50 protein-coding genes and 1 tRNA gene (2 of these 51 cut by a window edge) are annotated in these 56,285 nt (G+C 71.9%); 28 read left to right on the forward strand and 23 right to left on the reverse strand.

Annotated features, from left to right (window positions below; all coding sequences use genetic code 11):
• From bchC to C4T42_RS04990, 3 genes are all read right to left on the reverse strand, one after another.
• On the reverse strand, nt 1-678 hold the 5' portion of the coding sequence (gene bchC, locus C4T42_RS04980) for a chlorophyll synthesis pathway protein BchC (protein ID WP_020091988.1). It extends 261 nt beyond the left edge of the window; only the first 678 of its 939 coding nucleotides appear in the window; its start codon is at nt 676-678; its stop codon lies beyond the left edge, outside the window.
• Between the two features lie 94 nt (nt 679-772).
• The gene (locus C4T42_RS04985; RefSeq protein WP_103984771.1) at nt 773-1,900 is read right to left on the reverse strand and encodes a methyltransferase; all 1,128 of its coding nucleotides are present in this window, start codon (nt 1,898-1,900) and stop codon (nt 773-775) included.
• A gap of 29 nt (nt 1,901-1,929) precedes the next feature.
• Nucleotides 1,930-2,799, reverse strand: coding sequence for a polyprenyl synthetase family protein (locus C4T42_RS04990; RefSeq protein WP_020091986.1), 870 nt, complete (start codon nt 2,797-2,799; stop codon nt 1,930-1,932).
• A gap of 106 nt (nt 2,800-2,905) precedes the next feature.
• Here C4T42_RS04990 and crtD point away from each other — a divergent pair, with 106 nt between their 5' ends.
• Nucleotides 2,906-4,441: a 1-hydroxycarotenoid 3,4-desaturase CrtD gene (gene crtD / locus C4T42_RS04995; protein WP_043712296.1), complete on the forward strand. Its 1,536-nt coding sequence runs from the start codon at nt 2,906-2,908 to the stop codon at nt 4,439-4,441.
• On the forward strand, nt 4,438-5,298 hold the full coding sequence (locus C4T42_RS05000) for a carotenoid 1,2-hydratase (RefSeq protein WP_020091984.1): 861 nt from the start codon (nt 4,438-4,440) through the stop codon (nt 5,296-5,298). The genes crtD and C4T42_RS05000 overlap by 4 nt, the downstream gene beginning before the upstream one ends.
• On the opposite strand, the gene C4T42_RS05005 is transcribed toward C4T42_RS05000, so the two are convergent.
• Nucleotides 5,258-6,586 (reverse strand): glycosyltransferase family 87 protein, encoded by a 1,329-nt coding sequence (locus C4T42_RS05005; RefSeq protein ID WP_103984772.1) that lies wholly within the window; start codon nt 6,584-6,586, stop codon nt 5,258-5,260. The two genes, C4T42_RS05000 and C4T42_RS05005, sit on opposite strands and share 41 nt — an antisense overlap.
• A gap of 148 nt (nt 6,587-6,734) precedes the next feature.
• Between C4T42_RS05005 and C4T42_RS05010 the strand changes: the two genes are divergently transcribed.
• From C4T42_RS05010 to C4T42_RS05045, 8 genes are read left to right on the forward strand one after another with little or no spacing between them, the layout of a single operon-like run.
• Nucleotides 6,735-7,985, forward strand: a complete 1,251-nt coding sequence (locus C4T42_RS05010; RefSeq protein WP_020091982.1) for a glycosyltransferase — start codon at nt 6,735-6,737, stop codon at nt 7,983-7,985.
• A complete protein-coding gene (locus C4T42_RS05015; RefSeq protein WP_103984773.1) occupies nt 7,982-9,262 on the forward strand; it encodes a glycosyltransferase family 4 protein in 1,281 nt (426 codons plus the stop codon). The genes C4T42_RS05010 and C4T42_RS05015 overlap by 4 nt, the downstream gene beginning before the upstream one ends.
• Complete coding sequence (locus tag C4T42_RS05020; RefSeq protein ID WP_020091980.1) at nt 9,250-11,202, forward strand: glycosyltransferase; 1,953 nt, start codon at nt 9,250-9,252, stop codon at nt 11,200-11,202. The genes C4T42_RS05015 and C4T42_RS05020 overlap by 13 nt, the downstream gene beginning before the upstream one ends.
• Nucleotides 11,199-13,040: an ABC transporter ATP-binding protein gene (locus tag C4T42_RS05025; RefSeq protein ID WP_026604759.1), complete on the forward strand. Its 1,842-nt coding sequence runs from the start codon at nt 11,199-11,201 to the stop codon at nt 13,038-13,040. Before C4T42_RS05020 ends, C4T42_RS05025 begins: the two co-directional genes overlap by 4 nt.
• Nucleotides 13,040-13,906, forward strand: a complete 867-nt coding sequence (locus C4T42_RS05030) for a hypothetical protein (protein ID WP_103984774.1) — start codon at nt 13,040-13,042, stop codon at nt 13,904-13,906. The genes C4T42_RS05025 and C4T42_RS05030 overlap by 1 nt, the downstream gene beginning before the upstream one ends.
• Nucleotides 13,903-15,870: an ABC transporter substrate-binding protein gene (locus C4T42_RS05035; protein WP_103984775.1), complete on the forward strand. Its 1,968-nt coding sequence runs from the start codon at nt 13,903-13,905 to the stop codon at nt 15,868-15,870. The genes C4T42_RS05030 and C4T42_RS05035 overlap by 4 nt, the downstream gene beginning before the upstream one ends.
• A complete protein-coding gene (locus C4T42_RS05040) occupies nt 15,867-16,883 on the forward strand; it encodes an ABC transporter permease (protein ID WP_103984776.1) in 1,017 nt (338 codons plus the stop codon). Before C4T42_RS05035 ends, C4T42_RS05040 begins: the two co-directional genes overlap by 4 nt.
• An 11-nt stretch (nt 16,884-16,894) precedes the next feature.
• Nucleotides 16,895-18,043 (forward strand): ABC transporter permease, encoded by a 1,149-nt coding sequence (locus C4T42_RS05045; RefSeq protein WP_020091975.1) that lies wholly within the window; start codon nt 16,895-16,897, stop codon nt 18,041-18,043.
• A gap of 24 nt (nt 18,044-18,067) precedes the next feature.
• Here the strand turns inward: C4T42_RS05045 and C4T42_RS05050 are convergent, their stop codons facing one another.
• Together C4T42_RS05050 and C4T42_RS05055 are read right to left on the reverse strand one after the other, a co-directional pair.
• A complete protein-coding gene (locus C4T42_RS05050; RefSeq protein ID WP_083916042.1) occupies nt 18,068-20,284 on the reverse strand; it encodes an HWE histidine kinase domain-containing protein in 2,217 nt (738 codons plus the stop codon).
• 55 nt (nt 20,285-20,339) lie between these two features.
• Nucleotides 20,340-20,681: a SelT/SelW/SelH family protein gene (locus C4T42_RS05055; RefSeq protein WP_244435124.1), complete on the reverse strand. Its 342-nt coding sequence runs from the start codon at nt 20,679-20,681 to the stop codon at nt 20,340-20,342.
• Between the two features lie 258 nt (nt 20,682-20,939).
• Here C4T42_RS05055 and C4T42_RS05060 point away from each other — a divergent pair.
• Nucleotides 20,940-21,014 (forward strand) — tRNA-Val (locus tag C4T42_RS05060).
• Nucleotides 21,015-21,171: 157 nt separating this feature from the next.
• On the forward strand, nt 21,172-22,704 hold the full coding sequence (locus C4T42_RS05065) for an acyl-CoA carboxylase subunit beta (RefSeq protein ID WP_020091972.1): 1,533 nt from the start codon (nt 21,172-21,174) through the stop codon (nt 22,702-22,704).
• A 38-nt stretch (nt 22,705-22,742) separates the two neighbouring features.
• Here C4T42_RS05065 and C4T42_RS05070 read toward each other — a convergent pair whose 3' ends face one another.
• The 3 genes from C4T42_RS05070 to C4T42_RS05080 all read right to left on the reverse strand — a co-directional run bounded on the left by C4T42_RS05070 (nt 22,743) and on the right by C4T42_RS05080 (nt 24,948).
• A complete protein-coding gene (locus C4T42_RS05070) occupies nt 22,743-23,204 on the reverse strand; it encodes a hypothetical protein (RefSeq protein ID WP_020091971.1) in 462 nt (153 codons plus the stop codon).
• A 77-nt stretch (nt 23,205-23,281) separates the two neighbouring features.
• A complete protein-coding gene (locus tag C4T42_RS05075) occupies nt 23,282-23,836 on the reverse strand; it encodes a TerB family tellurite resistance protein (protein WP_020091970.1) in 555 nt (184 codons plus the stop codon).
• 191 nt (nt 23,837-24,027) lie between these two features.
• On the reverse strand, nt 24,028-24,948 hold the full coding sequence (locus C4T42_RS05080; protein WP_020091969.1) for a metallophosphoesterase: 921 nt from the start codon (nt 24,946-24,948) through the stop codon (nt 24,028-24,030).
• 183 nt (nt 24,949-25,131) lie between these two features.
• Here C4T42_RS05080 and hemC point away from each other — a divergent pair, with 183 nt between their 5' ends.
• Together hemC and C4T42_RS05090 are read left to right on the forward strand one after the other, a co-directional pair.
• The gene (gene hemC / locus C4T42_RS05085) at nt 25,132-26,055 is read left to right on the forward strand and encodes a hydroxymethylbilane synthase (protein ID WP_020091968.1); all 924 of its coding nucleotides are present in this window, start codon (nt 25,132-25,134) and stop codon (nt 26,053-26,055) included.
• A gap of 10 nt (nt 26,056-26,065) precedes the next feature.
• Nucleotides 26,066-26,977 carry a PhzF family phenazine biosynthesis isomerase gene (locus C4T42_RS05090; protein WP_103984777.1) on the forward strand — a complete coding sequence of 304 codons (912 nt, stop codon included), beginning with the start codon at nt 26,066-26,068 and terminating at the stop codon, nt 26,975-26,977.
• A gap of 50 nt (nt 26,978-27,027) precedes the next feature.
• Here C4T42_RS05090 and C4T42_RS32700 read toward each other — a convergent pair whose 3' ends face one another.
• From C4T42_RS32700 to C4T42_RS05105, 4 genes are all read right to left on the reverse strand, one after another.
• Entirely contained in the window at nt 27,028-27,156 is a 129-nt protein-coding gene (locus tag C4T42_RS32700) for a hypothetical protein (protein WP_020091966.1), read from the reverse strand.
• Between the two features lie 22 nt (nt 27,157-27,178).
• On the reverse strand, nt 27,179-28,249 hold the full coding sequence (locus C4T42_RS05095; protein ID WP_103984778.1) for a phytoene/squalene synthase family protein: 1,071 nt from the start codon (nt 28,247-28,249) through the stop codon (nt 27,179-27,181).
• Nucleotides 28,230-29,753: a phytoene desaturase gene (locus C4T42_RS05100; protein ID WP_020091964.1), complete on the reverse strand. Its 1,524-nt coding sequence runs from the start codon at nt 29,751-29,753 to the stop codon at nt 28,230-28,232. Before C4T42_RS05100 ends, C4T42_RS05095 begins: the two co-directional genes overlap by 20 nt.
• Before the next feature lie 74 nt (nt 29,754-29,827).
• Complete coding sequence (locus C4T42_RS05105) at nt 29,828-31,294, reverse strand: hypothetical protein (RefSeq protein ID WP_244603168.1); 1,467 nt, start codon at nt 31,292-31,294, stop codon at nt 29,828-29,830.
• Nucleotides 31,295-31,615: 321 nt separating this feature from the next.
• On the opposite strand from C4T42_RS05105, the gene C4T42_RS05110 reads away from it, so the two are divergent.
• The 3 genes from C4T42_RS05110 (at nt 31,616) to C4T42_RS05120 (ending at nt 34,389) form a co-directional block, all read left to right on the forward strand.
• Nucleotides 31,616-32,587, forward strand: a complete 972-nt coding sequence (locus C4T42_RS05110; RefSeq protein WP_020091962.1) for a GDP-L-fucose synthase — start codon at nt 31,616-31,618, stop codon at nt 32,585-32,587.
• A 77-nt stretch (nt 32,588-32,664) separates the two neighbouring features.
• Nucleotides 32,665-33,687, forward strand: a complete 1,023-nt coding sequence (locus C4T42_RS05115; protein ID WP_103984780.1) for a lipase — start codon at nt 32,665-32,667, stop codon at nt 33,685-33,687.
• Between the two features lie 3 nt (nt 33,688-33,690).
• Nucleotides 33,691-34,389, forward strand: a complete 699-nt coding sequence (locus C4T42_RS05120) for a GDSL-type esterase/lipase family protein (protein WP_103984781.1) — start codon at nt 33,691-33,693, stop codon at nt 34,387-34,389.
• Here C4T42_RS05120 and ilvD read toward each other — a convergent pair whose 3' ends face one another.
• Nucleotides 34,390-36,219, reverse strand: coding sequence for a dihydroxy-acid dehydratase (gene ilvD, locus C4T42_RS05125; protein ID WP_103984834.1), 1,830 nt, complete (start codon nt 36,217-36,219; stop codon nt 34,390-34,392).
• A 127-nt stretch (nt 36,220-36,346) separates the two neighbouring features.
• Here ilvD and ade point away from each other — a divergent pair, with 127 nt between their 5' ends.
• On the forward strand, nt 36,347-38,068 hold the full coding sequence (gene ade, locus C4T42_RS05130) for an adenine deaminase (protein WP_103984782.1): 1,722 nt from the start codon (nt 36,347-36,349) through the stop codon (nt 38,066-38,068).
• An 85-nt stretch (nt 38,069-38,153) separates the two neighbouring features.
• Complete coding sequence (locus C4T42_RS05135) at nt 38,154-38,579, forward strand: organic hydroperoxide resistance protein (protein ID WP_103984783.1); 426 nt, start codon at nt 38,154-38,156, stop codon at nt 38,577-38,579.
• 115 nt (nt 38,580-38,694) lie between these two features.
• Here the strand turns inward: C4T42_RS05135 and C4T42_RS05140 are convergent, their stop codons facing one another.
• From C4T42_RS05140 to C4T42_RS05165, 6 genes are all read right to left on the reverse strand, one after another.
• Nucleotides 38,695-39,528, reverse strand: coding sequence for a MaoC family dehydratase N-terminal domain-containing protein (locus C4T42_RS05140; RefSeq protein WP_042669502.1), 834 nt, complete (start codon nt 39,526-39,528; stop codon nt 38,695-38,697).
• Nucleotide 39,529: 1 nt separating this feature from the next.
• On the reverse strand, nt 39,530-40,678 hold the full coding sequence (locus C4T42_RS05145; protein ID WP_042669501.1) for an acyl-CoA dehydrogenase family protein: 1,149 nt from the start codon (nt 40,676-40,678) through the stop codon (nt 39,530-39,532).
• A 10-nt stretch (nt 40,679-40,688) separates the two neighbouring features.
• Nucleotides 40,689-41,438 carry an SDR family oxidoreductase gene (locus tag C4T42_RS05150; protein WP_020091954.1) on the reverse strand — a complete coding sequence of 250 codons (750 nt, stop codon included), beginning with the start codon at nt 41,436-41,438 and terminating at the stop codon, nt 40,689-40,691.
• A gap of 34 nt (nt 41,439-41,472) precedes the next feature.
• A complete protein-coding gene (locus C4T42_RS05155) occupies nt 41,473-42,618 on the reverse strand; it encodes a CaiB/BaiF CoA-transferase family protein (RefSeq protein WP_103984784.1) in 1,146 nt (381 codons plus the stop codon).
• Between the two features lie 236 nt (nt 42,619-42,854).
• Nucleotides 42,855-46,019, reverse strand: coding sequence for an efflux RND transporter permease subunit (locus C4T42_RS05160; RefSeq protein ID WP_103984785.1), 3,165 nt, complete (start codon nt 46,017-46,019; stop codon nt 42,855-42,857).
• A 49-nt stretch (nt 46,020-46,068) separates the two neighbouring features.
• Nucleotides 46,069-47,322, reverse strand: a complete 1,254-nt coding sequence (locus tag C4T42_RS05165; RefSeq protein ID WP_103984786.1) for an efflux RND transporter periplasmic adaptor subunit — start codon at nt 47,320-47,322, stop codon at nt 46,069-46,071.
• 255 nt (nt 47,323-47,577) lie between these two features.
• On the opposite strand from C4T42_RS05165, the gene C4T42_RS05170 reads away from it, so the two are divergent.
• Complete coding sequence (locus tag C4T42_RS05170) at nt 47,578-47,805, forward strand: hypothetical protein (RefSeq protein ID WP_042673504.1); 228 nt, start codon at nt 47,578-47,580, stop codon at nt 47,803-47,805.
• Between the two features lie 448 nt (nt 47,806-48,253).
• A complete protein-coding gene (locus tag C4T42_RS05175) occupies nt 48,254-48,433 on the forward strand; it encodes a hypothetical protein (protein WP_103984787.1) in 180 nt (59 codons plus the stop codon).
• Here the strand turns inward: C4T42_RS05175 and C4T42_RS05180 are convergent, their stop codons facing one another.
• From C4T42_RS05180 to C4T42_RS32845, 3 genes are read right to left on the reverse strand one after another with little or no spacing between them, the layout of a single operon-like run.
• Entirely contained in the window at nt 48,434-48,646 is a 213-nt protein-coding gene (locus tag C4T42_RS05180; protein ID WP_026604754.1) for a hypothetical protein, read from the reverse strand.
• On the reverse strand, nt 48,639-49,253 hold the full coding sequence (locus C4T42_RS05185; protein ID WP_020091947.1) for a cysteine hydrolase: 615 nt from the start codon (nt 49,251-49,253) through the stop codon (nt 48,639-48,641). The genes C4T42_RS05180 and C4T42_RS05185 overlap by 8 nt, the downstream gene beginning before the upstream one ends.
• A complete protein-coding gene (locus C4T42_RS32845; RefSeq protein WP_103984788.1) occupies nt 49,250-50,503 on the reverse strand; it encodes a GNAT family N-acetyltransferase in 1,254 nt (417 codons plus the stop codon). The genes C4T42_RS05185 and C4T42_RS32845 overlap by 4 nt, the downstream gene beginning before the upstream one ends.
• Nucleotides 50,504-50,600: 97 nt before the next feature.
• Here C4T42_RS32845 and C4T42_RS05195 point away from each other — a divergent pair, with 97 nt between their 5' ends.
• From C4T42_RS05195 to ureG, 7 genes are all read left to right on the forward strand, one after another.
• Entirely contained in the window at nt 50,601-51,614 is a 1,014-nt protein-coding gene (locus C4T42_RS05195) for a LysR family transcriptional regulator (protein ID WP_020091945.1), read from the forward strand.
• Between the two features lie 123 nt (nt 51,615-51,737).
• Nucleotides 51,738-52,358, forward strand: a complete 621-nt coding sequence (locus C4T42_RS05200) for an urease subunit gamma (RefSeq protein ID WP_042673510.1) — start codon at nt 51,738-51,740, stop codon at nt 52,356-52,358.
• 2 nt (nt 52,359-52,360) lie between these two features.
• Nucleotides 52,361-54,088, forward strand: coding sequence for an urease subunit alpha (ureC, locus tag C4T42_RS05205; protein WP_020091943.1), 1,728 nt, complete (start codon nt 52,361-52,363; stop codon nt 54,086-54,088).
• A 32-nt stretch (nt 54,089-54,120) separates the two neighbouring features.
• Nucleotides 54,121-54,600: a DUF29 domain-containing protein gene (locus C4T42_RS05210; RefSeq protein ID WP_020091942.1), complete on the forward strand. Its 480-nt coding sequence runs from the start codon at nt 54,121-54,123 to the stop codon at nt 54,598-54,600.
• Between the two features lie 33 nt (nt 54,601-54,633).
• Nucleotides 54,634-55,134 carry an urease accessory protein UreE gene (locus tag C4T42_RS05215; protein WP_020091941.1) on the forward strand — a complete coding sequence of 167 codons (501 nt, stop codon included), beginning with the start codon at nt 54,634-54,636 and terminating at the stop codon, nt 55,132-55,134.
• Complete coding sequence (locus tag C4T42_RS05220) at nt 55,121-55,810, forward strand: urease accessory UreF family protein (protein WP_026604753.1); 690 nt, start codon at nt 55,121-55,123, stop codon at nt 55,808-55,810. The genes C4T42_RS05215 and C4T42_RS05220 overlap by 14 nt, the downstream gene beginning before the upstream one ends.
• A 9-nt stretch (nt 55,811-55,819) precedes the next feature.
• A protein-coding gene (ureG, locus tag C4T42_RS05225; RefSeq protein ID WP_020091939.1) for an urease accessory protein UreG crosses the window boundary here: on the forward strand, nt 55,820-56,285 show its 5' portion. Its footprint extends 152 nt past the window's final position; only the first 466 of its 618 coding nucleotides appear in the window; the start codon lies at nt 55,820-55,822; its stop codon lies off the right edge, out of view.

A 56,285-nucleotide genomic window follows, 5' to 3' on the forward strand; every position in this document is an offset into this window, starting at 1 on the left:
GATCTCGCCCCCCGGTGCGAGCCGGGCGATCAGGTCGTCGAGGCCGGCGGCGTTGCCGCTGACATCCGTGATCGTCGCGTAGTCGCGCCGGGGATCCGCGTCGGGCGCGACGACGGTGTATCCGTGCTCGCCGGCTGCGCGCACGGGGTCCGTCTCCCAGACGGTGGGCGCGGCGCCCGCAGCCAGGGTCAGCCGCGCGAGCAGCCGGCCGAGGACGCCGTGCCCGACGATGAGCGGAGCCGCGCCGAGAGCGAGGCGCCCGAGGGCGCGATGGGCAGTCGCCGCGAGGGCCAGGAGGCAGGCCTGCTCGCCGAGGGCCTCGTCCACCGGCACGAGGCGGGCGGCCGGTGCGACCAGATGGGACGCGGCGCCTCCGAACAGGCCGCGAACGGCGCCGAAGCAGCGGGCCCCCGGGACGTAGACGGTCTGGCCGACCCGGACCGAAGCGCCGGCATCCGCCTCCACGACCGTCCCGACGGATTCGTAGCCCGGCACCAGGGGGTAGCCCATGCCCGGGAAGGGCGGCATCCGCCCCGACCAGAGCAGGCGCTCGGTGCCGGTGCTGATCCCGCTCCAGGACACCGCCACGACCGCGTCCGCGTCAGTGGGCGGCGTCAGGGCCAGGCGCTGAACCGACAGGTGCTCCGGGTTTTCCAGAATGACGGCCAGAGCGTCCATGGCTGGAAGTGTCCACCCTTTGCGTTGCGACTCTCTCTGGTGCGAAGCCGCTATGTGTCATCCTAGATAGACACAGGTCAGCGTCAAGTCACACTTACTTGGCTGGGCCTGTTTTTTGAGCTCTCAGCACCCGCGCGAGCAGGGGGCGACGTGTCGGATGCTCGTGCGTGGCGGTGAAACCTGCGGCCGCGAGCATCGCGCGCAGCTCCTCGGCCCGGCGCGGCCGGCCGGAGCCCATCGCCAGGAGGTAGAAGCCGAAATAGGCGTCGCCGACCGGCTCCGCGCCGGGCGTCCCGGCCATCGGCTCCGCGATGAGCAGCGTGCCGCCCGGCGGCAGCGCCGCGTAGGCCGCCCGCAGCAGTGCCTGGGCCGGCGCGTCGTCGTGATCGTGGACGATCCGCACCAGGGTGATCGTGTCGGCGCCCGCGGGCAGCCCGCCGTGGAAGTCGCCTCCGCGGCAGGCGATCCTGTCGCCGAGGCCCGATTGGTCGAGGCGCGCTCGGGCGCGGTCGGCGACGGCCGGCAGGTCGAACAGGGTCATGCGGGGGCCGGCGTGCCGCGCCGCCACGGCCTGCAGGAAGGCGCCCTCGCCGCCGCCGACATCCATGAGGTGCCGGACGCGCGACAGGTCGCAGGCGTCGAGCACATCCTCGGCGATCAGCGCCTGCGAGGCACCCATCAGGCCGCTGTAGGGAGCCACCGTGCGCGCGTCGCCCGTCGCCCCGGCCGCGTAGGGCCAGTAGCCCGCGAGGCGGGTCGGCTGGGCCTGTCCGCGCAGCAGGGCGACCGGATCCGCGAGATCCGCGTAGAGCAGCGCGTGATGCTCGATCATGGCGGCGATGCCGGGATTGCCGACCAGGGCCGCGCCCAGGTCGGCGAGCCCGAATCGGTCATTCGACAGGGCGCGCAGCAGACCGAGGGACTCGGCGGCGCGCAGCAGGCGTCGTGCCGCGTCGGGCGTGAGGTCGAGCCGCCGCGCCAGCGCGTCGACCGTCTGCGGGCCATCCGCGAGGATCGCGAACAGGTCGAGGCGGATGCAGGCGGTCAGGACCTGCGCGTAGACGAAGCCGGCACAGAGGTCGAACAGCGCGCGCGTGTTGCGCTGCGCGATGCGGCGCGTCAGCGGAAAACCCGCCGCCCAGCGCTGGAACCGGGGGCTGGCGACGAGGCGGTTGCGCCACGCGAGCCACCTGTCCGCCCACGCGGGCGGAACGGGCGGCACCGTGCCGGTTCCGGGGAGCGATCCGGCGCTCAGACCGCCACCGCGCGCAGGCTCGCGGGCAGGAACAGCCGCGCCTGCGCCTCGATCTCGGCGGTGAGCGCGGCCACGCCCGGACAGGGCGGGATCGCCGCGATCGCCTCGCGGGTCAGCCGGGACAAGCGCTCCATCGCGCCGCCGGTACCCAGCAGGGCGGCGGCGTTGGGGCGGCCCAGCGTCGCGTCGCGCCCGGCGGGCTTGCCGATCTCCTCCTGCCGGCAGGCGACGTCGCGCAGGTCGTCGGCGACCTGATAGGCCTCGCCGAGGCACTCGCCGAGGCGGCGCCAGGGTTCAGGCTCCGCCCCCGCCGCCGCGGCACCGGCCACGGTGGCGGCGGCGAACAGGGCGCCCGTCTTCGCCTGCTGATAGTCGCTGAGGCTGATATGCGCCTCCGATTCCCAGGCCTGCCCGGCCGCGATGCCGGACGGCGACCCCGCGGCGCGGCCGAGGAGTCCGACGAGGCGCCCGAGGCGCGCCGGATAAGGCCCGACGGACCGCGCGAGGGTCTCGAAGGCGAGGACGATCAGGGCGTCGCCGGTCAGGACTGCGATCGGCTCGCCGAAGGCGACGTGGACGGAGGGCTTCTGCCGCCGCATCGGCGCATCGTCGAAGCACGGCAGGTCGTCGTGGACCAGCGAGGCGCAGTGCAGGAGCTCGATAGAGGCGGCGGCCGCCACGGACCCCGCCGGGTCGTCGTCGCCGCAGGCGCGGGCCACCGAGAGGCACAGGCGCGGCCGGATCCGATGGCCGCCGGGAAACACCGCGTAGCGGAGAGCCTCCGCCAGAAGGGGCGGGGCGCCGGGCGCCTCCGCGTGCGCAACGGCGCGATCCAGCGCCATCTCGATCCGCCGACCGGACTCCATATCGTTGCCTCCCGTGTTGTATGCGGTTGTCAGCAACAGGTGTCATTTCTTATTGACACTTTGCGGAGGGGAGATCAATCCCGTGGTGGGGGAGTTCGGAGCGGCCGTGGCGCAGGAGCGCGTCGTCGTGATCGGTGCCGGGATCGGTGGCCTCGCCGCCGCCCTGCGGCTCGCCCATGCCGGCTTCGAGACGACAATCCTCGAGCGCGCGCCGCAGCCCGGCGGGAAGATGCGCGCCGTCCCGGTCGGGGACCGCGCCGTCGAGGCCGGTCCGACCGTCTTCACGATGCGCTGGGTTCTCGAGGAGCTGTTCGCCGACTGCGGGGCGGATCTCGGCGACCGGGTCGCCCTGTCACCGGCAAGGCTCCTCGCCCGTCACGCCTGGAGCCGGGACGAGCGTCTCGACCTCTTCGCCGATATCGACGCGTCGGCGGACGCGATCGCGGCCTTCGCGGGACCGCGCGAGGCGGACGGCTACCGGCGCTTCTGCGCCCGCTCGGCCGAGGTCTACCGCACCCTCGAAGGGCCCTTCATCCGCGAGGGCCGGACGGGTCCCGCCGGCCTCGCGCAGCGGGTCGGGCTCTCGGGCCTCGGCGATCTCTGGCGAATCCAGCCCTTCACGACGCTCTGGTCGGCGCTGGGGGCGTACTTTCGCGACCCGCGGCTGCTCCAGCTGTTCGGCCGCTACGCCACCTATTGCGGCGCCTCGCCCTTCACGGCACCGGCGACGCTGATGCTCGTCGCCCACGTGGAGCAGGCCGGCGTCTGGACCGTCGCGGGAGGGCTCAGCGGCCTCGCGCGGGCGGTGGCCGATCTGGCGGCGGAGCGCGGCGCGACCTTCCGGTACGGCGCGGAGGTCGCGCAAATCCTCGCGGACGGCGGCCGCGTCACCGGCGTGCGCCTGAGCGACGGCACGACCGTGGCCGCCGACTACGTCGTCTGCAACGCGGACTGCGCGGCCCTGGGGGCGGGGCTGCTCGGGCCCGATGCGGCCGCCGCCGGCGAGCGGCTCGCGCCCGGCGAGCGCTCGCTCTCCGCGGTCACGCTCTGCGCGGAGGCGGTGCCGGCGGGTTTCCCGCTGGCGCACCACACGGTGTTCTTCTCGCGCGACTACCGGGCCGAGTTCGACGCGCTCCTGCGCGCCCGCCGCCTGCCCGACGACCCGACCGTCTACGTCTGTGCCCAGGACCGGGACGCGGCGGGCGCCGCGCCGCGGGGGCCAGAACGCCTGCTCCTGCTCGTCAACGCTCCGGCGGATGGCCGGGAGCGCCCCCTTCAGCCGCCGGAGATCGAGAGATGCGAGAGGAACCTGATCCGCCGGCTGGAGGCCTGCGGGCTCACCCTGGACTTCACGTCGTCGGCGGTCACGACGACGCCGCGGGACTTCGACGCCCTCTTCCCCGGGACGGGCGGAGCCCTCTACGGTCGGGCGGCACAGGGATGGGCGACGACCTTCAAGCGCGCGGGCGCGCGGACGGCGGTGCCGGGCCTCTATCTCGCGGGGGGCTCGATCCATCCCGGCCCGGGCGTGCCGATGGCGGCGCAGTCGGGGCGGCTGGCAGCGGCAGCGATCCTGGACGACCGCGATTCGATGGCGCGGTCGCGCGGGGCGGCTACGCGTGGTGGTACGTCGATGCGGTGAGCGACGACGGCCGCCAGGGCCTCACGATCATCGCGTTCATCGGCAGCGTGTTCTCGCCCTACTACGCCTGGAGCGCCGAGAAGGACCCCTTCGCCCACTGCGCCATGAACGTGGTGCTCTACGGCGACCGCGGCCGCTTCGCCATGACCGAGCGCCGCGCAACCAGCCTGTCGCGCAGCGCCGACCACATCGCCGTCGGACCCAGCGCCATGCACTGGGACGGCACGGCGCTGACGGTGCGGATCGACGAGCGCGGCGCGCCCCTGCCCCGGAGGATCCGCGGCACCGTGCGTCTCGAGCCGCGCGGGTTCACGGGCGGCCCGTTCCATCTCGACCGGGCCGGGCGCCACCGCTGGTGGCCGATGTCGCCGTCCTCGCGGGTCGAGGTCGATTTCGACGCGCCGGACCTTCGCTGGAGCGGGAGCGGCTACTTCGACACCAACGACGGCGACGAACCGCTGGAGGCCGCCTTCTCGCGGTGGACATGGTGCCGGGCTGACCTGCCGGACGGCGCGGCGATCCTCTACGACGTCCATCACCGCGACGGCGGTGGCCAGAACCTGTCGCTCCGGTTCTCCGCGGACGGCAGCCGCCGCGAGATCCGGCCGCCGCCCGGCGCGGCGCTCCCGGCGACGCGCTTCTGGCGGATGCCGCGCGAGACCCGCAGCGACGGCGGCCGCTCGCGGGTGCTCGCGACCTACGAGGACACGCCGTTCTACGCCCGCTCGCTGCTCGCCTCGACTCTGGGCGGCGAGCCGGTCCGGGCCGTGCACGAGAGCCTGTCGCTCGACCGGTTCCGCAACCCGATGGTGCGACTCATGCTGCCCTTCCGGATCCCGCGGCCGCTGGCTCCGTGAGGGCCTCGGCGCCCCCCGTCCCGGATCGCCGTCGGCTCGGGGTGACGCTTTGCGGCATGACGCGCCCCGCGATGCAGGCGAAGGTCGCCATGCTCAGCACGAGGCCGAGGGGGAAGCCGGTCAGCGCGGCCGCCTCCCGGACGACCGCGAAGAGCGGCACCGCGCATAGCAGGGCCCGCTCGCGCGGCCGCAGGCCGCCCGCGCGGTGCGCGGCGAGCGCCAGGAGGAGCACGGCCGGCACGAGCGGCGCCAGGTCGTAGACCGGGAGGTACGGCGACAGCAGCGGCGCGGAGACGAGGAGCGCGGCCGCGCGCAGCGTCGGGTCTGTGGGCCGGGACCAGGCGCGGCAGGCGAGGCCGAGCGCCAGTACGGCGACGAGACCCTGCGCCGTCCAGGCGGCGGCCATCGAGCCGCCGAGCAGGCGCACCGCGCCGAACGCGCTGGCGTTGAGGTTGAGGCTCGCCGCCGCGTTCTGCAGGATGATCCGGTTCGTGTCCCCGAGCGTGCCGAGGAAGCCGGTCCAGGGCGCCGTCCCGAACAGCGCCAGCGACGCGAGGCAGAGGGCCAGCACCGTCGACGCGCAGGCGGCCAGGCATTCGCGCCGTCCCGTCACGAGCAGGAGCAGGGGGGCGAGCGCCGCGAAGTGCGGCTTGTAGGCCAGCAGGCCGAAGCAGAGCCCGGCGAGCCACGGTCGGCGATCGACGAGCACCGCGCCGAGGGTGAGCAGCGACGCGGTAAACAGGCCGTTCTGGCCGTAGACGAGGTTGCAGAGCACGAGCGGGTGCGCGAGCGCGACGAGGGCCGCGTCCCGCCGGCCGGCCGCGACCCGCATCGCGAGCGCGAACAGGGCCAGGGAGAGCGCGGTCCAGAGCAGGTAGGCCGGCTGCAGATCCAGCAGTGCCATCGCGGCCGCCGGCAGGAGGAACACCGGGGGATAGTGCCACGCGAACCGGCACGCCTGCCCGCAGGCCGCCTTCAGGTTCGCCAGGTGCACCGGCAGGTCGTAGGGGTCCGCCCCCCGCCCCTCCAGCGCCGAGCGGCCCGCCACCCAGACCTGGACGAAGTCGTTGCCGAGGGGGTCGCCGTACCAGTTGCGCCGCGGGTCCGGGCCGGTCCCGTAGACGAGGAGGACCATGGCGAGGCCGAGCGGCAGCAGCACCCAGGCCGCCCGCCTGCCGAAGGCGAACAGCCGGTCATCGCTGCTCAGGAGATGCGCGAGATCCGACCGGAGCGCGGCGGCGCGTGCTGTCGGTGAGCCCGGCACGCGGGTCTCGATGGGCGCTGGCATGACGGAGGATTTCCGCGTCCGGATTCCGCAGCAGCCTAGGCGCGCGCGGTTCCGGGCCCGTTAACAGGGGTGTTTGCGGCCCGGCCCGGCTTGTGCAAGAGGGCGGCGGCTGCGATCCTCGCGCCGTCAAACCGGGGCGATCACATCGATGCGACTGGACGAGGCGTCTCCGGCCCCGCGCGTCCTGATCTACAGCCACGATACCTTCGGGCTCGGCCATCTGCGCCGCTCGCGGGCGATCGCCAACGCGATCGTGGCGTGCAACCGCGGCGCCCGGGCGATGATCGTCTCGGGCTCCCCGGTGGTCGACCGCTTCGCCTTCGCCGCGGGCGTCCGGACGGTCAGGCTGCCGCCGGTGACCAAGTTCGCCGACGGCGGCTATGCCAGCCTCGACGGCGCGACCCCGCTGGCGCGCACCGTCGCGCAGCGTTCCGCGATCATCGCCCAGGCCTGCGACGCCTTCCGACCCGACCTGATCATCGTCGACAAGGAACCGGCCGGCTTCCACGGCGAGTTGCTGCCGGTGCTGGAGAAGGCCGCGGCCCGCGACATCCGCCTCGTCCTGGGCCTGCGCGACGTCCTCGACGACGCCGACCGCCTCGTCCCCGAATGGGAGCGCAAGGGCGCGGCCGAGACGATGGCGCGCTTCTACGACGAGATCTGGGTGTACGGGCTGAGCCGGATCCACGAGCCCCTGGCGGCGCTGCCGATGGAGCCCGAGATGGCCGCCCGCATCGACGGGCGCCTGATCTACACCGGCTATCTCCGCCGCGACCTCCCGGAGCGCCGCGCCGGCCGCGAGGAGCCCCCGATCGCGAACGGCCCCTTCATCCTGGTGACGCCGGGCGGCGGCGGCGACGGGGCGGCCCTGATCGACTGGGTGATCGCCGCCTACGAGGCCGATCCCGCGATCCCCCTGCCCGCGCTCATCGCCTTCGGTCCCTTCCTCGACGCCGGCATCCGCGACGGGTTCATGGCGCGCATCCGCCGCCTCGGCGACCGGATCGCGGCCATCACCTTCGACAGCGAGATCGAGTTCCTGATGCGCAAGGCCGCCGGCGTCGTCGCCATGGGGGGCTACAACACGTTCTGCGAGATCCTGTCCTTCGACCGCCGGGCGATCCTCGTGCCCCGGACCGAGCCGCGGCGGGAACAGGCGATCCGGGCGCTGGCGGCCGAGCGGCTCGGCCTCGCGCGGGTGCTGATGGAGGCGGAAGGCCGGGCGCCCGGGCGCATGGCGGCGGCGCTCCGCGACCTGCCGGGACAGGACCCGCCGTCGCGGGTTCTGGTGCCGGGTCTCCTGGACGGCCTCGACGCGGTCGCGCGCCGCGTCCGGGCGCTGACCGCCCGCGGCGGCGCGAACGTCCCGGCCCGGCCGTACCTGCAGGCCTATTCGTGAGCGCCAAACGGGTCGCCGTGGTGCTGAAGGGCTATCCGCGGCTCTCCGAGACCTTCATCGCGCAGGAGTTGCTGGCGCTGGAACGGTGCGGCCTGGCTCTCGAGATCTGGTCCCTCCGGCGCCCGACCGATCGGGCCCGCCATCCGATGCACGCGCAGATCCGCGCGGAGGCCGCCTACCTGCCCGAGTACCTGCGCGACGCGCCGCTGCGGGTGTCCCGGGGCGTCGGCGCCGCGCTCCGGCGGCCGAACCTGCCCGCGCTCCTGGCGCTGTTCGCCCGCGATCTCCGGCGCGACCCGACGGCGTCGCGGCTGCGGCGCCTCGGGCAGGCCCTGGTCCTCGCCCGGGAATTGCCGGCCGAGGTCGCCCATATCCACGTGCACTTCCTGCACACGCCGGCCAGCGTCGCCCGCTACGCCGCGCTCCTGACCGGGCGCCGGTGGAGCTTCTCGGCGCATGCCAAGGACATCTGGACCACGCCCGACTGGGAACTGGCCGAGAAGCTGCGCGACGCCGAATGGGGCGTGACCTGCACCCGTGACGGCCTCGCCCGGCTCGACAGCCTCGCCCCGGGCCGGACGCTCCTCGCCTATCACGGGCTCGATCTCGCCCGGTTCCCCGACGCGCCGCCGCCGCGCGAGCCGCGCGACGGGACGGACCCGGACCGCCCCCTCCGGCTCCTCTGTGTCGGCCGGCTCGTCGCCAAGAAGGGGCACGACGACCTCATCGACGCCCTCGCCGCCCTGCCCGCGCACCTGCACTGGTGGCTCGACCTGATCGGCAGTGGCGAGCGGCGCGAAGCCCTGGAGGCCCGGGTCGCTGCCTGCGGCCTGGCGGAGCGGGTCCGCTTCCGCGGCGCCCTGGCGCAGCCCGCGGTGATTGAGGCCATGCGCGCGGCGGACCTCTTCGTCCTGCCGACGAAGCCCGCCCCTGGCGGCGACCGCGACGGCCTGCCGAACGTGCTGATGGAGGCCGCGAGCCAAGCGCTCCCGATCCTGGCGACCGCCTTCGCCGGCACGCCGGAATTCATCACCGACGGTGTCCACGGCGTCCTGACGCCGCCCGGCGAGCCGGCGGCGCTGGCCGAGGCCCTGGTCCGTCTCGCGGGCGATCCGGGCCTCCGTCAGCGGCTCGGCGCGGCGGCCCTGGCCCGGCTCGTGCAGGACTTCTCCGAGGAAGCGGCGATCGCGCTGATCGCCGGCCGGCTGCGCGCGTCCGCGGGTCTGCCGCAGGGCGCGGTCGCCCGCGAATCGGAGTTGTCCGCGTGCGCGTCCTGATCGCGGTCACGCATCTGCTCGGCGCGGGGCACCTCACCCGCGCGGCCGCCATCGCCCGCGCCTTCGCGGCGGCCGGCCACGAGACGATGCTGGTCTCGGGCGGCGTCCCGGCACCGATGGTCCGACAGGACGGGTTGCGCCGCGTGCAGCTGCCGCCGCTCCGGATCGCCGGCACGGACTTCTCGACGCTGCTGGACCCCGACGGAGGCCCGGCCGGGCCGGCGCTCCTCGAACGCCGCCGAGCCCTGATGGTCGATACCCTGGCGGCCTTCGAGCCTGACGCGGTGATCACCGAGCTGTTCCCGTTCGGCCGGCGCGCCCTGGCGGCCGAGTTCCTCGCCCTGGTGGACGCGGCCCGCGCCCGGCGCCCGCGCCCGCTCGTCCTCGCCTCCGTGCGCGACGTCCTCGTGGCCTCGACCAAGCCGGAGCGGATCGCCCAGGCGCACGCGCGTGTGGCGGACCTCTACGACGCCGTGCTGGTGCACGGCGACCCGGCCCTGATCCCTCTCGAGGCCTCGTGGCCCCTCGACGCGGCCACCGCCGCGAAGGTGCGTTACACCGGCTACGTGGACGAGGGGACCGTGCCCGCGCCGGCCTCGCGCCGCTCCGGCGTGGTGGTCGCCGCCGGATCCGGACCGGCCGGGCTGGTCCTGCTGCGCGCGGCCGCAGGCGCGGCCCGGCTTCGGCCGGATCTCGGCTGGCGGATCCTGGCCGGCCACGGCGTCCCCGAGGCCGAGCTGTCCGAGATCGGTCACGGTCTCGCGCCCGGCATCCTCGGTCGCGCCCAGCCGGACTATCGCGCGCTCCTGGCCGGCGCCGCCCTGTCGGTCAGCCAGTGCGGCTACAACACGGCCGTCGATCTCCTCGCCACCGGCACACCCGCTGTCCTCGTGCCCTTCGAGGCCGGCGGCGAGACCGAGCAGCGCCTGCGCGCCGAGCGCCTCGCCACCCGGGGACTCGCCCGGGTGCTGCCGGAATCGGAGCTGACGCCCGGGACCCTGGTGGAGGCCATCGCGTCGCGGGGCGTCCTCCCCGCGCCCGGCGATCCCGGGATCGATCGGGACGGCGCAGCGCGCACGGTCGCGCTGGTCGAATCCCTCCGCGGGGGCGAGCGATCGCGCCCCGTCCGGGCTAAGCCGGCCGAGCCGGCCCTCGACGCTCTCCGCCGTGCTCTCGACGCCGTCGCGGCGCGGGGCCTGCGCGTGCCGCTGTTCTGGCGCGACGACGACGCGGTCGCGGGCGGTCCGGACCTCGACCGCCTCATCGGTCTCGCCGAGCACCACGGCGTCCCGCTGCTCCTCGCCGCGATCCCGGCCGGCATCGACGCCTCGCTGCCGCGGCGGCTCGAAGCGGCTGCCGGTGTATCCGTCGCCGTCCACGGCCTCGCCCACCACAACCACGCCCCGCCGGGCGAGAAGCGGGCCGAGTTCGGCGCGCACCGCCCGCTCGAGACCCTGGTCGCCGACGCCGCTGCCGGTCTCCGGATCGCCCGGCAGCGTCTGCCGGAAGGCTCGCTGCTGCCTGTCTTCGTACCGCCGTGGAACCGCGTCGCGCCGGAGCTCGCCGCCGCCCTGCCGGATCTCGGCTATCGCGGCCTCTCGGCCGTGCCCGGCCCGTCGATCCCGGGTTTGCGCCGGCTCGATGCCACCCTCGATCCGATCGACTGGCGGGGCAGCCGGTCCCTGCGCGATCCGGAAGCCCTGCTGCGCGGCCTCGCCGCCGACATCGCGGGCGCGCCGGAGCGGCCGCTCGGCCTGCTGACGCACCACCGCGTCCACGACGAGGCCGTCTGGGACTTCGCCGGCGCCCTCGTGGCCAACCTCCTGCGGCACCCGGCGATACAGGTCGTGGATGTTCGGGCGCACTTCGGCGCGTCCGCGATGGACAAGGGGCCGGCGGCATCTAAGTCTCAGGTCTCACAGATCGCGAGGACGGGTTGAGCCCGCTATTGTCCATCCGCGACCTCGCGGTCGCGTTCCGCACGGAGAGCGGTCCGTTCGAGGCGCTGCACGGCCTGTCCCTCGACGTTCACCGCGGCCGCACCCTCGCCCTGGTCGGCGAGTCCGGTTCGGGCAAGTCGGTGACCGCCCAGGCGATTCTGCGGATCCTGCCGCCCTCCGCCGCCATCACCCGCGGTCAGATCCTGTTCCGGGACGGCGAGGTCGAGGCCGACATCGCGCGGCTCCCCTCCGAGGGCGAGGCGATGCGGGCGATCCGTGGCCAGCGCATCGCCATGATCTTCCAGGAGCCCATGACCTGCCTGTCACCGCTCCACACGGTGGGCGACCAGATCGGCGAGGCGCTGCGCATCCACACCGGGGCCGACCGCAAGGAGGCCGATGCCCGGACCGAGGGGGCGCTGGCCCGGGTCGGCTTCCCGGACCCGCACCGCGCCCTGCGGACCTACCCGTTCGAGTTGTCCGGCGGCCTGCGCCAGCGCGCCATGATCGCCATGGCGCTGATCCTGAAACCCGCCCTCCTCGTCGCCGACGAGCCGACCACCGCGCTCGACGTCACCACCCAGGCCCAGATCCTCGCCCTGCTGGCCCGGCTCCAGGAGGAGACCGGGATGGCGATCCTGCTGATCACCCACGACCTCGGCGTGGTCGCCAACATCGCCCACGACGTCGCCGTCCTCTATCGCGGACGCCTCGTCGAGGCGGGCCCGCGCGACACGGTGATGCGCGCGCCGGGCCACGCCTATCTCCGCGCGCTCCTCCACGCGGTGCCGCGCTTCGACATGGCGCCCGGCGAGCGGCTCACGCCGATCCGCCCGGCCAAGGCCGAGATCCCGCCCGGCCAGGCGCCCGCGCCCCTGGCCGGGCCGATCCTGCAGGTGGAGGGGGTGAGCAAGAGCTTCACGCTGCGCGCCGGTCGGCTGTGGCAGAAGCCGCGGATCGTCCACGCCGTGTCCGACGTCTCCTTGAGTTTGGCGGCGGGCCAGACGCTGGGGCTCGTCGGCGAGTCCGGGTCGGGCAAGACCACGGTCTCGAAGATGATCATGCGGGCGCTCCGGCCGGATTCCGGGCGGATCCTGTTCGACGACGGCAGCGGCCCGCGGGACGTCCACGGCCTGAGCGGCGACGCCCTCTTCGCCTATCGCCGCACGGTCCAGTTCGTGTTCCAGGACCCCTACGCGTCCCTCGATCCGCGCATGACCGTCCGGCAGATCCTGTCGGAGCCGATGGAGATCCACGGCGTCCCGGCGGCGGAGCGGCGGGAGCGCTGCCGCGCCCTTATGGCGATGGTCGGCCTGGAGCCCAGCGGTCTCGGCCGGTACCCGCACGCCTTCTCGGGCGGGCAGCGGCAGCGCATCGGGATCGCCCGGGCGCTCGCCCCGAAGCCGCGGCTGCTGGTGCTCGACGAGCCGGTCTCGGCCCTCGACGTCTCGGTCCAGGCGCAGATCCTGAACCTGCTCAAGGATCTCCAGGCCGCCCTGGGCCTCTCCTACCTCATCGTTTCCCACAATCTGGCAGTGATCGACTACATGGCGGACACGATCAGCGTGATGTGCCGGGGCCGCATCGTCGAGGAGGCGCCCCGCGCGGCCCTGTTCCGCCGGCCCGTCCATCCCTACACGCGGGCGCTGCTCGCCGCCGTGCCCGATCCGAGCCTGGACCATCCCCTCGACTTCGCGGCCGTCGCCTCCGACCGCAATGACCCGACCCGCTGGGAGGAGCCGTTCCGCTTGGCCCCCGACGAGGCCGGGGCGATGCGCCCGGTCGAGACCGGACACCGGGTGCGCTTCAGCGCCGCCCACAGTGCGGAGGCCGCGTGATGCAGGCCCGGCCGCCCGTGATGCTGGAGCGCCTGCGCCGCAAGGTGCTGTCGCCGTTCTTCGACCGCCTGGGCTACGACCTCGTACCGGCCGCCCCCGACTGGACCCACCGGCCGACCTCGCCGCGGGAAGTCGCCACCCTGCTCGAATCGGCCGCCGCCATCCTGGAACGCGATCTCGCCGCCGCCGGCCTCGTCCCCGACGGCGACGTGCTGGAGCAGGTCCGGGCGTTCTGGGCGCTGATACCCACCGCCCCCGTCCGGCAGCGGCGCGGCGGCAGCGGCTTCAACGGCGCGCTGCAGCTCTACGTCGCCATGCGGGCGCTGAAGCCCGACTACGTGATCGAATCGGGCGTGTTCCGCGGGCTCACGACCTGGGTGATCCGGCAGGCTCGCCCGCAGGCGCAGATCTTCTGCCACGATCCGGACCTGTCGGGCCTGCAGTATCGCGACCGGCAGGCCCGCTACAGCACGGCGGATTGGTCGACCGCCGACTGGTCCGTGCTCGACCCGGCGCGGACGGTGGCGTTCTTCGACGACCACGTCGCCCAGGGCCGGCGGGTCGTGGAGGCGCGGGCGCGCGGTCTGACCCGGCTGCTGTTCGACGACGACGCGGCCGGGCACCGGATCCACGCCCATGGCGGCCCCGCGCACCCGACCATCGCGATGATCACCGGGCCCGAGCGCAGCCCGGAGCCGATCCGGTGGACGCGGAACGGCCGCCATTTCGAGCAGCCGGCCGACGACGCCCTGGTGCGGCAGGCCGCCGGGCTGATCGCACGGTCCCACGCCTTCGACGACCTGCACAGGGCGACCGGCTACTCGCCCGCCCGGCTCACCTCCGTGACGTTGCGGGGCAGCTCATGAAGGCCTGGGACATTCAGGACGGCACCCCGTCCGCTCTCCCGCTGCGGGGCGGGAACGACAGCACCGTGTCCCGCCGCGCCCTGCTCGCCGGGCTCGGCGCCAGCCTGATCTGGTCGCGCGCGCCGTCGCGGGCCTTCGCCGACACCCCGCCGGCCGACGCGCCCGGCCCGCCGACCACCCCCTACGTAGCCGACCTCGCCGCCCACGGACGCCGGCTCGGCAGCGCGGGCGGCACGATCCGCACCCTGATCGCCAAGGCGCGGGACGTCCGCTACCTGTCGGTCTACGGCTACACCCGCCTCGTCGGCTACGATGCCGACCTCAACCTGCGGCCCGACGTGCTGGAGCGCGTCGACGTCGAGGGCGGCCGCTTCACGTTCACGCTCCGCCAGGGCCACCGCTGGTCGGACGGGCACCCGTTCACCGCGGAGGATTTCCGCTACTACTGGGAGGATGTCGCCAACGAGAAGGCCCTGAGCCCCGACGGGCCCGCGGCCTTCTTCCGGGTCGACGGCAAGCTCCCGGAAGTGGAATTCCTCGATCCGGTCACCATCCGCTACAGCTGGGACCGGCCGAACCCGATGTTCCTGCCGGCCCTGGCGGCGCCGCGCGACCCGCTGATCTACCGTCCGTCGCACTATCTCAAGCCGTACCACGCCCGCTACGTCGGCAAGGAAGCGGCCGACGCGAAGGCCAAGGCGCTGAAGCTCCGCAGCTGGGCGGCCCTGCACAATCGCCTCGACGACAATTACGAGCTCAACAACCCGGACTGCCCGACCCTGCAGGGCTGGGTCCCGCGGACCCGCTCGCCGGCCACCCGGTTCCGGTTCGAGCGCAACCGCAGCTACCACCGGGTCGACACGGCCGGCACGCAGCTCCCCTACGTCGATTCCATCGTGATGGACGTGGCCTCGCAGGGCCTTCTGGTCGCCAAGACCAATGCCGGCGAGGCCGACCTGATGTTCCGCGGGCTGATGATGCCCGACATCCCGAGCCTCAAGGAGGGTGAGGCGGCGCATCGCTACCGCACCAACCTGTGGCCCGTGGCCCGCGGCTCGGAGATCGCGCTCTACCCGAACCTGACCACGACGGATCCGGCGTGGCGGCAGCTCAACCGCGACGTGCGGTACCGGCACGCCCTGTCGCTCGCCATCGATCGGCGCACCCTGAACAACACGCTCCTGTTCGGCCTGGGCACCGAGGGCAACGACACGATCGTGCCGGAGAGCGCGCTGTTCGAGCCCGAGATGCGGACCCTCAACGCCGCCTACGACCCGGCCCGGGCCGCCAAGCTTCTGGACGAGATCGGGCTGACGGCCCGCGACGGTTCCGGCACGCGGCTGCTCCCCGGCGGTCGCGCCCTGGAGCTGGTGGTGGAGAGCGACGGCGAGGCCGAGATGGTCCTCGACGCGCTGCTGCTCATCACGGAGTTCTGGCGCGAGGTCGGGATCCGCCTGATCACCAAGCCGCAGGAGCGCACGAACCTGCACCGGCGCTCGATCGCGGGCGTGACCGTCATGGTCGCCGCCCAGGGCCTCGACCTCGCCGTGCCGACCGCGATCATGCCCCCGACCGAGCTGAGCCCGGCCCAGCCGGAGCATTATTCCTGGCCGCTGTGGAGCATGAACGTCGAGAGCCGCGGCAAGAGCGGCGAGCCCTGCGACGTACCGGAGGTCCAGCGCCTCATCGAGCTCGACCGGGAGTGGCGCCACACCGACGATGCCGGCCGGCAGGCCGCGATCTGGCGCGAGATGCTGATGAACCACGCGCACAACACCTGGGTGATCGGCACGGTGGCGGGCGCGCTCCAGCCGGTGGTCGGCGCCGATCGCCTGATCAACCTCCCGAAGCGCGCCCTCTATTCCTGGGAGCCCACCGCGATGATCGGCGTGCAGCGCCTCGACGAGCTGTTCTGGGACAAGGGCACCGAAACCGGCGCCGACAAGCGCGCGGAGGCCCGGTGATCGTCCAGATCCTCCGCCGCGTCGTCACGATGGCGGTGACGCTGCTGGTCATCTCGGCGCTCGTCTTCGTGATCATCAAGCTGCCGCCGGGCGACTACCTGACCAACCGGATCATGGAGCTGCGGGCCACCGGCGACGCGAGCTCCGTGGCGAAGGCGGAGCTGCTCATCAGGCAGTACGGGCTCGATCGGCCGGTCTGGCAGCAGTACCTGATGTGGATCGGCGTGCTGCCCGGATCGGTCGGGTTCTCCGGGCTGCTCCAGGGCGACTGGGGCTGGTCGTTCGAGTACGACAAGCCGGTGGCGGACGTCGTCGGCGACGCCCTGTGGCTGACCCTGCTGATCAACCTGACGGCGGTGGTGTTCGTCCACCTCGTGGCGATCCCGGCGGCGATCTACTCCGCGACGCACCGGAACACGCTCGGCGACGCCGTCGTCACCCTGCTGGGCTATGTCGGCCTCGCGGTGCCGGGCTTCCTGCTCGCCCTGATCCTGCTGTTCTACGCCAACCGGTGGTTCGGGCTGTCGATCGGCGGCCTCTACGATTCGGCCCTCACCAACCAGCCCTGGACCTGGGAGAAGGTCCGCTCGCTCCTGGCGCACCTGATCGTGCCGACGCTGGTGATCGGCCTCGGCGGCACCGCGGCCATGATCCGGCGCATGCGCGCCAACCTGCTCGACGAGCTGGCCAAGCCCTACACGGTGACCGCCCGCGCCAAAGGCCTGCCGCCCCTGCAGGCGCTGCTGAAATACCCGTTCCGGATGTCGCTCAACCCGTTCGTCGCGGATATCGGCAACCTGCTCCCGCACCTCGTCTCGGGGTCGGTGCTGGTCTCCCTGGTGCTCAGCCTGCCGACCGTCGGGCCGCTGCTCCTCGAGGCCCTGCGCAGCCAGGACCAGTTCATGGCCGGGTTCATCCTGATGTTCGTCGCGGCCCTCACCCTCGTCGGCATGCTGATCTCGGACCTGATCCTGGTCTGGCTCGATCCGCGCATCCGCATGGGCCTGCGATGACTCGCCCCGCGATGACCGACGCGCTGCCCGCATCCGGACACTTCGTCGATCCGGCGCCCTTCGAGCCGGAGGCCCGGACCGAGAGCCCGGTCGCCACGGCCTCCGCGTGGCGGCTCATCCTCCGCAAGTTCCTGCGCCACCGCCTCGCCGTGGCCTCGGCCCTGATCCTGCTCGCGCTCTACGCGACCGTGCCGTTCGTCGAGCAGCTCGCGCCCTATGGACAGGCCCGCCGCAACGGCGACTTCCTCTACGCGCCGCCACAGGGCGTGCACCTGTTCCACGAGGGCCGCTTCGTCGGGCCGTTCGTCTACCCCTACCGGGCCCATCTCGACCTCGACACGTTCCGCCGGGACTACAAGGTGGACGCCGCCGCCCCGCAGCCGCTGCGCTTCCTCTGCCGGGGCGACGGCTACGACTGGCTGGGGCTCGTCCGCACCGACCTGCACCTCGTCTGCCCGCCGGAGAACGGCACGCTGTTCCTCCTCGGCACCGACAAGCTCGGGCGTGACCTGTTCTCGCGCATGATCTACGGGGCCCGGATCTCCCTCACCATCGGCCTCGTGGGCGTCGCCATCTCGTTCGCGCTCGGGCTCTTCTTCGGCGGTATCGCGGGCTATTTCGGCGGCGTCGTCGATGCCGGGGTGCAGCGGCTGATCGAGGTGGTGCGCTCCCTGCCGGAGCTGCCGCTGTGGCTCGCCTTGTCGGCGGCGCTGCCGCCGAACTGGAGCCCGCTGCTGATCTTCTTCGGCATCACGGTGATCCTCGGCCTGCTCGACTGGCCGGGGCTCGCGCGGGCGGTGCGCGGGAAGCTCCTGGCGCTGCGGGAGGAGGATTTCGTCCAGGCCGCCGAGCTGATGGGCGCCTCGCCGACCCGGGTTATCGGCCGTCACCTGATCCCGAACTTCATGAGCCACCTGATCGCGTCGGCGACGCTGTCGATCCCGACCATGATCCTCGGCGAGACCGCCCTGTCGTTCCTGGGCCTCGGACTCAGACCGCCGGTGACCAGCTGGGGCGTGCTGCTCAACGAGGCGCAGAATCTCGCGGCGGTACAGCTCTACCCCTGGCTGCTCCTGCCGGTCCTGCCCGTGCTGGTGACGGTGCTCGCCTTCAACTTCATGGGCGACGGCCTGCGCGACGCTGCCGATCCGTACCACTGAGGGGCGCGCGCCGCGCCGTGTGGCCTACCCGGCGAGCGGCAGAGGCGCGATCCGCGTCGGGGCGGCGACGCCCTTGCGCTCGAGGAGGCCCGGCGGCGGCACCGGGGCGTCGATGGTGCACACCACGCCGGTCGGCTCGTAGCTCAGCACCACCTCGCCGGCGAGCTCGCGCGCCAGACTGCGCTCGATCAGGCGTGATCCGAATCCGGTCCGCGTCGGCTTCTTCACCGGCGGGCCGCCGCGCTCGGACCAGCGGAGCGAGAGCTGCATCTCGTCCAGGCGCCGCACCGTCCAGGCGATCTCGACCGTGCCGCCCTCGGTCGAGAGCGCGCCGTACTTCACGGCGTTCGTGCCGAGCTCGTGCAGGGCCATGGCGATGGACAGAGCGAGCCGCGGCGGCAGCCGCAGGGCCGGTCCCTGAACCTGGAACCGCGAGGCCCGGCCGTCGCCGGCCTCCAGCGGCCGGATCGCGTCCGCCACGACGGCGGAGAGTTCCGCCCCCTCCCAGCTCTCCCGGGTCAGCACGTCGTGCACCCGCGCCAGGGCGAGGAGGCGCGCCTCGAAGGCGGCGCGCGCCGCGTCGGCCTCGGCGCCTTCCAGCCCGCGCAGCGACTGGGCCGCGATCGACTGCACCGTCGCCAGGGTGTTCTTCACCCGGTGGTTCAACTCGTGGATCAGGAGCAGGAGGTGCTCCTCGGCGTTCTTCGTGTCGGTGATGTCGATGTTGCAGCCGGTGTAGCCCAGGAAGTTCTGGGCGTCGTCGAGCCGCGGCACGCCCTCGCACTGGAGCCAGCGCACCGCGCCCGTCCGGTCGATCACCCGCGCCTCCGTGCGGAACGGGACCCGGGCCTCGAACGCCTCCGTGAAGGCGCTGCGGAAATTCTCCAGGTCGTCGGGATGCACGATCTGGTGCCAGCCGTCGTCGTTGAACCGTGCGGCCGGCAGCCCGAACAGGTGCTCGAAATGGAGGTTGGCAAAGCTGACCGCGCCGGTCTCGTCGGTCATCCAGATCAGGGCCGGCGCCGAATCGGCCATGTGCCGGAAGCGCGCCTCAGACTCGCTCAGGGCGCTCAGGCCGCGCTTGGTCTCGGCGAGCGCCCGGTCGCGCTCCTCCTCCCGGGTGCGCAGCCGGAGAGACGCCTCCGACAGCACGACGCCGAGCCGCTGGATCTCGTGGACCGGCGACGACACGCGCGGGATCGCCTCGCCCCGGGCCAGGGCAGGCCCCGAAGCGGCCAGCAGCCGGAGGGGGCGCGAGACCCGCGACCAGAGGTTCACCGCCAGGAGCGACGAGGTGGCCAGCACCAGCAGGCCGAAGCCCGCGAAGGCCCAGATCCAGCGCCGCACCCGCGCGTCGACGAGAGCCTGCGGGATGCTGGTCGCGACCATCCAGCCGGTGAGCCGCGAGCGCGCCTCGATCACCACCACCGGCTTGTGCTGGCGATCCTGGCCTTCCCAGACCCCGGGCGTCGACGACTGCACCTGGCGGAGGCTGGCGAGGCGCTGCTTGCCGACCACCGCCTCGGGATCGGGCAGGCGCGCCAGGACGATGCCCGACCTGTCGCTGATCCCCGTCGTCCAGCCCGGGACGACTTCCCGGGACAGGATGCCCTGCAGGCGTGACAGGGGAACGGTGAAGCTCAGGATGTAGCCGACCTCGCCGTCGACCATGACGGGCACGCCGACCGCGTAGGTGGCCTCGCTCGGCATCGGGCCCGGCACGTAGCCGCTCACCATGGCGCGCTGCGTGCCGCGGGCCAGATCCTGGTCGAAGGGTAGCGTCACGACCGGCATCGGCGCGCCGCGCGGCACGCCGGTATTCACCATCTCCTGCCCGTTGGGCCGGCGCAGGAGCACGTCCAGGTCGATCGATTCGCGGACGAGGCGCGCCTGGGCGTCGAACGCCTCGAAGTCGCCCTGCCGGATCCGCGGTGAGGTCGCCAGAGTCTGCAGCACCGACACGAGACCGGCAGTGTCGCGGTCCAGGGACAGGCCGATGCCGCGCACGTTCTCGCGGGCGTCCTGCTCGAACCGTGCCCGCTCGGCGGAGGCGTAGCGCATCAGCAGGATGCTGGTGAACAGCAGGCCGGGGCCGATCAGCGCGATCACCAGCGCGATCAGGTAGACCTGGGTCGAGAAGCCGTTTCGCCCGAAGCGGTGCAGCCGCCGCGACAGCCAGGAACGGCGCGCGGGAATCACCGCGGGGACGCCCGCGCCCTCGGCGTGATGGTCCGGACTCAAGCGGGGTCCGTCCCCGGCCCGCGGTGCCACGCGGGCTCGTCGCCGTTCCCTCGCCTCATGACCGGTCGATATGACCGAGATCGCGTGTCGGGTCGAGGTGGTCGCGCACGCGCTGCTTCAGCGCCTTCACGTCCGGGAAACCGCCGTCGCGCACCCGTTCCCACAGGAGCACCCCGTCCAGTTGGATGTTGAAAGCGCCCCCCGTGGCCGGGACGAGGGCGACCTCGCCCAGATCATCGCGAAACGTCGAGAGGAGTTCCTGCGCCATCCAGGCGGAGCGCAGCAGCCAGTTGCATTGGGTGCAGTACGTGATCGCGACGCGCGGCCGTCCTGGCCTCGCCGCGCCCTCCACCGTCACGTCGCTGCCGGGCTTCGCGCCCGCTCGCCCATCGTGCATGCCCGCACAGCGCACCGGGCCGACGCCCTTGTCAACCTCACGCACGCGCACGTCGGCGTGCCCCGGGCCGGCGACGGCGGCGCTCAGCCGAGTGCGGTGCGTATTTGGACGCCTGCTCGAACGCTCGTCCGGCTGTCGGCCAACATCGCCGGCCGCGCTTGACGTCGCGGCCCGCCGCGCTCTAGAAGGCCCGCCACCGGGTCGCGGCGCCCCCACGGGCGAGCGGCGATGGCGTGCGCTCAGGCGGCACGCCGGTACGGACGGTTAGCACAGCGGTAGTGCGTTCCCTTCACACGGGAAAGGTCGCAGGTTCGATCCCTGCACCGTCCACCATCATCCCCTATCCCCCGAAGGTCTGATCCCGCGGCTCCCCGCGTCGGTTTGCCACCCGAAAAGCGCGTGCTAAGGGCGCTCGATCGGTGAACGCATAAGCTTGGACCCGGCCCGATCCGGGTCGCAGGTCACAGGCAGGGGAAGGGCGGGAACAGCCATGAAGGACATCCTCGACAAGCTCGAAGAGCGGCGGGCGCAGGCCCGGCTCGGCGGCGGTGAGAAGCGCGTCGAGGCCCAGCACAAGCGCGGCAAGCTGACGGCGCGCGAGCGCATCGAACTCCTCCTCGACCACGGGTCGTTCGAGGAGTTCGACATGTTCGTGCAGCACCGCTCCACCGATTTCGGCATGGAGAAGCAGAAGATCCCCGGCGACGGCGTCGTGACCGGCTGGGGCACGATCAACGGCCGCACGGTCTTCCTCTTCTCGAAGGACTTCACGGTGTTCGGCGGCTCGCTGTCCGAGGCGCATGCCCAGAAGATCGTGAAGGTTCAGGACATGGCGCTGAAGATGCGCGCCCCGATCATCGGTATCTTCGACGCCGGCGGCGCGCGCATCCAGGAGGGCGTCGCGGCGCTCGGCGGCTACGGCGAGGTGTTCCGCCGCAACGTCATGGCCTCGGGCGTCATCCCGCAGATCTCGGTGATCATGGGTCCCTGCGCGGGCGGCGACGTCTACTCGCCGGCCATGACCGACTTCATCTTCATGGTTCGCGACACGAGCTACATGTTCGTGACCGGCCCCGACGTGGTGAAGACCGTCACCAACGAGGTCGTGACCGCCGAGGAACTCGGCGGCGCCAAGGTCCACACCACCAAGTCGTCGATCGCCGACGGGTCCTTCGAGAACGACGTCGAGGCGATCCTCCAGATCCGCCGCCTCCTCGACTTCCTTCCGGCGAACAACATCGACGGCGTGCCGGAGCTGGAGAGCTTCGACGACGTCAATCGGATCGACGCGTCCCTCGACACGCTGATCCCGGACAACCCGAACAAGCCCTACGACATGGGCGAGCTGATCCGCCGCGTGGTGGACGAGGGCGACTTCTTCGAGATCCAGTCCGCCTACGCGCGCAACATCATCACCGGGTTCGGCCGGATCGAGGGCCGGACCGTCGGTTTCGTGGCCAACCAGCCGCTGGTGCTCGCGGGCGTGCTCGATTCGGACGCCTCGCGGAAAGCCGCGCGCTTCGTGCGCTACTGCGACGCCTTCGGCATCCCGATCGTCACCTTCGTGGACGTGCCGGGCTTCCTGCCGGGCACGGCGCAGGAATACGGCGGCCTGATCAAGCACGGCGCCAAGCTGCTCTTCGCCTACTCGCAGGCGACGGTGCCGCTGGTCACGATCATCACCCGCAAGGCCTTCGGCGGCGCCTACGACGTCATGGCGTCGAAGCACGTCGGTGCGGACGTGAACTACGCGTGGCCGACGGCGCAGATCGCCGTGATGGGCGCGAAGGGCGCGGTCGAGATCATCTTCCGCAGCGAGATCGGTGACCCGGAGAAGATCGCGGCGCGCACCGGCGAGTACGAGGACCGGTTCCTCTCGCCCTTCGTGGCGGCCGAGCGCGGCTACATCGACGAGGTGATCATGCCGCACTCGACCCGCCGCCGGATCGCCAAGGCCCTCGGGATGCTCCGCACCAAGAAGATGGAGCAGCCCTGGAAGAAGCACGACAACATCCCGCTCTGAGGCGGGCGCACGGGCCGGCGGCCGCGCCGCCGCCGGACTCAGCTGCGGTTGCTGTTCTCGATCACCGCGCACAGCGTCAGCGGGCCCTTGTCGGGCGACACCATCGCCGAGCAGGTGACCCGGGCCCCGCCGAGATCGACGTTGCTGTGCCTGAGCTTCGTGGCCGTCGCCTGGGCCCGGTGCGCGGCCTCGGTGATCACGGCGGCATCGATGCCGGTCACCGCGTGCCCGGCCTGCCCGAACAGGTCGTAGTAGCGGTCGGGCGGGTTCGCGCCGCGAAACTGCGCGCCCACAGAGGACAAGTCTGGCCCGCCGCAGGCCAGCGTCAGGGTCATGTCCGGACCGGCCGTGAAGCTCGCGTAGTCGCTCCGGCGCTCGGCCGTCTTGGCCGCCGTCTCGGCCGTGACCTTGTCGACGAGCGCGTCGCAGGACTGTGCCCGGACGGGGCCGGCGCCGGCCGAAAGGGCGGTGAAGACGAGGAGAGGCAGAAGCGCGCGCATGCCCGCGAGGTAGCGCAGCGGTCCGGAAAGGCGAGCGGCGCGGCGTTCCGGCGCGCCTTGCCCCACCCCGATGCGGATCAGGCGGATTCGCCTCGTCCCCTGACCAGGACGGGTCCCTCGCCGACGAGCAGGCGCCGCTTGAGGCGGGCGATGCCCTCCCGCTGCAACTCGCTGGGCGGGGAATGCGCGCTGGCCACCTGGGTCAGCATCGCGATCAGCTCGCCCCGCTCGGCCACCGTCAGCGCGTCGCGCAGAAGCGGCGCCAGGGCGTCGGCGACCTGCGAGAACGGGAGACGCGCCTGCGTGTAGCCCCAGGCCCGCTCGAAGGTGGCCGAGATCCGATCCACCTCGAGCGGACGCTCCATGTATTCGAGGATCCGCGTCTTCTCGCTGGCGGTGAGGGGGCTGCCGGTCCGGACCAGCTGAATCATCAGGATCACCGCCGCCAGGCGCGGGTCGCGGACGCGCTGCAACGGCGTCCCCACGAGGTTCTGGAAGGTCGAGACGGCGCGGCGCTGAAGCCCCTTCGTGTCCCGGTTGACCTCCTGCAGGCCCTTGACGGCTCCGTGCGTCCGCAAGATCCAGAACAGTCCCGCGACGATGATCCCGATGAGGCCGAGCAGGATCGGCATGAGCGTCCCCAGATCGAATCGACGCGGGACGCTCTCACGCACATCTCGGTGTGTCAAACCCGCGTCAATGCCTGCGAATGACCGCTGTGACTTGCAAGATCGCGCGCGCAGGCGACACATCCATTGTGCGCGACCCGGATCTACTTCACCGATGCGGCGACCGTCGGCGTCCGCGTGACGCGCTCGCGTGCTCAGCTGGCGGTCGCGGACGCGTCCGACGTGCCGAGCTCGAGGAGGACGATCTCCGGAGGGACGCCCATCCGCACTGGGATCCGGCTCATCCCGAAACCGCCCGAGACGATCATGTGGCGGCCGTCCTGGACGATGTGGCCGTAGGAGTAATCGTGGCCGCGCACCTTCCGGATGGCGGGGGCGTGGCCGAACAGCCGGACCTGGCCGCCATGGGTGTGGCCGGCGAGGGTCAGCGAGACGCGGTCGGGCACGGAGACGAAGATGTCGGGTTCGTGGGCCATCAGGATCACGGGCGCCGAGTCCGTGACCGCTCGCAGCGTTCGCGGCAGGTCGGCCAGGCTGAACGTGCTCCACGCGTTGAGGAACGGCAGCTGGTCGCCGAGCCCGGCCAGCCAGAACGGCCGCCCGTCCTTCACGAGGCGCACGGCCTGATTCTCCAGGACCGGGATGCCCTGCGCCTCCAGCAGGCGCCGCACCGCCGGAACGCCGCGGCCGGCCCGCTGGACGGCGTGGTCGTCCCACCAATCGTGGTTGCCGAGGATCGCGTGCGTGCCGAGGGGCGCCTTCAGCTCCGTCATCATCCGGGCGAACTGGTCGAGCGGCAGCTTGCGCCACGCGATGCGCCCGGCCGGGTAGTCGCCGAGCAGCAGGACCAGATCGGGCGCGAGGGCGTTGGTGGCCGCGACGATCTCCGCCACCCGGTCGAACGGCATGTACGGCTCGCAGATGTGGAAATCCGCCAGCACCGCCACCCGCAGGCGCAGCGCCGGATCCCAGCGCGGCAGGGACGGCGCGTAGGACGTGACCACGAGCCGGTGCAGCGGCTCGACGTCGAAGGCGTAGACGCCCGTCGCGGCGGTGAGGCCGGCGCCCACGCCGAGCCCGGTCAGGAACTGCCGGCGGCTCGGCATGATCAGCATCGCGATAAGACCTGTAGGCTCCAGAACCCGCCGGGGTCCCGCTAGGCGCGCAGTCCGGCGAAAGCGGGGCGGGCCGCCTTCACGGCCGCGAGACCCTGGCCCGAAACCGGTTGACGGAATGTGGCCTGCCGCCGCGCTCGGTCTATAAGGCAGTGTCTCGTCCAGCGAAGCGATCCGGAACAGATGTTGAACCGCCCCCTGCGCATCGGCACCCGCGGCTCTCCGATGGCGCTCGCGCAGACCGGGATGGTGCGCGACCGGATCGTGGCGGCCAATCCGGGCCTCGAGACCGAGCTGGTGGTCGTGACCACCGTGGCCGACAAGATCCTGGACCGGCCCCTGTCCGAGATCGGCGGCAAGGGCCTGTTCACCAAGGAACTCGAGCAGGCCCTGTTCGCCGGCGAGGTCGACGTCGCCGTGCATTCGATGAAGGATGTGGAGACCTGGCTCCCCGACGGTCTCACCATCGCCTGCATCCTCGCGCGCGACGACCCGCGGGACGCGTTCCTGTCGCCGCACGCCGACGGACTGGCGGGGCTGCCGGCCGGCGCCCGGGTCGGGACCTCGTCGCTCCGCCGCGGCGCGCAGGTGCTGATGCGACGGCCCGATCTCCGAGTGGTCCCGCTGCGGGGCAACGCCAACACCCGGATGCGCAAACTCGAGGCCGGCGAGTGCGACGCGACGCTCCTCGCCATCGCGGGCCTGGAGCGCCTCGGCCTGGAGAGCATGGCGCGCAGCGTCCTGTCGGTCGAGGAGATGCTGCCGGCCGTGGCGCAGGGCGCCCTGGGCATCGAGTGCCGCTCGGACGACGCGGCGATCCGCGACCTCCTGGCGCCCATCGCCTGCGCGCGGACCACCATCGCGGTCTCGGCCGAGCGGGCGCTGCTCGCGGAACTCGACGGATCCTGCCGGACGCCCATCGCCGCCCTGGCGCAGATCGACGGGGACACTCTGCGGATCGACGGGCTGCTGTTCCTGCCCGACGGCAGCCGCCACTGGGCGGCGTCCCGGCAGGGACCCGTCGCGGAGGCGGAGCGGATCGGCCGCGAGGCGGGCGCGGCCCTCAAGGCGGCGGCCGGCGACACCTATACCCGCCACCTCCAGTGAGGGCCGGCCGATGCCCCGCGTGACTGTGGTCGACGTCTTCACGCACGCCGGCACGGGCGGCAATCCCTGTCCCGTCGTCTCCGACGCGCGGGCCCTCGACGCGGAGGCCATGCGGGGCGTCGCCCGGCGGTACGGCCACGAATCGGGCTTCGCGCTGCCGGCCGATGACCCGGCCCACGATCTGCACCTCCGCTTCTTCGTGCCGAACCACGAGATGGAGATGTGCGCCCACGCCACGATCGGCGTCCTGTGGGTGCTCGCCCGCGAGGGGCGCCTCCCGGACGGGTCGGTCCGCATCGCCACCGGCAGCGGTTCCGTAACGGGGTTCGTCAGCCCGCGCGGCGCGGATGCTTGGAGCGTCGCGATCACGCAGTCGGTCGGCCGCGTGCGGCCCCTGACGGACGAGCAGAGCGCCGCAGCTCAAGCGGCGCTCGGAATCGGGCGCGACGCCCTCGCTGCGCGGCCGGTCCACAACGCTGTGACGTCCCGGATCAAGACGCTCGTGCCGATGCGCGACTCGGCGGCGCTGAACGCCCTCGCGCCCGCAAGCGATGCCGTCGAGGCTGCCTGCACGCGGATCGGGTCGACCGGGCTCTACCCCTACGCCGTGCTCGACGGCCCGGCCCGGCTGTTCGAGGCGCGGCAGTTTCCCCGCGCCTCCGGCTATCCCGAGGACGCCGCCACGGGCATCGCGGCCGCAGCCCTGGCCTTCGGGCTGTTGCAGGACGGCCTCATCGAGCCGGACGACCGTCCGATCCGGATCCTACAGGGTCGGGCTATGGGCCGCCTGTCCGAGATCCGGGTGCGGCTCGGCTTCGTGGACGGCCGCCCGGTCGGGTGCCTGCTGGAGGGCGACGTCGCGCTCGCCGAATCCGCCGACCGCGTGACCGCGACGGATGAGGGCGGCCGGATCGCGGGGTAGTGGCTCACCGCGCCGTCACGGCCCGGAGGCCGCCGTCGGTAACCGTGGCCTCAATCCGCCTTGCCGTCCCGGTCGCGGCGGATGCTGCGGCGGACCGCGATGAGCTGCCAGACCCCGACACCCAGCGCCAGGGCGAAGACGAGTCCGATATCGAGGGCGGCGAACAGCCCGTCGCGCACCGATGAGCCTCCGCCGCGTCGATCAGGACGGTGCGGAGCGGCCGAACGCCTCGCGCTCGCGCATCCGCTCGATCAGGTCGAGGACGTGCACGACCCGGCCGCCGACGTCCCACCAGGGCCGCAGCGCCGGGCGCGCGCGCATCGGCAGGACCGGCTCGGCCGCCACGGCCTCGATCAGGAACGCCGTCTCGGGAAGCGGGGCCGCGCCGAGGCCGGCCGCGTCCGCGGGCGTTCGGATCGCGCGGACGATCAGGGCGAGCTTCCGCGCCGTCGTGACCCGGGCGCGGTGGCGGACCGAATCGTAGCCCTGCGCCGCGACGACCCGGCCGATCTCGGCGTAGATCAGCCCCGCCGCCCGGATCGAGGGCCGGCAGCCGCGTGGCAGCACCGCGATGCCCGCCTCGGCGCGCGCGTAGAGGCTGTCCGCCTCGGCGAGGAGGCGGGCCACCACGCCGGCCAGGGCCGGGCTCGGCCGCGGATCGGCGAGGAACGCGTCCGGATCGAGCCCCGCCTCCCGCATCCAGTCCAGTGGCAGGTAGAGGCGGCCCATCCGCGCGTCCTCGCCGACGTCGCGCGCGATGTTGGTGAGCTGCATCGCGGCGCCGAGATCGCAGGCGCGGGCCAGCGCGTCGGGACAGCGGGTCCCCATGATCAGGGACATCATCGCCCCGACCGAGCCCGCGACCCGGGCAGCGTAGGCGTGGAGCGCCCCGAGATCGGCGTAGCGCCGGCCCTCGGCGTCCCAGGCGAAGCCCTCGATCAGCGCGCGCGGCAGCGCTTCCGGAATCGCGTGGGCCGCGACGATCTCCGCGAAGGCGCGGTCCGCCGGGGCGTCGGCGGGACGGCCCGCATAGGCCTGGCCGATCCGGGTCTCGAGACGCGCCACGGCGCCGCGCCGGTCGGCCGGGCTCGCCGCATCGTCGACGAGATCGTCGGACAGCCGGCAGAAGGCGTAGAGGCCGTAAGCCGCCTCGCGCATGTCGGCCGGCAGCAGCTGGCCGGCCGCGAAGAAGCTCTTCGAGCCGGCCCGGATCGCCATCCGGCAGGCGGTCCGGTCGGCCGCGGCGGCGAATTCAGGCGGTAACGCGGGCATCGGGGACCACGCTGTCGAGGATGCGGGCGGAGGACAGCACCCCGGGGAGGCCGGCCCCCGGATGCGTGCCGGCCCCCACGAGGTAGAGGTTGCGGACTGCGCTCGACCGGTTGTGCGGACGGAACCAGGCCGATTGCGTCAGCACCGGCTCCAGGCCGAATCCGGAGCCCCGGTAGCTCAGGAAATCGTCCTGGAAATCCAGCGGCGTCGTCACCTTCGAGGTCACGATGGCCTCCGACAGGCCGGGCATCACGCTCGCCTCGAGCAGGGCGGCGATCCGGCGCCGGTACGGTTCGGCGAGGGTCTGCCAATCCTGGCCGCCCGCGAGGTTCGGCACCGGGGCCAGCACGTAGAAGGCGTCGCATCCCGGCGGGGCGAGGCTCGGATCGGTGGCGGTCGGACGATGCAGGTAGAGGCTCGCGTCCTCGGCCAGCACCTTGCGGTCGAAGATGTCGGCGAGCAGGCCGCGGTATCGGGGCCCGAGCAGGATCGTGTGGTGATCCACCGCCGGGTAGCGCCGCTTGGTGCCGAAGTACCAGACGAACAGTCCCATCGACGAGCGGGCCCGCTGGAACCGCCCCGGGCTCCAGCGCTGCGCCTCCGGAAGCAGGCGCGCGTGCGTCACGGCCGAATCGGCGTTGGACACCACGACGTCGGCCGCGATCGTCTCGCCGCTGGTCAGGTCGACGCCGGTGGCCGCCCCCGCCTCGACCCGGATGCGCGCGACCTCGACGCCGAGGCGCAGGCGGCCGCCCTGCGACCGGATCAGCCGCACCAGCCCGTCGACCAGCTGCCCCGTACCGCCCATCGCGAAGTGAACGCCCCAGCGCCGCTCGAGGTCGGCGATCAGGCAGTAGATGGCGCTGGCCCGGAACGGGTTGCCGCCGATCAGGAGCGGATGGAAGCTGAAGACCGTGCGCAGCCGCTCGTCGCGGATGAAGCGCGCCACCACGTCGTGCACCGAGCGGTGTCCCGAGAGGCGCAGCAGGTCGGGCGCGATCTTGAGCATCGCGCCGACGCTGCCGAACGGCACGTGTCCGAGCTGCTCGAACCCGATCCGGCAGACGGCGCGGCTGTGCGCCATGAAGCGCTCGTACCCCGCGACGTCGTCCGGCGCGAAGCGGGCCACCTCGGCGCGCATCCGGTCCACGTCGCCGCTGTAGGCGAAGGACGTGCCATCGGCGAAGCGGATCCGGTAGAACGGATCCATCGGCACCAGCGTCACGTCGTCGGCGAGCCTGCGGCCGGCGAGCTGCCACAACTCCTCGAAGAGCTGGGGCGCGGTGACGATGGTCGGACCGGCGTCGAAGGTGAAGCCGTCCTGCCGGTGGACGCGGGCCCGTCCCCCGGGCTGCGCGAGGCGCTCCAAGACGGTGACGCGATAGCCGCGCGCGCCCAGCCGGACCGCCGCGGCGAGACCGCCGAAGCCCGAGCCGACCACGACGGCGTGCGGGCGCCGATCGATCTCTTGCGCAACCCGATGGTCGACCGCGAGTGTCAGCATTGCTTGACACTATCGCGGTCCTTTCCCGCCGCGCAAGGACGAAATCGTGCGCGTCCCTGGCGGCTATGGTCGCGTCAGAACTCGCCCGCGAGGCCGGCGCGGACACCGACGGCGTTGTCGCCGCCGTAGGCCACGCCGGCGGTCACCGCGATCGGGACGCAGCAGGTCGGCAACCGGTGCGCCACAGCGAGGCCGCCCGCCCACTCGCCCCGGTAGGTCGCCCCGTTGGTGGCCCAGGTCGTCTTGCCCGGCGCCGACGGCATCGGCGCGGTCGCCATCGCGATGGCCATGGCGACGCCCTGCCGGGCCTCCTTGCGGGTCTGGATGGCGTAGCGCTGGACCGAGTCGGTCTTGGCTTCCAGGTTGTTGACCTGCGCCTGCACCGAATCGATCCGGTTGCCGAGGCCGGCGATCGTCGACGGTCCGTAGGCCGAGGCCGCGAGGTTACCGTTCGCGTCCGTGGTCACGAAGGCCGTCGCTCCGCTCTGGGCGGAGGCGCTCGCCTGCGAGGCGATGCCGGCCAGCGTGTAGGTGTTCGCGGAATTGCCGATCGCGACCTGGTTGGCCTGGGTCGTCTTCACGTTCGCGCCGATCGCGATCGTGTTGGCCTGGTTGGCGGCCGCCCCGTTGCCGAGCGCGACGCTGTTGTTGCCAGCCGCCGAGGCGGCCGCGCCGATGGCGGTGGATCCGGTCCCGGTCGCGCCGGCGACGAAGCCCAGGGCGGTGCTGCCGGCTCCGGACGCCGCGGAGGCCGTGCCGATGGCCGTTCCGCCGAGGCCCTGCGCGCTGGCCGCGTAGCCGAGGGCGACGCTGCCGGTGTTGGCGGCGCTGGCGCCCGTGCCGACCGCGGTCGAGGCCGTCCCGGCTGCGCTCGAACCGTAGCCCACCGCCAGCGCGTCGCTGCCGACGGCGATCGGCGCGGCCTGGTTGCTGGTGTTGTTGGCGGCGACGCCCGTGACGCTCGTGAGCTGCGAGAGCCTCAGTTCGTTGATGACGGTCTGCCCCTGGGACTGCGTCACGTTGCCGGTGATGATGTAGATGCCCTGATTGGACCCGCCACCGGTACCACCACCACCGGTTCCGCCTCCGCCGGTCCCACCCCCGCCGGTGCCGCCGCATGTGCCGCAGCCGCCCGTTCCGGTCCCTCCCGCGGTTCCCAGGGTCAGGCCGGTGCCGAGCAGCCCGTCTCCCGGACCGGTCGTGCCGACGAGCACGCCGGTCCCGAGCACACCCCCGCCGGTGGTTCCTACGTTGAGGCCGGTCCCCAGCACGCCGGTGCCGGGATCAGTGGTACCGACCGTGACGCCGGTGCCGAGAAGCCCGCCGCTCGTCGTGCCGACATTGAGGCCGGTTCCGAGCACGCCGCCGCCGGGGCTGCTCGTGCCGATCGTGAGCCCGGTGCCGAGGATGCCATTCGTGGTTGTATCCAGCGCGCCGCGCAGGAGCTGCGCCTGGGCGGGCGTCGCCAGGGCCGTGCAGAGCAGGAGCCCGGCCGCGATCGGGATCGCGCGGGCGGCGCCCGGACGGATGACAGCGATCATCGCAGTCCGCGGCGTAACCGGGACGACGGTCAAGGGACGCATCTGGAACTCCATTGCTGCGCGGCCGGGGAGCGATTCCGATCCGGCCCTGCAACCCGTTGGTCGGCAAGCAGGAACGAGATGCAGCTTCTGGTAGAATGATTAACGCTAACTTTCAGTTGTATTTGGTTTCGTCGTTTCCCGTACAATGACGCGGTTCGCGGAGGCCGGCGCGCGCCCCGTGGCCCGCCTCAGAAAACGCGTGTTTGCGCGGCGATATCGCGCCGCAAAGGGGCTATAGGGGCTTGGAAATCCGAGCTTTCGGCAGGGAACGGACGCGTGATGGACGGTCGAGGTCAGACCATTTTCGTGGCGGGCCATCGCGGCATGGTGGGCTCGGCGATCGTGCGTCGCCTGCGTGAGCTCGGTCACGAGCGGATCCTCACGGCCGACCGCCGGACCCTCGACCTCCTCGATCAGGCCGCGGTCCGGCGCTTCTTCGCCGAGAACCGCATCGACCAGGTCTACCTCGCCGCCGCGCGCGTCGGCGGTATCCACGCCAACAACACCTACCCGGCCGAGTTCATCCACGAAAACCTGCTGATCCAGTCGAACCTGATCGACGCCGCGCACACGCACGGCGTCGACCGGCTGCTGTTCCTGGGCTCGTCCTGCATCTACCCGAAGCTCGCGCCCCAGCCGATGCGCGAGGACGCCCTGCTGACCGGGCTGCTCGAGCCGACCAACGAGCCCTACGCGATCGCCAAGATCGCGGGGATCAAGATGTGCGAGAGCTACAACCGCCAGTATGGGCGCCGCTATCGCAGCGTGATGCCGACGAACCTCTACGGCCCGAACGACAACTTCCATCCCGAGAACGCCCACGTGCTGCCGGCGCTGATGCGCCGCTTCCACGAGGCGAAGCGGGAGGGTCTGGCGAAGGTCACGGTCTGGGGCACCGGCCGGGCGATGCGCGAGTTCCTGCACGTCGACGACATGGCGCGGGCCAGCGTCTACGTGATGGAGATGGACGACGCGGTCTACGCCGCGAACACGCGCCCCGACCTGTCGCACATCAACGTCGGGACGGGTGAGGACTGCACCATCCGTCAGCTCGCCGAGGCGCTCGCGCGGGTGATCGGCTACGCGGGCGAGCTGGCGTTCGACGCGACCAAGCCGGACGGCACGCCGCGCAAGCTGATGGACGTGTCGCGGCTGCGGGCGATGGGCTGGCGACCGGAGATCGCCCTCGAGGACGGCCTGCGCCAGACCTACGGCTGGTTCCTGGAGAACCACGCGACGCTGCGGAGCTGACCGGGCCCGCCGTCGCGCCGCCCGGCTCACCGACCATCGCACAGCCACCGGGCATCCGCCCGGCGAGGAGACGGACCATGGCCCACCGGCCGCCCGACGACAGCGCGGACGCGCGACGGCGGAAGTTCCTGCAGAGCTTCCAGAATTTCGACGCGAACAGCCGGTTCCCCGCGCCCTACGCGCAGTTCGCCGGGAAGCCTCTGACCGAGGCGTCCGGTCAGGGCTGGCGCTACGACGCCCTCGGGTATCGCAACGACGCGCACGCGGACGCGCGGCCGCCCTCCGAGACGCTGCGGGTCTTCGTCGTCGGCGACAGCACGCTGATCGACGGCCAGGTCTTCGCCGACACCGTGCCCGGACGGCTGGAGACCGGGCTGAAGCAGGCGCACGGGCCCGGCGCGCGGGTCTACAATTTCGGCGCGGTCTCGGCCTGTCTCAACCAGATGATCGCCCTGATCACGACGCGGCTGATGGACCTGCAGCCCGACGTCATCCTGGTGGTCGGCGGCGCGACCGACATCTTCCAGCCTTGGAGCTTCGATCCGCGGGCCGGCGTTCCCTACAATCACTTCGCGAACGAGAGCCTCTACGACTACTTCTTCGACCCGAGGAAATCCGCCGAGGACGCGGAGGACCTGTCGTATGACGGCCTGCAGGCGATGATCTTCAATCGCCTCGAGAACCTGCGCGCGCTCACGAACTGGCAGTCCGACATCTGGGAATGGGAGGTGGTGCGGCAGTTCGAGCTGGCGCTCAGGCGCCTCGCGCGGCTCGCGCCCGGGATCGGCGCGCCGGTCCGGTTTCTCCTGCAGCCGACGGTCGTCCGCAAGGGGACGCTCGCGGGTGCGGAGGCCGGCGCCGCGTCCGGCGCGTTCCTCGCCTATCTCGACCGCCAGTACGAGCGCTTCGAGAATGTCCTCGGGCGGCTGGACACGGCCGACCGGGCCTTCGCGGCGCGGAACCTGAGCCGGCTGTTCGAGGCCGACACCCGTGCCCTGTTCACCGACATCGTCCACGTGACTTCGGAGGGGCGCAAAGTGATGGCCGACCGTCTCCAGGCGGAGGTGGTCGAGACGGTCGGGGCGGCGACGGCCGCCTGAGCCATGGCCGAACCGATCGTCTTCGTCGGCGACTCGATCACGGAGCTCTGGGGCTTCCACCGGGCCGGCACTTTCGAGGCCTACGGCCTCATCCCCCGTGGCGGCTCCGGCCAGACGGCGCGCTGGATCACCATGCGGTTCGCCCGCGACCTCGCGGAGACCGGCGCCCGGGGCGTGCATCTCCTGTGCGGCGTCAACGATATCGGCCGCAACGAGGGTGTCTTCGTCCCGGTCGAGGAGATCTGCCGCACGCTCGCCGGCATGCTCGACGAGGCCCGCGCCCTGGGCGTGAAGGCCTGGATCGGCTCGCTCACGCCGGTGGACGGCATCCCGTGGAACTCGGAGGTGCGGGACGCCCCCGCCATGATCGCTGCGGTCAACGCGTGGCTCCGGGACCACGCCCACGAGCACGGCGCGACGTTCATCGATTACCACGCCGTGCTGGTGTCCGAGTCCGGCGGGCTCCGGCCGGATTACGGGACGGACGGGCTCCACCTGAGCCCGGCCGGATACGCGGCGATCGAACCGTTGATGCTCCGGGCGCTGGGGCGCATCCCGGATGCCCCATCCGCCCCTGCCCTGTCGGTGAACGGTTCGCCCGCGAACACGGCCCGGTCCGTCCGCGCGCGCCTCATCGGCGCCGCGGTGGCGGCGGCGGCCCTGTTGGCCGCCATCGCCGCCCTGGTCCTCGAACTCCGCTGATCAAACCCGGCGCACCGCGCCGTGCGCCGCGCTCGTCGTGAGCATGGCGTAGGCGCGCAGGGCCGCGCTCACCTTCCGCTTGCGCGGCTTCGCCGACTGCCAGCCCGCCGCCTCCTGGGCGGCCCGCCGCTGGTCGAGCTCCGCCGTCTCGACATCGAGGTGGATGCGCCGGTTCGGGATGTCGATGGCGATCCGGTCGCCGTCCCGCACGAGGCCGATGAGGCCGCCCTCGGCCGCCTCGGGCGAGACGTGCCCGATGGACAGGCCCGACGACCCGCCGGAGAATCGTCCGTCGGTGACGAGAGCGCAGGCCTTACCCAGACCCTTCGATTTCAGGTAGCTCGTTGGGTAGAGCATCTCCTGCATGCCGGGGCCGCCGCGGGGGCCCTCGTAGCGGATCAGCACCACCTCGCCGGCCGTGACCTTGCCGTTGAGGATGCCGTCGACGGCCGCGTCCTGGCTCTCGAACACGCGGGCGGTGCCCGTGAAGGTCAGGATCGAGGCGTCGACGCCCGCGGTCTTCACGATGCAGCCCTGCTCGGCGAGATTGCCGTAGAGCACGGCGAGGCCGCCATCCTGCGAGTAGGCGTGCGCCGCGTCGCGGATGACGCCGCCCTCCCGGTCGAGGTCGAGCGCGTCGAAGCGCGATTCCTGGCTGAACGCCACCTGGGTCGGCACGCCGCCCGGGGCCGCGCGGTAGAAGGTCTGGACCGAGGCGGCCGGTTCGCCGCGCACGTCCCAGCGGGCGAGCGCCCCGCCGAGCGTCCCGGCCGAGACGTTGCCGACGCCGGTGTCGATCAGGCCGGCCCGGTCGAGCTCGCCCAGGATCCCCATGATGCCGCCCGCCCGGTGGACGTCCTCCATGTGGACGTTGGCCACCGCCGGGGCGACCTTGCACAGCACCGGCACCCGCCGGGACAGCCGGTCGATGTCGGCCATGGTGAAGGGCACCTCGCCTTCGTGGGCGGCGGCCAGCAGGTGCAACACCGTGTTGGTCGAGCCGCCCATGGCGATGTCGAGGGTCATGGCGTTCTCGAACGCCTGGAAGCTCGCGACCGCGCGCGGCAGCACGCTGGCGTCGTCCTGCTCGTAGTGGCGGCGGGCCAGATCGACGATCAGGTGGCCGGCCTCGACGAAGAGGCGCTTGCGGTCGGCGTGGGTGGCGAGCACCGAGCCGTTGCCCGGCAGCGCCAGACCCAGCGCCTCGGTGAGGCAGTTCATCGAGTTCGCCGTGAACATGCCCGAGCAGGAGCCGCAGGTCGGGCAGGCGGAGCGCTCGATGACGGCGACGTCCTCGTCGGAGATCCGGTCGTCGGCCGCCGCGATCATCGCGTCGACGAGGTCGACCTTCCTGGCGATGCCCGGCAGCTGGACCTTGCCGGCCTCCATCGGACCGCCCGAGACGAAGACGGTCGGGATGTTGAGGCGCAGCGTCGCCATCAGCATGCCGGGGGTGATCTTGTCGCAGTTCGAGATGCACACAATCGCGTCGGCGCAGTGCGCGTTGACCATGTACTCGACGGAATCGGCGATCAGCTCGCGGGACGGCAGCGAGTACAGCATCCCATCGTGGCCCATCGCGATCCCGTCATCGACCGCGATGGTGTTGAACTCCTTGGCGACGCCGCCGGCCGCCTCGATCTCCCGGGCGACGAGCTGGCCGAGGTCCTTGAGGTGAACGTGGCCCGGCACGAACTGCGTGAAAGAGTTCACCACCGCGATGATCGGCTTGCCGAAATCCGAATCCTTCATGCCGGTGGCGCGCCAGAGGCCGCGGGCACCGGCCATGTTGCGGCCGTGGGTGGTGGTGCGTGAGCGATAGGCAGGCATCGAGAGCTTCGACTGGTTCAAAGGTGAAGGGCTTCTGCGCCCGCGCCCGCGCATCCGCAAGCGTCGCCGCGAGGCCGGTACCCGTGGCATGCTTCTGGCGGATGGCAGGCGGGAGGGGCGGATCGCGATGACACAGGTGGATTTCCTCCGGCGCGCGATCGCGCAGGGTCAGGGCCAGGCCGAGGCCGATCTGGTCCTGAAGGGCGGCCGCTTCCTCGACCTCGTCACCGGCGACCTCGTCGCCTCCGACATCGCGATCTGCGGCGACCGGATCGTCGGGACCTTCGGGCAGTATCGCGGCGCCCGGGAGATCGACGCGTCCGGGAAGATCGTGGTGCCGGGCTTCATCGACACGCATTTCCACGTCGAGTCGTCGCTGATGCCGCCGCAGGAATACGAGCGGTGCGTCCTGCCGCACGGCGTCACCACCGGGATCTGCGACCCGCACGAGATGGCCAACGTGCTCGGCACCGACGCCTTCACGTGGTTCCTCAGATCCTCCGAGACGCTGGCGATGGATCTGCGGGTGCAGCTCTCGTCCTGCGTGCCGGCCACCGACCACCTGGAGACCTCGGGCGCCCGGATCGAGGCGCAGGATCTCCTGCCCTTCGCGACGCACCCGAAGGTGATCGGCCTCGCCGAGTTCATGAACTTCCCGGGTGTTCTGGCGGGCGACCCGGGCGTGCTGGACAAGCTCGCGGTCTTCCAGGGGCGGCACATCGACGGGCACGCGCCGCTCCTGCGCGGCCTCGGCCTCAATGGCTACATCGCGGCGGGCATCCGCACCGAGCACGAGGCGACATCGCCCGAGGAGGCCCGCGAGAAGCTGTCGAAGGGCATGACCGTGCTGATCCGCGAGGGCTCGGTGTGCAAGGACCTGCACGCCCTCGCGCCGATCCTGACCGAGCGGACGGCGCCGTTCCTGGCCTTCTGCACCGACGACCGGAATCCCCTCGACATCGCCGAGGAGGGGCACCTCGACTTCGTCATCCGCACGGCCATCGCCCTCGGCGTGCCGCCGCTGGCCGCCTACCGGGCGGCCTCCTGGTCGGCGGCCCACGCCTTCGGGCTGCACGACCGGGGCCTCGTCGCGCCCGGCCAGCGCGCCGACCTCGTGGTGCTCGACGATCTCGCCGCCTGTGCCGTGTCGCAAGTCCTCAGCGCGGGCCGGCCGGTGGGCGCGGCGCTCTTCGACGCGCGCGCGTCGATCGAGCCGATCGGCCGCCGGAGCGTGCGGGCGCGGCACGTGACGGCCGCCGACTTCGCCGCTCCGGGCTCCGGGCCGTCGACGCCGGTGATCGGCGTCGTGCCCGGCAAGATCATCACCCTGCGGCACGACCTGACCCTGCCCTATTCCGGCGGCGAGCGCCGGATCGACCTCGACCAGGACGTCATCAAGGTCGCGGTGGTCGAGCGCCACGGCCGGACACAGCCGGGCGCGCGCGGCGTCGGCGTCGCGTTCGTGAAGGGGTTCGGCCTCAAGCGCGGCGCCATCGCCTCGTCGGTCGGGCACGACAGCCACAACATCACGGTGGTCGGGGCGGACGACGCCGACATGGCCGTGGCGGTGAACCGCCTCGGCGCGATCGAGGGCGGCTTCGTGGTGGTCGAGGGCGGCCGGGTGCTGGCCGAGATCGCGCTGCCGATCGCCGGGCTCATGAGTCTCATGCCGTTCGACGCCATCCGCCGGTCGCTCGTAACCTTGCGCGACGCGGCGCGAAGCCTGGAGGTCGTCCTTCCCGAACCCTTCCTGCAGGTGGCCTTCCTGCCCCTGCCGGTGATCCCCCACCTGAAGATCACCGATCGTGGGCTCGTCGATGTCGACCGCTTCGCGCTGATCGATCCTTGAAATTAGATTGCGCGCAATCTAAGTGGACTGTGCGGAGGCGAGTCGGCGCCTACATGCCGGCGGCATCCCCAAACCGGAGAGTCCCATGCCCGTAGACGTGAAGTACCGTACCACCGCCACGGCCACCGGCGGCCGCGACGGCGCCGCCCGGACTGCCGACGGCAGCTTCGAGGTCAAGCTCTCGACCCCGAAGGAGCTCGGCGGCGCGGGTGGTCCGGGCGTGAACCCGGAGCAGCTCTTCGCGTCCGGCTACTCGGCCTGCTTCCTCGGCGCCATGAAGGCCGTCGCGCCGTCGCTGCAGCTGAAGGTTCCGGCCGAGACCACCGTGACCGCCGACGTCGGAATCGGCCCGCGTTCCGAGGGCGGCTTCGGCATCACCGCCGACCTGACCATCAGCCTCCCGGGCCTGGACCGCGCCGACGCGCAGAAGCTCGTCGACGCCGCCCATCAGGTCTGCCCGTACTCCAACGCGACCCGCGGCAACGTCAACGTCGGCCTGAAGCTGGCCTGATCCCCCTGGGGCCGGCCCGCGGACGCGTCCGCGGGCCGCTTTTTTCCCGCCCGCGGCGCGACGGCGGTGCCGATCCCGGCCTGATCTCGGATGCGGACCGAGCGTCCGCGGCCGCTCACCCGTCGGCCCGGGCCCGCATGCAGACCTGGCCCCCCGCGTCGAGGGTCACACCCTCGAACGCCGTCCCGGCGACCCGCCCGCAGATCCGAAACACCTGGTTCGCCGTCATCGGCGCGACGCCGCGATACGTGAACGTCCGCGGCACGCGTCCGAGGAGCGTCGCGGCGAGGTTCATCAGCAGCGTCGCCTGCATCGGGCCGTGCACGACGAGGTCGGCGTAGCCTTCCACCCGCGTCGCGTAGGGCTGGTCGTAGTGGAAGCGGTGGCCGTTGAATGTCATCGCCGAGTAGCGGAACAGCAGCGTCGGCGTCGCCGGCACCTCCCAGATCACCGCGTAGGATTCGGAACCGTCGCGCTCGGGCGCGGCGCCGCTTCCCGTCTGTGCGCCCGCCGCCTCGCGGTAGACGATATCCTGCCGGTCGCGGATCGCGACGCCCCGTTCTGTCGAGACCGTGTGGTCGACGGTGACGAAGCACAGGCTCCCGCTCCGCCCGCTCTTGAAGGCGACGTCCCGCACGGTCTCGGTGCGCGTGACCGTGTCCCCCGCGCGCAGGTCCGAGAGCGTCTCGATCTCGCCCCCCGCCCACATCCGCCGGGGCAGCGGCACCGGGGGCAGGAAGCCGCCCTTGGCGGCGTGGCCGTCGGGCCCGAGGGAGTCGGCCGTCGGCGTCTCGGGCGCGAGGCACCAGTGCAGGGCCGGCGGCGCGATCCCGTCGGCGACCGGCGCCAGGTGCGGCGCGAAGGTCGCGCGGAACTCGGCGAGGAGGCGCGGCGTGACGAGGTCGGACGCGTCCCGCGCGCGGCCGATCCAGGCGCTGAGATCGGTCATGTCAGTACGAGCGCGGCAGGCCGAGCACGTGCTCGGACAGGTAGGCGAGGATCAGGTTCGTGGAGATCGGCGCGACCTGATAGAGGCGCGTCTCGCGGAACTTGCGCTCCACGTCGTACTCCTCGGCGAATCCGAAGCCGCCGTGGGTCTGGATGCAGGCGTTCGCCGCCTCGAAGGACGCGTCGGCGGCGAGCATCTTGGCCATGTTGGCCTCGGCCCCGGGATTGGCCCCGCCCTCGTAGAGGGTCAGCGCCTCGCGGACCATCAGCTCGGCCGCGCGCATGTTCGCGTAGGCCTTCGCGATGGGGAACTGCACGCCCTGGTTGGCACCGATCGGCCGGCCGAAGACGGTCCGCTCGCCGGCATAGGCCCGGGCCCTGTCGATGAACCACTTGGCGTCGCCGACGCACTCGGCGGCGATCAGGATCCGCTCCGCGTTCATGCCGGACAGGATGTAGCGGAAGCCTTTGCCCTCCTCGCCGATGAGGTTCTGCGCCGGAACGCGGAGATTGTCGAAGAACACCTCCGTGGTGGCGTGGTTCATCATCGTGCGGATCGGCCGGATCGTCAGGCCGTTGCCCTTGGCCGCGCGCATGTCGACGAGCAGCACCGACAGCCCGTCCGTGCGCTTCATGCCCTCGGCCCGCGGCGTGGTGCGGGCGAGGAGCAGCATCAGGTCCGAATGCTCGGCGCGGCTGGTCCAGATCTTCTGGCCGTTGACGACGTAGTGGTCGCCCTCCAGGCGGGCCGTCGTCTTCAGGCTGCCGGTATCGGTGCCGGAGGTCGGCTCGGTCACGCCGAAGGCTTGGAGCCGCAGGCGGCCCTCCGCGATGCCCGGCAGGTACTCGGCCTTCTGCGCCTCCGAGCCGTGCCGCAGCAGCGTGCCCATCGTGTACATCTGGGCGTGGCAGGCGCCGCCGTTGCAGCCCGCCCGCTGCACCTCCTCGAGGATCGCGGCGGCCGCCGAGAGCGGCAGGCCGGAGCCGCCGTACGCCTCGGGAATCAGCACCGACAGGTAGCCGCTCTCGGTCAGCGCGTTCACGAATTCAATCGGGTAGGCCATCTCCCGGTCGAGGGCCCGCCAGTACGGTCCCGGGAAGCCGGCGCAGAGCTTGGCGACCGCCTCGCGGATCTCGGTATAGGCTTCCATCGGGGGCTCCTCAGGCCGTGCGGCCGCCGTCGACGGGGAGATCGACGCCGGTGATGAACGCCGCCTCGTCGGAGGCGAGGAACAGGGCGGCGGCGGCGATGTCGCTCGCCTCCGACAGGCGCCCGAGCGGGATCGTGGCGATGAAGCGGTCGCGGTTCTCGGGCGTGTCGAGGACGCCCATGAAGTGCTCGAGGAGCCCCGTGGCGCCCATGACCGGGCAGAGGGCGTTCACACGGATCTTCCAGGGCGCCAGCTCCAGGGCCAGCGACTTCGAGGCGAGGCTCGCCGCGCCCTTGGAGGCGTTGTACCACGTCAGACCCGGGCGCGGCCGCAGCGCCGCCGTCGAGCTGACGTTGAGGATCGCGCCGCCGCCCGCGTCGCGCATCAGCGGGGCGACTTCCCGGACGTAGTGGAAGATCGACTTCACGTTGACCCGGAAGACCCGGTCGAAATCCTCCTCCGTCACCTCCATCAGCGGCTTGTTGCGGTGGGTGGTGCCGGCGTTGTTGACGAGAATGCTCGGCACGCCGAAGCGCTGCCGCGTCTCGGCGACGCTGGCGGCGACGTCAGCGGCCAGCCCGACATCGGCGGCGATCGCGATGGCGTTGTCGCCGAGCGCCGCCGCGACGCGCCCGGCCGCCGCGCCGTCGATGTCCACGCAGGCCACCTTGGCGCCCTCCGCGGCGAAGCGCTGGGCGATCCCGGCCCCGAAGCCGCTGCCGGCCCCCGTCACGAGCGCGATCTTGCCGTCCAGTCTCATCGTCTCCTCCCGCCCATTCCGATGCGCTGTCAGATCACTGTCCTCGAGCCCGGGGCGCGAATTCCGCGCGGATCCGCGCCCCGTGCTCGTCGATGGCCGGGACCGGTCCGAGGGCGCGGACCGCGCCGTCGATCAGCACCGGCGGCGCCACGATCCGGGCCGGCCCCGAAGGCGTCCGGACCTCCGCGCGGATCAGCGCGGGGTGCGTGGCGAGGTCCGCCAGCGTGTTGACGAAACCGTAGGCGGTGCCCGCCGCCTTCAGCCGGGCGGCGGCCGCGTCGCGGGTCAGCCGCACCAGCGCGGCGCCGATGCGCAGGTCGACCGCGGCGCGGTTGGCCACACGGGCGTTGTTGGACGCGAAGCCCTCGGCCCGGGCGAGCTCCGGCTCCCGGAGCACGCCGGCGCAGAAATTCGCCCACTCGCGCTCGTTCTGGATCGAGATCAGCACGAGGCTGCCGTCGGCCGTGGGGAAGGCGCCGTAGGGACAGATCGACGGGTGCGCGAGGCCGACCCGCTGGGGCGCCTTGCCGGTCCCCTCGAAGTAGAGCAGCGGCACGTTCATCCAGTCGGCGGCGCCGCTGAACAGGCTGACCTCCAGGGCGCAGCCCTGCCCGGTGATCCCGCGGGCGATCAGCGCCTCGAGGACCGCGGCGTGGGCGTCCATCCCGCAGGCGACGTCGCAGACGGAGACGCCGACGCGGCCGGGCCCCGCCGGGTGGCCGGTGATCCCGGTGAGCCCGCTCTCGGCCTGGACCAGCAGGTCGTAGGCCTTCATGTCGCTGTAGGCGTTGCCGGCGCCGTAGCCGGAGATGTCGACGGTGATCAGCCGGGGGTAGCGCGCGCGCAGCTCCGCCGAGCCGAAGCCCGCCCGGGCCGCCGCGCCGGGGGCGAGGTTCTGCACGAACACGTCGGCCTGAGCGAGGATCGCGTGCAGCAGGCGGGCGTCGGCCGGATCCTTGATGTCGGCGACGAGGCTCTCCTTGCCGCGGTTGAGCCAGACGAAGTAGCTCGCCAGCCCATTGACCGCCGCATCGTAGCCGCGGGCGAAATCCCCCTCCAGCCGCTCGATCTTGATGACCCGGGCCCCGGCATCGGCGAGCCGCGAGGTGCAGTAGGGCGCGGCGACGGCCTGCTCCAGGGCGAGCACGGTCAGCCCTCGCAGCGGCAGGTTCTGGCTCATCCGCATCCTTCGGCTTCCCGCGGTCTCAGAGGGCCGGTGCCGCATGAACTGGAACGGCGAGAAGCCCCGCCAAGCGGGCCGCGGTGACAGGGCTGCCCGGCCATTGGCTTCGGGACGTCGCTTTCGCCGCGCTCAGCGTCTTTGCGAGCGGAGCGAAGCAATCCAGGGAAGCGCGACGTCGGCGAGCGCGGCGTATCTGGATCGCTTCGCTCCGCTCGCAGAGACGGCGGTCGGCCTCACTCCGCCGCGCGCAGCGTTGGCGGGCCGCGGACCTCCTCCAGCGGCTCGGGGTCATCGAGCGCCCCGTCCACCGCCCGCGGCTTGTCGCGGAACGAGAAGCGGTGCGCCAGCCGGTCGAGGTAGATGTAGATCACCGGCGTGGTGAACAGCGTCAGCACCTGGCTGACCGCGAGGCCGCCCACCATGGCGTAGCCCAAGGGCTGCCGGATTTCCGAGCCGGTCCCGGTGGCGACCATCAGCGGGATGCCGCCGAGCAGGGCCGCCATCGTGGTCATGAGGATCGGCCGGAAGCGCAGCAGCGCGGCTTTCCGGATCGCAACCTCGGGCGAGAGGCCCTCCTCCCGCTCGGCGACGATGGCGAAGTCGACCAGCATGATGCCGTTCTTCTTCACGATGCCGATGAGGAGGATGATGCCGATCAGCGCGATCAGGCTGAAGTCGAACCCCGCCCACATCAGCACCGCCAGGGCGCCGACGCCGGCCGAGGGCAGCGTCGACAGGATGGTGATCGGGTGGATGAAACTCTCGTAGAGGATGCCGAGGATCAGGTAGACCACGAACAGGGCCGCCAGGATCAGCAGCGGCACCGTCGAGAGCGATTGCTGGAAGGCCTGGGCGGTGCCCTGGAAGCCGCTCACCACGGTCGGCGGGACCTGCAGCTCTCGCATCGCCCGGCCGATCGCCTCCGTGGCCTGCCCGAGGGCGACGTCGGGGGCGAGGTTGAAGCTGATCGTCACCGCCGGGAACTGCCCCTGGTGGTTCACGGCCAGCGGCGCCACCGGAACCGTCGTCCAGCGGGCGAAGGCCGCGAGCGGCACCTGCCCGCCGCCGATCGGCGCCTTGATGTAGATCTTGTCGAGGCTCTCGACGCTGCCCTGCAGCGCCGGCAGAACCTCCAGGACGACGTGGTAGCTGTTGAGCTGCGTGAAGTACTGCGCGATCTGGCGCTGGCCGAACGCGTCGTAGAGCGTGTCGTCGATGAGCTGGGGCGTGATGCCGTAGCGCGAGGCGGCGTCGCGGTCGATCGACAGCGTCAGCGTCGTGCCGCGGGTCTGCTGGTCGGTGGCGACGTCGCGCAGCTCCGGCAGCGTCTTCATCTTGTCGAGGATGCGCGGCGCCCAGGTGTTCAGCTCGGCGAGGTCCGGGTCCTGAAGGGTGTACTCGAACTGCGTCCGCGAGGTGCGGCCGCCGGTGCGCACGTCCTGGGTCGCCTGGATGAAGGTCCGGATGCCCTCGACGCGCTCCAGCTTGGGGCGCAGCCGGCCGATCACCTGGAAGGCGTTGACGTCGCGCTCGTCGCGGGGCTTCAGCGTGATGTACATGCGCCCGGAGTTGAGCGCTTGGCCGTTGCCGCCGAGCGACATGCCGACGGTGGCGACCGCGGGATCGGCCTGGACGATCGCGCCGACCTTCTCCTGCAGCGCCTTCATCGCCGAGAAGGAGATGTCCTGCGACGCCTCGGTGACGCCGATCATGAAACCGGTGTCCTGCTGCGGGAAGAAGCCCTTCGGGATGGCGACGAACAGGTAGCCGGTCAGCGCCAGCGTGGCGAAGAAGACCAGCAGCGTGACGCGGCGGAAGCGCAGCGCGACGTCGAGGGCGTCGGCGTAGACCGCGAGCAGCCAGTCGAAGGCTGCCTCGCTCATGCGGTAGAGGCGGCCGTGGCGCTCGGCGTCGTGGGACTTCAGCAGCCGCGAGGCCATCATCGGGGTCAGCGTCAGAGACACGAAGGCCGAGACCGCGATGGTCATCGAGAGCACCACGGCGAACTCGCGGAACAGCCTTCCGATGATGCCGCCCATCAGCAGGAGCGGGATCAGCACGGCGATCAGCGACACCGAGATCGACACGATGGTGAAGCCGATCTCGCCCGCGCCCTTGAAGGCGGCCTCCATGGGCCGCATCCCCTCCTCGACGTAGCGGCTGATGTTCTCCAGCACGACGATGGCGTCGTCGACCACGAAGCCGACCGAGATGGTGAGCGCCATCAGCGAGAGGTTGTCGAGGGTGTAGCCCGCCATCCACATCAACGCGCAGGCGCCGAGCAGCGCGAGCGGCACGGTCACGCTCGGGATCACGGTCGCCCAGAAGCTGCGCAGGAAGACGAAGATCACCCCGACGACCAGCACGATCGTCAGCAGCAGGGTGAACTGCACGTCCTCGACCGAGGCGCGGATGGTCTGCGTGCGGTCGCTCAGGATGCCGACCTTGATGGCGGCCGGCAGTGTGGCGGTCAGGCGGGGCAGCTGGGCCTTGATGCTGTCGACCGTGTCGATGACGTTGGCGCCGGGCTGCTTGAACACGACCAGGAAGATGCCGCGCTTGCCGTTGGTCCAGCCGGCCTGCTTGGTGTCCTCGGGGCCGGCGACCGCCTGTCCGATGTCGCGGACGCGCAGCGGCGCGCCGTCGCGATACGCGACGATGACGTCGTTCCAGTTGTGGGCCGCGGTGAGCTGGTCGTTGGCGTAGATGGTGTAGCTGTGGCTGCCGCCGTCGATGCTGCCCTTCGGGTTGTTGACCGTGGTGAGGGTGAGCTGCGCGCGCACGTCCTCCAGCGACAGGCCCTTGGCCACGAGCTTGGCCGGGTCGATCTGGATCCGCACGGCGGGCTTCTGCTGGCCGCCGATGAAGACCTGCGCGACGCCCGAGATCTGGCTGATCCGCTGGGCAAGCTGGACGTCGACCGCGTCGTCGACGTCGATCAGCGGCATGCTGTCGGACGTGGCCGAGAGCAGCAGGATCGGCGAATCGGCCGGATTGACCTTGCGGTAGGTCGGCGGGGTCGGGAGGTTCTTCGGGAGCTGGCCGCTGGCGGCGTTGATGGCCGCCTGGATGTCGCTCGCGGCGCCGTCGATGTTGCGGTTGAGGTCGAACTGGACCGTGACCGTCGAGATCCCGAGGGAGCTCGTCGAGGTCATCTGCGACACGCCGGGAATCTGCGAGAACTGCCGCTCGAGGGGCTGCGCCACCGACGAGGCCATCGTCTCCGGGCTGGCCCCGGGGAGCTGCGCGGTCACCTGGATGGTCGGGAAATCCACCTGCGGCAGCGGCGCGACGCCGAGCAGCGGGTAGGCCACGATCCCGAGGAACAGGATGCCGACCATGATCAGCGTGGTCGCCACCGGGAACCGGATGAACGGTGCCGAGATGCCGCCCTTCATGGCCGGGCCCCGCGCGGGGACGCGCCCGCCGTGAGGCGTCCCGCGCGCGTCACTGGACCGCCTCCGCCTGCGCGGTGTGTGCCGCGTGCGGATCGGCCACGAGGCTGCCGTCCTGCACCTTGTACTGGCCGGCGACGATCACCCGCTCGCCGGGCCGGAGGTCGCCGCTGAGAACGCGCGTCCGCCCCGAATCCGAGCGGCCCGCCTTCAGCGCGCGCTGATGCGCCCGGCTGGCATCGTCCACCACGAAGGCGAACAGCCCGTCGGGCCCGTGCTGGATCGCGTCGTCCGGCACCGTCGTGGCGACCGCGACCGTGCCGACCCGCATCTTGGTCGAGACCGACAGGCCCGGCCACAGCGCGTGGTTCCTGTTCTCGTAGACGGCCTTGAGGCGGATCGTGCCCGTCGCGGTGTCGACCTGGTTGTTGAACAGGGCGAGCTTGCCGTCGGCGAGCTTGGTCAGCCCGTCCGACGTCCAGGCCTCCACCGGCACGTCACCGGCCTTGAGGGCCGCGGTGATGGCGGGCAGCTGATCCTCCGGGGCCGTGAACACCACGAAGATCGGCTCGACCTGGGTGATCGTCACGATCGGGGTCTGGCCGGCCGCGTTGACGATGTTGCCGATATCGACCTGCCGGAAGCCCGTGACGCCGTCGATGGGCGCGCGGATCGTGGCGTAGCCGAGCTGCGTCGTGGCGTTGTCGATGGCCGCCTGGTCGGACGCCACCTGCGCGGTGAGCTGGGCGACCAGGGCCGTCTGCGTCTCGGTCTGCTGCCGGGAGGCGAAGGCGCCCAGCCCGGTGTAGCGGACGAGGTCCGCCTTCGCGTTGCCGAGGTTGGCCGTGTCCTGCTCCTTCTTGGCCTTCGCCTGATCCAGCGCCGCCTGGTAGGGCCGCGGGTCGATCTGCACGAGCACGTCGCCCTTGCGGACGGTCTGCCCCTCGCGGAACGCGACCTGCTGGATCTCGCCGTCGACGCGCGTGCGCACCTGGACGGTGTTGTACGCTTGGACGGTGCCGAGGCCGTTCGACACGAGGGCGAACGGCCCCTGCTCGACCGTGCCGAGGGTGACGGGCACCGGCAGCGGGGCCGCCGCCCGGGACTTCACCGCGGGCTGATTCAGGCGCGTGTAGCCGTAGGCGCCGCCGCCCGCGACGGCGAGCAGCAGGAGAATCAGGCCGGCCGCGCCCGAGCGCTTCTTCGCCGGTTTGGTCGCGGCGCGACGCGCGTCGCCGTGGCGCCGGTCCGCGACCGTCTCGTCCGCGCGAGACCCGTCGCGGTCGTGCAGGTCCTCACTCAGCATGCGCCGCTATCCGCCCGTTGATCCGACCGCTTCGCGGGCCGGGATAATTTTGCATTCAATAGCATACAATGGCCGCGCCGGACATCGCGGCGCTCCCCGGATCGCGGCAATGTTCCGTGAGCGGAAAGCGTGCTACCGCCGCCGAGAGTGGGCCGCGCCGCGGCGCCGGACGCTCCGCGCGGACGACAGGCGCCCGGCGCGCCCGCGCGGGATGGCCGCCGACGCCGCGCCGAGGATGTGAGACCGGGACGCCGCATGGCCTCGACCCTGGAACTGGACGGCCTGAACGAACTGCGCGACGCGCTGATCGAGGAGCGGCAGGTCATCGTCGCGTCGGTGCGCAAGCTGCGCGACGCGCGGCGGCAGAAGGGCACCTTCGTGCTGGGCGACGGCGCGGATGCCGGACCGCGGCTGGTCGCCGTGCAGGAGCAGATCGTCGTGGTCGAATCCATCATCGCCGCGCTGACGCGATCCCGGGCCTGAGGTGCTCGCGGTCCGATCGGACGCACCCGTGCGGTGCCCGGGCCCTGGCCGATACCGGTCGGGATTGTCACAGTTCGGTGTCCGAGATGTTTCTGAGGGCTCGCGGCGTGTGCGGCCCCGTGCGGAGACTGTTCGAGGCGGCGGGCTGCGTGGCCGGTCGCGTATTCAACGATTATCGTCAATAGATTATTGAATTCATGTCCCGGCAGGCGCCGGAACAGCGGCTCCGGATGCAATTCGGTCGAACCGGATCATTGCCCCGGTCGATCGACCGCCGTGAGCCTCCCCATCGTCGCCGATCTACGATCCGGTGTTCGGTTTGCCGGCGATGGATTGCGCCGCGCGTGACGATCCGGTCGGCTTGTACAGGATCTGCTCAACTTTCGGGCTGGACGATCGCGATCCTGTCCTGTTAGCGGACCGCACCTCAAGGCGCGGAACCTCGAACATGGACGCCTTCGATCACGCCAATATCGCGCGCGATACCGACGAAACCGTCGATTTGCCTCTCGAGCATGAGCTCGTCGTGCTCTGGCGGGCGCTCGCCGCGGACCGGCGCGCCCAGGACGAGCGGACCGCGCGCCTGCGCGCCATGCGCCTCATCGGCGGCGAGGACGGCGCCGACTGATCACGCGGTCTCCGGCGCGCCGCCCGGCAGCCGGCTCGCCAGCACGAAGCCGACCGCCATCGCCATGGCCTCGGCCTGCGCGATCAGCGTCGGCTCGCCGGCCTCGCGCGCCGCCTGCAGCAGCTCGATCGCGTGCCGGCCGAGGCGCAGGTCCACATCGTCGCCGGCCGGGACCCCCTCCGGAATCCCGTGATTCTGGCTTCGGTCAGTCATTGGCGTGCGTGGGTCTTGAAGCTGTGGGCAGGGGCCTGAAAGGCGCCGAGGCCGCGATCCAGGATTGCGTGTCGGTGACATCGCCGAACACCCGCATCACCGCGCTCACCGACCGGTGGATCTCGTCGGCGGAGATCCCGTCGAGGTCGTGGCTCGCGGAGGCGTCGGACAGGAAGGTCACGTCCTGGCCGCGGTGGAAGCCGTCGACCGCCGTCGCGAGGCAGGACGACTCGCCGGCGAAGCCCGCGATGACGAGCGGCGGCGATCCCCGCTCCATCGCGTCCGCGAAGGCGGGGCTGGCGTAGCAGGACGGGCGGTCCCGGTCGAAGATCATGTCGCAGCCGTGCGGCTCGAACCCCTCGATCCAGCGGACGAAGCGGCTGCCCGCCTGGAACAGCGGCGCGCCGATCCAGCGGACGTACACGACCTGCATGCCGCTCGCGCGGGCATGCGCGAGGGCGCGCCGGCAGTTGGAGAGCGCGGGCTCGATCCCCGCCAGGGCGAGCGGGCGGCCCGCGATCTCGTATTCCTGCTGCATGTCCACCAGCACCAGGGCGGGGACGCTGCGCGGCCGGCGATACAGCGCCGGGTTGATCGGCCGGTTCATCGCGCGGCCACCGCCCGGTCGACGGACGGGCGGGTCACGGCGCGGCTCCGCGAGCGGTCGAGGGCGCCCGCCCGGTGCCAGCGCCCCTCCGGCCGGATGATGACGTAGGGGTCGGCGCCGAGGCCGATCGCCTGCGGGTGCGGCTCCGCCTCCATCAGCATCTCGACGTAGTCGAAATCCGAGAAGACCAGCTCCTGCGCGCCCTCGAAGACGCGGAAGCCGAAGCGGCTCCAGAAGCCGACGAGGCGCTTCTGGGCGTGGCCGTAGAGCTGGCGGTAGCCCTTGACCCGGGCCAGCTCGATCCCGGCGCGGACCAGCGCGAAGGACAGGCGCGTGTTGCGGAACTCGGCCCGGACCGCGAGGCGCTCGATCTTGGCGAAATCCGCGAAGAACCGGATGCGCAGGCAGCCCGCCGGCTCGTCGCCGACGTAGCCGATCAGGTGCGTCGCCGAGAGGTCGTTGCCGTCGAATTCCTCCTCGTACGGGCAGGCCTGCTCCGCCATATAGACGGCGGCGCGCAGGGCGATCACGCGGGACAGGTCCTCCATGTTCCGCGCGACCGCGACGCTGATGCCGGTCCCGCCGGACCGGTGGGTGTCGTACGGGGGCGCCGGCTCCGCCTTCGGCGCGCGGGCGAAATGGTACAGGGCGCCGCGGGCGGAGGTCTGTGCCGTGAAGCCGAGAGTCGTCAGGAGGTCGGCCCCCTCGGGGGTGGCCGCGCGGGCGTAGAAGTCGACGCCCCGGTAGGTCGGGCTCGACAGACGGTCGAAGACGAGGCCGACGCCGCCGGAGAGGCGCCGCCGCGCGTAGACGGCCCAGACGTAGATCCCGGCCGGGCGTTCGTGCTGGCCGGCCAGCATCGCGGCGGGCGGATCGGACGCGTCGAGCGTCCCGGCCTTGAGCGCCGCCAGGCCGTCGGCGTTCAGCATCAGGCAGGCCACGAACCCCTCGCCCCGCGGATCCGCGGCGTCGAACCGGTGGCGCTGGGCGATCGCCAGGACGCTGTCGGGATTGATCGACATCACCCGCTGGACGGTGCGCAGGGGCGCGAGATCGGGCAGATCCGCGCGCGCCGACGCGATCAGCCGCGCCAGATCGTCCGGGGTCGGCGTGAAGATGACGAGGTGCCGGGCAATTCGGCCGACCTCGAGCGCATTCAGCGCGTGCCGCGGCTCGGGAGAGACTAGCGCTGTACCGAGTTGATCGGCGTCCTTGGCCACGAACTGCGCGCGAGCAATGTGCACCGTCATCGGATGACCTGACATTCGGGTACGGATTGACGGTTAAGCACTTCGCATCTAGCGCTCTGGCTGTATGTGCAAAATTTGAAACAGGGGTGTTCCGTCGATGGAACAGGCGGAGGCGATCCGGGACCCGATGCCCGACTGGCAGAGCATCCGGGTCTTCCTGGCGCTCCAGCGGTCCGGCAGCTTCCGCTCGGCGGCCACGAAGCTCGGCCTGTCGGTGAACTCGGTGCGGCGCCGGATCGACGATCTCGAGGCGCTGATCGGCGCTCCGCTGCTGACCCGCCACGTCGACGGCATCCGCCTTACCGCCGAGGGCCACGCGATCCTCGAGGCCGCCGGCCGCATGGAGGCGGCCGCCTTCAGCCTCGTGCGCACCGGCGAGGGCGCGCCCTTCGCCGAGACCGGCGAGGTGCGGATCGCCGTGACGGAGGGGCTGGGGGCGTTCTGGCTCGCGCCGCGCCTCGTCGAGTTCCAGCGCGCCAACCCGCGCCTGACCGTCGACCTCCGCTGCGCGATGGAATCCGCCGACGTCCTGCGACTGGAGGCCGACGTCGCCATCCAGCTGACGCGGCCGACCAGCCCGGACCTGCGCATCGTCAAGCTCGGCCGGATCCACATGGTGCCCTACGCCGCGCGGAGCTACGAGGAGACCTACGGGCTCCCGGCGCGCCCCGAGGACCTGGAGCGCCACCGGATCGTGGTGCAGGACGGCGGCCAGACCGTCGCCCTCGAGGATTACGTGCGCACGGTGCCGGGCTTCCCCGCGAAGGTCCCGATCACCCTGAAGATCAACGTCAGCAGCGCGTATTACTGGGCCATCGCCAAGGGGGCCGGGATCGGCCTGCTGCCGACCTATGCCAGCGCGATCGGCGCGCAGGTCGTCCCGGTGGACAATCTCGGCCGCTTCAGCGTCGACATCTGGCTGACCTATCACCCGGACGCCGAGCGGATCACCCGCGTGCGGCGGACGATCGACTGGCTGCGGGCCTCCTTCGATCCGAAGCGCTATCCCTGGTTCCGGGACGAGTTCATCCATCCCCGCGACCTGCCGGGTGCGGTGAAGGGCGCGGCCCTCCCCGACCTGTTCGCCGGCTTCATCGCCATGACGCCGTGACGCCTCCCTGATTCAGGCGGCCCGCGACGGCCGCTGGTCCGGGTTCTGCAACGGCCGACGCCCGCCCTTGACCGCGCCGCGCGCATGATCCTTGCTCCGGCCGCCGCGACGACGAGGTTGCCCGTGCTGCTGACGCCCCGTGAGAAGGACAAGTTGCTCATCGCCATGGCGGCGCAGGTGGCGCGCAACCGCCTCGCCCGCGGCGTGAAGCTCAACCATCCGGAATCGGTGGCGCTGATCACCGACTTCGTGGTCGAGGGCGCTCGGGACGGCCGCACCGTGGCCGACCTGATGCAGGCCGGCGCCACCGTGCTGACCGCCGATCAGGTCATGGAGGGCGTGCCCGAGATGATCCACGACATCCAGGTGGAGGCGACCTTCCCGGACGGCACCAAGCTCGTCACCGTGCATCACCCGATTCGGGGCGCGGCCTCGTCCGACATCCCCGGCGCGGTGACGACGCTGCCCGGCGAGATCGTGTTCAACCCCGGCGCCGAGCGGACCGTGATCGAGGTCGCCAATGTCGGGGACCGGCCGATTCAGGTCGGCTCGCACTATCACTTCTTCGAGGTCAATCCGGGCCTCGTGTTCCCGCGGGAGCAGGCCCGCGGCAAGCGCCTCGACATCGCGCCGGGCACCGCCGTGCGGTTCGAGCCGGGATCGACGCGGGAAGTGGCGCTGGTGCCGCTCTCCGGCGGGCGCACCGTCTACGGGTTCCGCGGCGACGTGATGGGCAAGCTCTGACCATGGCCAACACGCCCAAGCCCGCCAGCCTGCCGCGCTCGGCCTACGCCGACATGTTCGGCCCGACCGTCGGCGACCGCATCAGGCTCGCGGACACGAGCCTGGAGATCACGGTCGAGCGCGACTTCACCACCTACGGCGAGGAGGTGAAGTTCGGCGGCGGCAAGGTCATCCGCGACGGCATGGGCCAGAGCCAGGCCACCAACGCCGACGGCGCCGTCGACACGGTGATCACCAACGCGGTGGTCCTCGACCACTGGGGCATCGTGAAGTGCGATGTCGGCATCGTGCGCGGCCGGATCTTCCGGCTCGGCAAGGCCGGCAACCCGGATGTGCAGCCGGGGGTCGACATCGTGGTCGGGCCGGGCACCGAGGTCATCGCCGGCGAGGGCAAGATCCTGACGGCGGGCGGCTTCGACAGCCACATCCACTTCATCTGCCCGCAGCAGATCGAGGAGGCGCTCTGCTCGGGGGTCACCACGATGCTCGGCGGCGGCACCGGCCCGGCGCACGGCACCTTCGCCACCACCTGCACGCCGGGCCCCTGGCACATCGCCCGGATGATCGAGGCGGCGGATTCCTTCCCGATGAACCTCGCCTTCGCCGGGAAGGGCAACGCGTCCCGTCCGGAGAGCCTCGTCGAGATGGTGCGGGCGGGTGCCTGCGCGCTGAAGCTGCACGAGGACTGGGGCACCACGCCCGCGGCGATCGATACCTGCCTGTCGGTGGCGGACGCCCACGACATCCAGGTCATGATCCACACCGACACGCTCAACGAATCGGGCTTCGTCGAGGACACGATCGCGGCCTTCAAGGGCCGGACCATCCACGCCTTCCACACCGAGGGCGCGGGCGGCGGCCACGCGCCGGACATCATCAAGGTGGCCGGGCTGCCGAACGTGCTGCCGTCGTCCACCAACCCGACGCGGCCCTACACGTGGAACACGATCGACGAGCATCTCGACATGCTCATGGTGTGCCACCACCTCGACCCGTCGATCCCCGAGGATCTCGCCTTCGCGGAGAGCCGGATCCGGCGCGAGACCATCGCGGCCGAGGACATCCTGCACGACATCGGCGCGCTCTCGATGATGTCCTCCGACAGCCAGGCGATGGGCCGGGTCGGCGAGGTCATCATCCGCACGTGGCAGACCGCCGACAAGATGAAGCGCCAGCGGGGCGCCCTGCCGGGCGACGCGTCCGGCACCGACAACCTGCGCGCGCGCCGCTACGTCGCCAAGTACACGATCAACCCGGCCATCGCGCACGGCATCTCCCGGCACATCGGCTCGGTGGAGCCCGGCAAGCTCGCCGACCTCGTGCTGTGGACGCCGGCCTTCTTCGGCGTGAAGCCCGACCTCGTGCTGAAGGGCGGCAGCATCGCGGCCGCGCCCATGGGCGACCCGAACGCCTCGATCCCGACGCCGCAGCCGGTGCATTACCGGCCGATGTTCGGCGCCTACGGCCGGGCGCCCTTCGCCACCGCCCTCACCTTCGTCTCGCGGGCGGCGGTGGAGGACGGCCTGCGGGAGCGGCTGGGCGTGCAGAAGGAGCTGGTCGCCGTTGAGAACGTCCGCGGCGGCATCTCGAAGAAGAGCATGGTGCTGAACGACGCCACGCCGGTCATCGAGGTCGATCCGGAGACCTACGACGTGCGCGCCGACGGCGAGCTGCTGGTCTGCGAGCCGGCCGAGGTGCTGCCGATGGCGCAGCGTTACTTCCTGTTCTGAGATAGGATGGGCTCGGTGGCAGGAGAGCCGCGATGACGAAGATCGCCCAGCTTCCGGCGAGGGACGACCTCTACACGACCGATCTCTGCCTCTGGACCGAGGAGCAGGCAGCCCTGCTCCGGGCCGGGCGCTGGCCGGATCTGGACCGCGCCAACGTCGCCGAGGAGATCGAGAGCTTGGGCGGATCCCAGAAAGCCGAGATCCGGAGCCGTCTCGCCATCCTGCTGCTGCACCTGCTGAAGTGGGAATTCCAGCCGGAGAAGCGGAAGTACGGCTGGCGCGCGACCATCCTCGAGCAGCGCATCCGGATCGATGACCTGATCGACATGAGCCCCAGCCTCCAGTCCTGGCCGGATGCGGTGCTCGCGAAGGCCTATTCCGTCGCTGTCCTCGGGGCCGCGAGCGAGACGGGCTTGCCCGGATCCGTCTTTCCGAAATCCTGTCCCTACGCGATCGAGCAGATCCGTGAGCTCGGCTTCTATCCGGGCACGCCGGAGACGGACGTTGTCTGACCGCGCCCGAGTATCCAGCCCGATCCGTCAACCATGATCCGCGCCACCCGCATCCTCCGCCGCGACGCCCTGTCAGGTGGCGAGATCGTCGACCGCGTCGTCCTCGATCACGGCGACCGCCACCGCCGCCGCGTCGCCATGCGCGGCGCCGGGGGACTGAGCTTCCTGCTGGACCTTCCGGAGCCGACCGTGCTGGAGGACGGCGACGCCCTGGTCCTGCAGGACGGACGCCTCGTCTGGGTCGAGGCCGCGCCGGAGCGCCTGCTCGAGATCCGGGCCGCCGGCGATCACGCCCTCAAGCGCCTGATCTGGCACATCGGCAACCGGCACATCGCCGCCGAGATCGGCCCGGACGCGGTCTGGATCGCGCACGACCACGTCCTCGCCGAGATGGTCCGGGGCCTCGGCGGCACCGCCGAGCCGGTGGTGCGCCCGTTCCGGCCCGAGGGCGGCGCCTATTCCGGCGGCCACGGGCACGACCACGGGCACGACCACCCGCATGGCGGCCACCAGCACCACCATGCCGCGGGCTGACGCCCTGGAGGCGCTGCGCCTGATGGCGTGGCTGTCGCCCGGCTACCCGGTCGGGGCCTACGCCTACTCGCACGGGCTCGAATGGGCGGTCGAAGCGGGCGACGTCCGCGACGAGGCGAGCCTGACCGCGTGGCTCCGGGACGTCTGCGAGCGCGGCGCCCTGCGCAACGACCTGATCCTGGCCGCCCACGCCCACGCGGCGGCGCTGTCCGCGGACGGCGCCGCGCTGGTCGCCGTCAACGACCTCGCCCTGGCCCTGGCGCCGTCGCGCGAGCTGCACCTGGAGACGAGCCAGCAGGGCCGCAGCTTCCTCGACGCGACGCGCGGCGCGTGGCCCTGCGACGCCCTCGACGCCCTGGCCGGCAATCTGCCGGGGCCGGTCGCCTACCCGGTCGCGGTCGGCCTCGCGGCCGGCGCGCACCGCATGGATCCGGGCCCCGTGCTCGCCGCCTACGGCCTCGCCTTCCTGCAGAACCTCGTCTCCGCGGCCCTTCGGGCGGCGCCCGTGGGTCAGGCCGCCGGCACGCGGGTCGTGGCCGCCCTCGCGCCGCGCCTCGCCGGGCTCGCCGAGGCGGCCACCGCGGCGGATCTCGACGCGCTCGGTGCCGCCACCTTCCGCCTGGATCTCGGCTCCTTCCGCCATGAGACCCAGTATTCCCGCATCTTCCGATCCTGAGCCCGCAGCATGACCTCCACGAACGGCCCCCTCCGCGTCGGCATCGGCGGACCTGTCGGTTCCGGCAAGACCGCCCTGATGGAGCAGCTCTGCAAGCGCTTCCGCGACCGCTACGAGATCTGCGCCATCACCAACGACATCTACACGAAGGAGGACGCGCGGATCCTCACCGTCGCGGGCGCCCTGCCGGAGGAGCGCATCCTCGGCGTCGAGACCGGGGGATGCCCGCACACGGCGATCCGGGAGGATGCCTCGATCAATCTCGCCGCCGTCGCCGAGATGAGCCGGCGCTTCCCGAAGCTCGACCTCGTGCTGATCGAGTCCGGCGGCGACAACCTCGCGGCGACGTTCTCGCCGGAACTCGCAGACATCACGCTCTACGTGATCGACGTCGCCGGCGGCGAGAAGATCCCCCGCAAGGGCGGTCCGGGCATCACCCGGTCCGACCTGCTGATCGTCAACAAGACGGATCTCG

It is taken from the genome of Methylobacterium sp. 190mf, from assembly GCF_900107945.1.
Taxonomy (GTDB): Bacteria; Pseudomonadota; Alphaproteobacteria; order Rhizobiales; family Beijerinckiaceae; genus Methylobacterium.

Coding starts and splice junctions, on each gene's coding strand:
- C4T42_RS04990 (WP_020091986.1), bottom strand. CDS start 2,799: ATGGAGTCCGGTCGGCGGATCGAGATGGCGCTGGATCGCGCCGTTGCG.
- C4T42_RS05005 (WP_103984772.1), bottom strand. CDS start 6,586: ATGCCAGCGCCCATCGAGACCCGCGTGCCGGGCTCACCGACAGCACGC.
- C4T42_RS05010 (WP_020091982.1), top strand. CDS start 6,735: ATGCGACTGGACGAGGCGTCTCCGGCCCCGCGCGTCCTGATCTACAGC.
- C4T42_RS05030 (WP_103984774.1), top strand. CDS start 13,040: ATGCAGGCCCGGCCGCCCGTGATGCTGGAGCGCCTGCGCCGCAAGGTG.
- C4T42_RS05035 (WP_103984775.1), top strand. CDS start 13,903: ATGAAGGCCTGGGACATTCAGGACGGCACCCCGTCCGCTCTCCCGCTG.
- C4T42_RS05045 (WP_020091975.1), top strand. CDS start 16,895: ATGACCGACGCGCTGCCCGCATCCGGACACTTCGTCGATCCGGCGCCC.
- C4T42_RS05055 (WP_244435124.1), bottom strand. CDS start 20,681: ATGCACGATGGGCGAGCGGGCGCGAAGCCCGGCAGCGACGTGACGGTG.
- C4T42_RS05065 (WP_020091972.1), top strand. CDS start 21,172: ATGAAGGACATCCTCGACAAGCTCGAAGAGCGGCGGGCGCAGGCCCGG.
- C4T42_RS05070 (WP_020091971.1), bottom strand. CDS start 23,204: ATGCGCGCGCTTCTGCCTCTCCTCGTCTTCACCGCCCTTTCGGCCGGC.
- C4T42_RS05075 (WP_020091970.1), bottom strand. CDS start 23,836: ATGCCGATCCTGCTCGGCCTCATCGGGATCATCGTCGCGGGACTGTTC.
- C4T42_RS05080 (WP_020091969.1), bottom strand. CDS start 24,948: ATGCTGATCATGCCGAGCCGCCGGCAGTTCCTGACCGGGCTCGGCGTG.
- hemC (WP_020091968.1), top strand. CDS start 25,132: ATGTTGAACCGCCCCCTGCGCATCGGCACCCGCGGCTCTCCGATGGCG.
- C4T42_RS05090 (WP_103984777.1), top strand. CDS start 26,066: ATGCCCCGCGTGACTGTGGTCGACGTCTTCACGCACGCCGGCACGGGC.
- C4T42_RS05095 (WP_103984778.1), bottom strand. CDS start 28,249: ATGCCCGCGTTACCGCCTGAATTCGCCGCCGCGGCCGACCGGACCGCC.
- C4T42_RS05100 (WP_020091964.1), bottom strand. CDS start 29,753: ATGCTGACACTCGCGGTCGACCATCGGGTTGCGCAAGAGATCGATCGG.
- C4T42_RS05105 (WP_244603168.1), bottom strand. CDS start 31,294: ATGATCGCTGTCATCCGTCCGGGCGCCGCCCGCGCGATCCCGATCGCG.
- C4T42_RS05110 (WP_020091962.1), top strand. CDS start 31,616: ATGGACGGTCGAGGTCAGACCATTTTCGTGGCGGGCCATCGCGGCATG.
- C4T42_RS05115 (WP_103984780.1), top strand. CDS start 32,665: ATGGCCCACCGGCCGCCCGACGACAGCGCGGACGCGCGACGGCGGAAG.
- C4T42_RS05120 (WP_103984781.1), top strand. CDS start 33,691: ATGGCCGAACCGATCGTCTTCGTCGGCGACTCGATCACGGAGCTCTGG.
- ilvD (WP_103984834.1), bottom strand. CDS start 36,219: ATGCCTGCCTATCGCTCACGCACCACCACCCACGGCCGCAACATGGCC.
- ade (WP_103984782.1), top strand. CDS start 36,347: ATGACACAGGTGGATTTCCTCCGGCGCGCGATCGCGCAGGGTCAGGGC.
- C4T42_RS05135 (WP_103984783.1), top strand. CDS start 38,154: ATGCCCGTAGACGTGAAGTACCGTACCACCGCCACGGCCACCGGCGGC.
- C4T42_RS05140 (WP_042669502.1), bottom strand. CDS start 39,528: ATGACCGATCTCAGCGCCTGGATCGGCCGCGCGCGGGACGCGTCCGAC.
- C4T42_RS05145 (WP_042669501.1), bottom strand. CDS start 40,678: ATGGAAGCCTATACCGAGATCCGCGAGGCGGTCGCCAAGCTCTGCGCC.
- C4T42_RS05150 (WP_020091954.1), bottom strand. CDS start 41,438: ATGAGACTGGACGGCAAGATCGCGCTCGTGACGGGGGCCGGCAGCGGC.
- C4T42_RS05155 (WP_103984784.1), bottom strand. CDS start 42,618: ATGAGCCAGAACCTGCCGCTGCGAGGGCTGACCGTGCTCGCCCTGGAG.
- C4T42_RS05160 (WP_103984785.1), bottom strand. CDS start 46,019: ATGAAGGGCGGCATCTCGGCACCGTTCATCCGGTTCCCGGTGGCGACC.
- C4T42_RS05165 (WP_103984786.1), bottom strand. CDS start 47,322: ATGCTGAGTGAGGACCTGCACGACCGCGACGGGTCTCGCGCGGACGAG.
- C4T42_RS05170 (WP_042673504.1), top strand. CDS start 47,578: ATGGCCTCGACCCTGGAACTGGACGGCCTGAACGAACTGCGCGACGCG.
- C4T42_RS05175 (WP_103984787.1), top strand. CDS start 48,254: ATGGACGCCTTCGATCACGCCAATATCGCGCGCGATACCGACGAAACC.
- C4T42_RS05180 (WP_026604754.1), bottom strand. CDS start 48,646: ATGACTGACCGAAGCCAGAATCACGGGATTCCGGAGGGGGTCCCGGCC.
- C4T42_RS05185 (WP_020091947.1), bottom strand. CDS start 49,253: ATGAACCGGCCGATCAACCCGGCGCTGTATCGCCGGCCGCGCAGCGTC.
- C4T42_RS32845 (WP_103984788.1), bottom strand. CDS start 50,503: ATGACGGTGCACATTGCTCGCGCGCAGTTCGTGGCCAAGGACGCCGAT.
- C4T42_RS05195 (WP_020091945.1), top strand. CDS start 50,601: ATGGAACAGGCGGAGGCGATCCGGGACCCGATGCCCGACTGGCAGAGC.
- ureC (WP_020091943.1), top strand. CDS start 52,361: ATGGCCAACACGCCCAAGCCCGCCAGCCTGCCGCGCTCGGCCTACGCC.
- C4T42_RS05210 (WP_020091942.1), top strand. CDS start 54,121: ATGACGAAGATCGCCCAGCTTCCGGCGAGGGACGACCTCTACACGACC.
- C4T42_RS05215 (WP_020091941.1), top strand. CDS start 54,634: ATGATCCGCGCCACCCGCATCCTCCGCCGCGACGCCCTGTCAGGTGGC.
- C4T42_RS05220 (WP_026604753.1), top strand. CDS start 55,121: ATGCCGCGGGCTGACGCCCTGGAGGCGCTGCGCCTGATGGCGTGGCTG.